The sequence below is a fragment of the Citrobacter sp. Ct235 genome, assembly GCF_030332305.1.
Classification (GTDB): domain Bacteria; phylum Pseudomonadota; class Gammaproteobacteria; order Enterobacterales; family Enterobacteriaceae; genus Citrobacter_A; species Citrobacter_A telavivensis.
The window spans coordinates 115343-173013 of sequence record NZ_JAOWIC010000002.1; the positions used below are offsets into that span (position 1 = coordinate 115343).

At 54.6% G+C, this 57671-nt stretch carries 52 protein-coding genes and 1 pseudogene (1 of these 53 cut by a window edge); 23 read left to right on the forward strand and 30 right to left on the reverse strand.

Annotated elements, in window-relative coordinates:
- The 3 genes from treC to nrdG all read left to right on the forward strand — a co-directional run.
- Positions 1–1385: the 3' portion of an alpha,alpha-phosphotrehalase gene (gene treC / locus OGY35_RS00500; protein WP_286631147.1), read on the forward strand. It extends 271 nt beyond the left edge of the window; only the last 1385 of its 1656 coding nucleotides appear in the window; the start codon falls outside the window, past its left edge; its stop codon occupies positions 1383–1385.
- A 409-nt stretch (positions 1386–1794) separates the two neighbouring features.
- Positions 1795–3933, forward strand: a complete 2139-nt coding sequence (nrdD, locus tag OGY35_RS00505; protein WP_286631148.1) for an anaerobic ribonucleoside-triphosphate reductase — start codon at positions 1795–1797, stop codon at positions 3931–3933.
- A gap of 121 nt (positions 3934–4054) precedes the next feature.
- A complete protein-coding gene (gene nrdG / locus OGY35_RS00510) occupies positions 4055–4519 on the forward strand; it encodes an anaerobic ribonucleoside-triphosphate reductase-activating protein (RefSeq protein WP_286631149.1) in 465 nt (154 codons plus the stop codon).
- Between the two features lie 8 nt (positions 4520–4527).
- On the opposite strand, the gene OGY35_RS00515 is transcribed toward nrdG, so the two are convergent.
- The 11 genes from OGY35_RS00515 to OGY35_RS00565 form a co-directional block, all read right to left on the reverse strand.
- Complete coding sequence (locus tag OGY35_RS00515) at positions 4528–4812, reverse strand: type II toxin-antitoxin system RelE family toxin (protein ID WP_286631150.1); 285 nt, start codon at positions 4810–4812, stop codon at positions 4528–4530.
- On the reverse strand, positions 4802–5044 hold the full coding sequence (locus OGY35_RS00520; protein WP_152401767.1) for a type II toxin-antitoxin system RelB/DinJ family antitoxin: 243 nt from the start codon (positions 5042–5044) through the stop codon (positions 4802–4804). Before OGY35_RS00520 ends, OGY35_RS00515 begins: the two co-directional genes overlap by 11 nt.
- A 77-nt stretch (positions 5045–5121) precedes the next feature.
- Complete coding sequence (locus OGY35_RS00525; RefSeq protein ID WP_152401764.1) at positions 5122–7032, reverse strand: BglG family transcription antiterminator; 1911 nt, start codon at positions 7030–7032, stop codon at positions 5122–5124.
- A gap of 18 nt (positions 7033–7050) precedes the next feature.
- Complete coding sequence (dagF, locus tag OGY35_RS00530; protein ID WP_286631151.1) at positions 7051–7791, reverse strand: 2-dehydro-3-deoxy-phosphogluconate aldolase; 741 nt, start codon at positions 7789–7791, stop codon at positions 7051–7053.
- Positions 7788–8906, reverse strand: coding sequence for a DgaE family pyridoxal phosphate-dependent ammonia lyase (locus tag OGY35_RS00535; RefSeq protein WP_152401760.1), 1119 nt, complete (start codon positions 8904–8906; stop codon positions 7788–7790). The genes dagF and OGY35_RS00535 overlap by 4 nt, the downstream gene beginning before the upstream one ends.
- Positions 8890–10023, reverse strand: a complete 1134-nt coding sequence (locus tag OGY35_RS00540; RefSeq protein ID WP_152401757.1) for an amidohydrolase/deacetylase family metallohydrolase — start codon at positions 10021–10023, stop codon at positions 8890–8892. The genes OGY35_RS00535 and OGY35_RS00540 overlap by 17 nt, the downstream gene beginning before the upstream one ends.
- 43 nt (positions 10024–10066) lie before the next feature.
- A complete protein-coding gene (locus OGY35_RS00545) occupies positions 10067–10711 on the reverse strand; it encodes a DUF4310 family protein (protein WP_042321639.1) in 645 nt (214 codons plus the stop codon).
- Positions 10712–10722: 11 nt separating this feature from the next.
- Positions 10723–11499 (reverse strand): DUF4311 domain-containing protein, encoded by a 777-nt coding sequence (locus OGY35_RS00550; RefSeq protein ID WP_042321636.1) that lies wholly within the window; start codon positions 11497–11499, stop codon positions 10723–10725.
- A 22-nt stretch (positions 11500–11521) separates the two neighbouring features.
- Entirely contained in the window at positions 11522–11821 is a 300-nt protein-coding gene (locus tag OGY35_RS00555; protein WP_046495547.1) for a DUF4312 family protein, read from the reverse strand.
- Positions 11822–11823: 2 nt separating this feature from the next.
- On the reverse strand, positions 11824–12186 hold the full coding sequence (locus OGY35_RS00560) for an SFCGS family glycine-rich protein (protein WP_178826701.1): 363 nt from the start codon (positions 12184–12186) through the stop codon (positions 11824–11826).
- 11 nt (positions 12187–12197) lie between these two features.
- A complete protein-coding gene (locus OGY35_RS00565) occupies positions 12198–12536 on the reverse strand; it encodes a glycine dehydrogenase (RefSeq protein ID WP_162200254.1) in 339 nt (112 codons plus the stop codon).
- A gap of 373 nt (positions 12537–12909) precedes the next feature.
- Here OGY35_RS00565 and OGY35_RS00570 point away from each other — a divergent pair, with 373 nt between their 5' ends.
- Positions 12910–13428: a ClbS/DfsB family four-helix bundle protein gene (locus OGY35_RS00570; RefSeq protein WP_152401755.1), complete on the forward strand. Its 519-nt coding sequence runs from the start codon at positions 12910–12912 to the stop codon at positions 13426–13428.
- Between the two features lie 156 nt (positions 13429–13584).
- On the opposite strand, the gene OGY35_RS00575 is transcribed toward OGY35_RS00570, so the two are convergent.
- Entirely contained in the window at positions 13585–14502 is a 918-nt protein-coding gene (locus tag OGY35_RS00575; protein WP_152401753.1) for a LysR family transcriptional regulator, read from the reverse strand.
- Between the two features lie 210 nt (positions 14503–14712).
- Here OGY35_RS00575 and OGY35_RS00580 point away from each other — a divergent pair, with 210 nt between their 5' ends.
- Positions 14713–15912 carry an MFS transporter gene (locus tag OGY35_RS00580; RefSeq protein ID WP_286631152.1) on the forward strand — a complete coding sequence of 400 codons (1200 nt, stop codon included), beginning with the start codon at positions 14713–14715 and terminating at the stop codon, positions 15910–15912.
- Positions 15913–15917: 5 nt separating this feature from the next.
- Positions 15918–16946: an alpha/beta hydrolase gene (locus OGY35_RS00585; RefSeq protein ID WP_286631153.1), complete on the forward strand. Its 1029-nt coding sequence runs from the start codon at positions 15918–15920 to the stop codon at positions 16944–16946.
- A 118-nt stretch (positions 16947–17064) separates the two neighbouring features.
- Here the strand turns inward: OGY35_RS00585 and cybC are convergent, their stop codons facing one another.
- Both cybC and pmbA read right to left on the reverse strand, forming a co-directional pair.
- The gene (cybC, locus tag OGY35_RS00590; protein ID WP_152401749.1) at positions 17065–17454 is read right to left on the reverse strand and encodes a cytochrome b562; all 390 of its coding nucleotides are present in this window, start codon (positions 17452–17454) and stop codon (positions 17065–17067) included.
- Between the two features lie 53 nt (positions 17455–17507).
- Entirely contained in the window at positions 17508–18860 is a 1353-nt protein-coding gene (gene pmbA, locus OGY35_RS00595; protein WP_152401747.1) for a metalloprotease PmbA, read from the reverse strand.
- Positions 18861–18953: 93 nt separating this feature from the next.
- On the opposite strand from pmbA, the gene yjgA reads away from it, so the two are divergent.
- Entirely contained in the window at positions 18954–19505 is a 552-nt protein-coding gene (gene yjgA, locus OGY35_RS00600) for a ribosome biogenesis factor YjgA (protein ID WP_286631154.1), read from the forward strand.
- Between the two features lie 97 nt (positions 19506–19602).
- On the opposite strand, the gene mpl is transcribed toward yjgA, so the two are convergent.
- Positions 19603–20982 (reverse strand): UDP-N-acetylmuramate:L-alanyl-gamma-D-glutamyl-meso-diaminopimelate ligase, encoded by a 1380-nt coding sequence (gene mpl, locus OGY35_RS00605; protein WP_152401743.1) that lies wholly within the window; start codon positions 20980–20982, stop codon positions 19603–19605.
- Positions 20983–21157: 175 nt separating this feature from the next.
- Between mpl and fbp the strand changes: the two genes are divergently transcribed.
- The gene (gene fbp / locus OGY35_RS00610; RefSeq protein ID WP_042321606.1) at positions 21158–22156 is read left to right on the forward strand and encodes a class 1 fructose-bisphosphatase; all 999 of its coding nucleotides are present in this window, start codon (positions 21158–21160) and stop codon (positions 22154–22156) included.
- Positions 22157–22248: 92 nt separating this feature from the next.
- Here the strand turns inward: fbp and OGY35_RS00615 are convergent, their stop codons facing one another.
- From OGY35_RS00615 to cscK, 3 genes are all read right to left on the reverse strand, one after another.
- On the reverse strand, positions 22249–23361 hold the full coding sequence (locus OGY35_RS00615) for a methyl-accepting chemotaxis protein (protein ID WP_152401741.1): 1113 nt from the start codon (positions 23359–23361) through the stop codon (positions 22249–22251).
- A 61-nt stretch (positions 23362–23422) separates the two neighbouring features.
- Positions 23423–24670, reverse strand: coding sequence for a sucrose MFS transporter (gene cscB, locus OGY35_RS00620; RefSeq protein ID WP_152401739.1), 1248 nt, complete (start codon positions 24668–24670; stop codon positions 23423–23425).
- Positions 24671–24732: 62 nt separating this feature from the next.
- Positions 24733–25656, reverse strand: coding sequence for a fructokinase (gene cscK / locus OGY35_RS00625; RefSeq protein WP_286631155.1), 924 nt, complete (start codon positions 25654–25656; stop codon positions 24733–24735).
- Positions 25657–25873: 217 nt separating this feature from the next.
- On the opposite strand from cscK, the gene cscA reads away from it, so the two are divergent.
- A complete protein-coding gene (cscA, locus tag OGY35_RS00630) occupies positions 25874–27307 on the forward strand; it encodes a sucrose hydrolase (RefSeq protein WP_286631156.1) in 1434 nt (477 codons plus the stop codon).
- A gap of 7 nt (positions 27308–27314) precedes the next feature.
- Here cscA and OGY35_RS00635 read toward each other — a convergent pair whose 3' ends face one another.
- From OGY35_RS00635 to ytfQ, 5 genes are all read right to left on the reverse strand, one after another.
- A complete protein-coding gene (locus OGY35_RS00635; protein WP_286631157.1) occupies positions 27315–28310 on the reverse strand; it encodes a LacI family DNA-binding transcriptional regulator in 996 nt (331 codons plus the stop codon).
- A gap of 78 nt (positions 28311–28388) precedes the next feature.
- Positions 28389–29390 carry a galactofuranose ABC transporter, permease protein YjfF gene (yjfF, locus tag OGY35_RS00640; protein WP_152401731.1) on the reverse strand — a complete coding sequence of 334 codons (1002 nt, stop codon included), beginning with the start codon at positions 29388–29390 and terminating at the stop codon, positions 28389–28391.
- Positions 29377–30399, reverse strand: a complete 1023-nt coding sequence (ytfT, locus tag OGY35_RS00645; protein ID WP_286631158.1) for a galactofuranose ABC transporter, ATP-binding protein YtfT — start codon at positions 30397–30399, stop codon at positions 29377–29379. The genes yjfF and ytfT overlap by 14 nt, the downstream gene beginning before the upstream one ends.
- A gap of 13 nt (positions 30400–30412) precedes the next feature.
- The gene (gene ytfR, locus OGY35_RS00650) at positions 30413–31915 is read right to left on the reverse strand and encodes a galactofuranose ABC transporter, ATP-binding protein YtfR (RefSeq protein ID WP_152401728.1); all 1503 of its coding nucleotides are present in this window, start codon (positions 31913–31915) and stop codon (positions 30413–30415) included.
- A gap of 134 nt (positions 31916–32049) precedes the next feature.
- Positions 32050–33006 (reverse strand): galactofuranose ABC transporter substrate-binding protein YtfQ, encoded by a 957-nt coding sequence (gene ytfQ, locus OGY35_RS00655; RefSeq protein ID WP_042999211.1) that lies wholly within the window; start codon positions 33004–33006, stop codon positions 32050–32052.
- Between the two features lie 307 nt (positions 33007–33313).
- Here ytfQ and ppa point away from each other — a divergent pair, with 307 nt between their 5' ends.
- Complete coding sequence (gene ppa, locus OGY35_RS00660; RefSeq protein WP_008460444.1) at positions 33314–33844, forward strand: inorganic diphosphatase; 531 nt, start codon at positions 33314–33316, stop codon at positions 33842–33844.
- Positions 33845–34005: 161 nt separating this feature from the next.
- Here the strand turns inward: ppa and OGY35_RS00665 are convergent, their stop codons facing one another.
- Genes OGY35_RS00665 through tamA form a run of 3 tightly spaced genes read right to left on the reverse strand, consistent with a single transcriptional unit; the run spans position 34006 to position 39859 of the window.
- The gene (locus OGY35_RS00665) at positions 34006–34350 is read right to left on the reverse strand and encodes a gamma-glutamylcyclotransferase family protein (RefSeq protein ID WP_042321581.1); all 345 of its coding nucleotides are present in this window, start codon (positions 34348–34350) and stop codon (positions 34006–34008) included.
- Between the two features lie 2 nt (positions 34351–34352).
- Positions 34353–38129, reverse strand: coding sequence for an autotransporter assembly complex protein TamB (gene tamB, locus OGY35_RS00670; RefSeq protein ID WP_286631159.1), 3777 nt, complete (start codon positions 38127–38129; stop codon positions 34353–34355).
- Positions 38126–39859 carry an autotransporter assembly complex protein TamA gene (gene tamA / locus OGY35_RS00675; protein WP_152401723.1) on the reverse strand — a complete coding sequence of 578 codons (1734 nt, stop codon included), beginning with the start codon at positions 39857–39859 and terminating at the stop codon, positions 38126–38128. Before tamA ends, tamB begins: the two co-directional genes overlap by 4 nt.
- Positions 39860–40072: 213 nt before the next feature.
- Here tamA and msrA point away from each other — a divergent pair, with 213 nt between their 5' ends.
- Complete coding sequence (gene msrA / locus OGY35_RS00680) at positions 40073–40711, forward strand: peptide-methionine (S)-S-oxide reductase MsrA (RefSeq protein WP_152401721.1); 639 nt, start codon at positions 40073–40075, stop codon at positions 40709–40711.
- 2 nt (positions 40712–40713) lie between these two features.
- Here the strand turns inward: msrA and OGY35_RS00685 are convergent, their stop codons facing one another.
- Positions 40714–41769, reverse strand: a complete 1056-nt coding sequence (locus OGY35_RS00685; RefSeq protein WP_286631160.1) for a LacI family DNA-binding transcriptional regulator — start codon at positions 41767–41769, stop codon at positions 40714–40716.
- Between the two features lie 190 nt (positions 41770–41959).
- Here OGY35_RS00685 and OGY35_RS00690 point away from each other — a divergent pair, with 190 nt between their 5' ends.
- The 6 genes and pseudogenes from OGY35_RS00690 to paeA all read left to right on the forward strand — a co-directional run bounded on the left by OGY35_RS00690 (position 41960) and on the right by paeA (position 49511).
- On the forward strand, positions 41960–43114 hold the full coding sequence (locus OGY35_RS00690) for a Gfo/Idh/MocA family protein (RefSeq protein ID WP_286631161.1): 1155 nt from the start codon (positions 41960–41962) through the stop codon (positions 43112–43114).
- A 15-nt stretch (positions 43115–43129) separates the two neighbouring features.
- The gene (locus OGY35_RS00695) at positions 43130–44314 is read left to right on the forward strand and encodes a Gfo/Idh/MocA family protein (protein WP_286631162.1); all 1185 of its coding nucleotides are present in this window, start codon (positions 43130–43132) and stop codon (positions 44312–44314) included.
- Positions 44311–45378, forward strand: coding sequence for a Gfo/Idh/MocA family protein (locus tag OGY35_RS00700; protein WP_286631163.1), 1068 nt, complete (start codon positions 44311–44313; stop codon positions 45376–45378). Before OGY35_RS00695 ends, OGY35_RS00700 begins: the two co-directional genes overlap by 4 nt.
- Before the next feature lie 11 nt (positions 45379–45389).
- Positions 45390–46412 carry a Gfo/Idh/MocA family protein gene (locus OGY35_RS00705; RefSeq protein WP_286631164.1) on the forward strand — a complete coding sequence of 341 codons (1023 nt, stop codon included), beginning with the start codon at positions 45390–45392 and terminating at the stop codon, positions 46410–46412.
- A gap of 70 nt (positions 46413–46482) precedes the next feature.
- A pseudogene (locus OGY35_RS00710) lies at positions 46483–48029 on the forward strand (MFS transporter).
- Between the two features lie 144 nt (positions 48030–48173).
- Complete coding sequence (gene paeA / locus OGY35_RS00715) at positions 48174–49511, forward strand: polyamine export protein PaeA (RefSeq protein ID WP_046495436.1); 1338 nt, start codon at positions 48174–48176, stop codon at positions 49509–49511.
- Positions 49512–49605: 94 nt separating this feature from the next.
- Here paeA and OGY35_RS00720 read toward each other — a convergent pair whose 3' ends face one another.
- Entirely contained in the window at positions 49606–49812 is a 207-nt protein-coding gene (locus OGY35_RS00720; protein ID WP_004857160.1) for a DUF1107 domain-containing protein, read from the reverse strand.
- Between the two features lie 323 nt (positions 49813–50135).
- On the opposite strand from OGY35_RS00720, the gene OGY35_RS00725 reads away from it, so the two are divergent.
- The gene (locus tag OGY35_RS00725; protein ID WP_286631165.1) at positions 50136–50693 is read left to right on the forward strand and encodes a YtfJ family protein; all 558 of its coding nucleotides are present in this window, start codon (positions 50136–50138) and stop codon (positions 50691–50693) included.
- Here the strand turns inward: OGY35_RS00725 and cysQ are convergent.
- Positions 50683–51423, reverse strand: a complete 741-nt coding sequence (gene cysQ, locus OGY35_RS00730) for a 3'(2'),5'-bisphosphate nucleotidase CysQ (RefSeq protein WP_152401704.1) — start codon at positions 51421–51423, stop codon at positions 50683–50685. The two genes, OGY35_RS00725 and cysQ, sit on opposite strands and share 11 nt — an antisense overlap.
- A gap of 188 nt (positions 51424–51611) precedes the next feature.
- Between cysQ and cpdB the strand changes: the two genes are divergently transcribed.
- Positions 51612–53555, forward strand: a complete 1944-nt coding sequence (gene cpdB / locus OGY35_RS00735; RefSeq protein WP_286631166.1) for a 2',3'-cyclic-nucleotide 2'-phosphodiesterase — start codon at positions 51612–51614, stop codon at positions 53553–53555.
- Between the two features lie 38 nt (positions 53556–53593).
- Here cpdB and OGY35_RS00740 read toward each other — a convergent pair whose 3' ends face one another.
- Positions 53594–53974 (reverse strand): winged helix-turn-helix transcriptional regulator, encoded by a 381-nt coding sequence (locus OGY35_RS00740; RefSeq protein WP_178826810.1) that lies wholly within the window; start codon positions 53972–53974, stop codon positions 53594–53596.
- Positions 53975–54064: 90 nt separating this feature from the next.
- Between OGY35_RS00740 and OGY35_RS00745 the strand changes: the two genes are divergently transcribed.
- The 4 genes from OGY35_RS00745 (at position 54065) to ytfE (ending at position 57657) form a co-directional block, all read left to right on the forward strand.
- A complete protein-coding gene (locus tag OGY35_RS00745; protein ID WP_286631167.1) occupies positions 54065–54913 on the forward strand; it encodes an SDR family oxidoreductase in 849 nt (282 codons plus the stop codon).
- Between the two features lie 81 nt (positions 54914–54994).
- Positions 54995–55819: an AraC family transcriptional regulator gene (locus OGY35_RS00750; protein ID WP_152401698.1), complete on the forward strand. Its 825-nt coding sequence runs from the start codon at positions 54995–54997 to the stop codon at positions 55817–55819.
- Positions 55820–55895: 76 nt separating this feature from the next.
- On the forward strand, positions 55896–56867 hold the full coding sequence (locus OGY35_RS00755; RefSeq protein ID WP_286631168.1) for a DMT family transporter: 972 nt from the start codon (positions 55896–55898) through the stop codon (positions 56865–56867).
- Positions 56868–56994: 127 nt separating this feature from the next.
- Entirely contained in the window at positions 56995–57657 is a 663-nt protein-coding gene (gene ytfE, locus OGY35_RS00760) for an iron-sulfur cluster repair protein YtfE (RefSeq protein WP_286631169.1), read from the forward strand.
- Positions 57658–57671: the final 14 nt, after the last annotated feature.

The following is a 57671-nucleotide window of genomic DNA, read 5'->3' on the forward strand; positions in this document are numbered from 1 at the left end:
AAGCGCGCGGGATCCGCATTATTCTCGATATGGTGTTTAATCACACCTCCACGCAGCACGCCTGGTTTCGTGAGGCGCTCGACAAAGACAGCCCGTATCGCGAGTTTTACATCTGGCACGACGGCACGCCCGATACGCTGCCCAACAACTGGCGTTCCAAGTTTGGCGGTAACGCCTGGCAATGGCATGCGCAGAGCGAACAGTATTACCTGCACCTCTTCGCCCCGGAACAGGCGGATCTGAACTGGGAAAACCCTGCCGTTCGCGCCGAGCTGAAAAAAGTCTGCGAATTCTGGGCCGATCGCGGCGTGGATGGCCTGCGCCTGGACGTCGTTAATCTCATCTCCAAAGATCAGAGCTTCCCCAATGACCTTGACGGCGACGGTCGCCGCTTTTACACCGATGGGCCGCGGGCGCATGAATTTCTGCATGAGATGAACCGCGACGTCTTTACGCCGCGCAAGCTGATGACGGTCGGCGAGATGTCCTCTACCACGCTGGAACATTGCCAGCGCTACGCCGCGCTGGACGGTAGCGAACTGTCGATGACCTTCAATTTTCATCACCTGAAGGTTGATTATCCTGACGGAGAAAAATGGACACTGGCGAAACCCGATTTTGTCGCGCTGAAGACCCTGTTCCGCCACTGGCAGCAAGGGATGCACAACGTCGCGTGGAATGCGCTGTTCTGGTGTAACCACGATCAGCCGCGCATCGTGTCGCGCTTCGGCGACGAAGGTGAATATCGGGTGCCGGCAGCGAAAATGCTGGCGATGGTGCTGCACGGCATGCAGGGGACGCCATACATCTACCAGGGTGAAGAGATCGGCATGACCAATCCGCACTTCACCCGGATCACCGACTACCGTGATGTGGAAAGCCATAACATGTTTGCTGAGTTGCGGGCTGAAGGTCGCGATGCCAATGAACTGCTGGCAATCCTGGCCAGTAAATCTCGCGACAACAGTCGTACGCCGATGCAGTGGGATAACCGCAAAAACGCAGGCTTCAGCCAGGGCGAACCGTGGATCCCGTTGTGCGATAACTACACGGACATCAACGTGGAGAACGCGCTCGGCGATAACGCGTCGGTGTTTTACACCTACCAACGGCTGATCGCGCTACGCAAATCAGAACCGGTACTCACCTGGGGCGACTATCAGGATCTGTTGCCAGACAGCCCGTATCTCTGGTGCTATCGCCGCGAATGGCAGGGGCAAACGCTGCTGGTCATTGCCAACCTGAGCGGCGAATGTCAGGCCTGGCAACCGGAGTCGTGCCGGGGTAGCTGGCAGGTACTGATGCACAACTATGAGGAAGTTTCACCGCAGCCGACGGCAATGACGCTGCGTCCTTTCGAAGCCATCTGGTGGCTTCAGAAGTAATCGGCTGACCCCCTCTTGCCCGGAGAAGGAAGACTTCCCGGGCAAAATCCCTCTCCCTGCCTTAGCTAACTGTTTTTGCTGAATAAATAATCAGATTTTTCTATGTCACAATTTACAATCGCTATAACGCCCGCCAACTGTACGCTCTGATTTTTACTTTGCGCTATATCAAAAAAATCGCAAACACTTTTGATGCAAATCACTATATATAGAACTTAAAATGCAATCCACCCCAACATGTTGTATTAATCAACTACATTTACAACAACGATGATGTCCACAGTCAGGGTGACATTGTGGATAACATGGGACTGGACTGCGGGAAGTGATTGGATAGAGAGATGAATAACCATATCAATGCTTCCCGAGCCTCTGTGGATAACCTGTTCTTACAAATTATGGAGTGATCATGACACCGCATGTGATGAAACGAGATGGCTGTAAAGTGCCGTTTAAATCAGAGCGCATCAAAGAAGCCATTCTGCGTGCAGCTAAAGCAGCGGGAGTCGATGACGCAGATTACTGCGCCACCGTCGCAGAAGTCGTAAGCAGCCAGATGGACGCGCGTAGCCAGGTCGATATTAATGAGATCCAGACTGCGGTTGAGAACCAACTGATGTCGGGTCCTTACAAGCAACTCGCGCGCGCCTACATTGAATACCGTCATGACCGTGATATTCAGCGTGAAAAACGCGGTCGCCTGAACCAGGAAATTCGCGGCCTGGTGGAGCAAACTAACTCCGCGTTGCTCAATGAGAACGCCAACAAAGACAGCAAAGTCATTCCGACCCAGCGCGACCTGCTGGCCGGTATCGTGGCCAAACACTACGCTCGTCAGCACTTGCTGCCGCGTGATGTCGTGCAGGCGCACGAGCGCGGTGACATTCACTATCACGATCTCGATTATTCCCCATTCTTCCCGATGTTTAACTGCATGCTGATCGATCTGAAAGGGATGCTAACGCAGGGCTTTAAGATGGGTAATGCGGAGATCGAGCCGCCAAAATCGATCTCTACCGCCACCGCCGTGACCGCGCAAATCATCGCGCAGGTCGCCAGCCATATTTACGGCGGCACCACCATTAACCGCATTGATGAAGTGCTGGCGCCGTTCGTGACCGCCAGCTTCAAAAAGCACCGTAAAACGGCGGAAGAGTGGCAAATTCCGGATGCCGACGGCTATGCGCATTCCCGTACCGAGAAAGAGTGCTACGACGCATTCCAGTCTCTGGAGTATGAGGTCAATACGCTGCATACCGCCAACGGCCAGACGCCGTTCGTCACCTTTGGTTTCGGTCTGGGTACCAGTTGGGAATCGCGCCTGATTCAGCAATCCATTCTGCGTAACCGTATCGCTGGCCTGGGCAAAAATCGCAAAACCGCCGTGTTCCCGAAACTGGTGTTTGCGATTCGTGACGGCCTGAACCACAAATTTGGCGATCCAAACTACGACATCAAACAACTGGCGCTGGAGTGTGCCAGCAAGCGCATGTATCCGGACATCCTGAACTACGATCAGGTCGTGAAAGTCACCGGTTCGTTCAAAACCCCGATGGGCTGCCGCAGCTTCCTCGGCGTGTGGGAAAACGAACAGGGCGAACAGGTTCACGATGGGCGTAATAACCTCGGCGTGATCAGCCTTAACCTGCCGCGTATCGCACTGGAAGCGGGCGGTGATGAGCCGACGTTCTGGAAGTTGCTGGACGATCGTCTGATACTGGCGCGTAAAGCGCTGATGACCCGAATCGCCCGTCTGGAAGGCGTCAAAGCCCGCGTCGCACCGATCCTGTATATGGAAGGGGCCTGCGGCGTACGTCTGAAAGCCGATGATGACATTGCGGAAATCTTTAAAAACGGTCGCGCGTCAATTTCGCTAGGCTACATCGGTATCCACGAAACCATCAACGCCCTGTTTGGCGATACGCATCTGTATGACAGCGAAGTACTGCGCGCGAAAGCGGTCGCCATTGTTGAGCATCTGCGTCAGGCCGTGGATCAGTGGAAAGAAGAGACGGGTTACGGCTTCAGCCTGTACAGCACGCCGAGTGAAAACCTGTGTGACCGTTTCTGCCGTCTGGATACCGCCGAGTTCGGCGTTGTGCCGGGCGTCACTGATAAAGGCTACTACACCAACAGTTTCCACCTCGACGTAGAGAAGAAGGTAAATCCGTACGACAAAATCGATTTCGAAGCGCCTTATCCGCCGCTGGCGAGCGGTGGCTTCATTTGCTACGGCGAGTACCCGAACATCCAGCACAACCTGAAAGCGCTGGAAGACGTCTGGGACTACAGCTATCAGCATGTGCCGTATTACGGCACCAATACGCCAATCGATGAATGCTATGAGTGTGGCTTTACCGGCGAGTTCGAGTGCACCAGTAAAGGCTTCACCTGTCCGAAGTGCGGTAACCACGATGCCGCACGCGTGTCGGTTACCCGCCGCGTATGTGGTTATTTAGGCAGCCCGGACGCACGCCCATTTAACGCCGGTAAACAGGAAGAAGTGAAACGTCGCGTTAAGCATTTAGGGAATGGGCAGATCGGTTAATTTCCGTTTGCAAAGGCCGTAGGCCTGATAAGACGCAATCGCGTCGCCATCAGGCATCACAATGTTGCCGGATGGCGGTGCAAGCACCTTATCCGGCCTACATTCTTTCTGGACATCCTCTATGCAATATCATCAATATTATCCTGTCGACATCGTTAACGGCCCCGGAACTCGCTGCACCCTGTTTGTTTCAGGGTGCGTGCACGAATGTCCTGGCTGCTACAACAAAAGCACCTGGCGACTGAATTCAGGCCAGCCGTTCACGAAAGAAATGGAAGACCAGATCATTAACGATCTGAACGATACGCGGATCCACCGCCAGGGGGTCTCCCTTTCCGGCGGCGATCCGCTTCATCCGCAGAACGTACCGGATATTCTGAAACTGGTGCAACGCATTCGCGCTGAATGCGCGGGCAAAGATATCTGGGTGTGGACCGGCTATAAGCTGGATGAACTCAATGCCGCGCAAATGCAGGTTGTGGATCTCATCAATGTGCTGGTCGACGGTAAGTATGTGCAGGATCTGAAAGACCCGGCGCTGATCTGGCGCGGCAGCAGCAACCAGGTTGTGCACCATTTGCGGTAACATCCCCGTCAAAGCCGTTTGTCAGCGTCCTGATAAACGGCCGATTTTTCCCGCTTACCGATCGCAATCACCAATACCAGAATCTGTGCGTCCTTCACCTGATAAACCAGCCTGAAACCCGACGCCTTGAGTTTTATCTTGTAGCAATCAGGAAAGTCATGAAGCCGGGCGGAGGAGAGCCGCGGAGGTGAAAGCACCTCAGCCAGTTTCTTCCTGAACTGGTTTTTCACCGTTTCACCCAACTTTTGCCATTCCTTCAGCGCCCGCGGATCAAACGCCAGTTCATAGCGCATCCAGTCTGACCTTAATGGCCTCTTGCGGATCGGCCAGTCGCTCCCTGACAGTACGCAATAACGCTTCTTCGCTATCACTGACAGTGAGTGTCTTTACCGGCATGCGTCCATTTTCAGCCACATACTGAAACAGCAGTCTTACCGCTTCCGTAGGCGTAATATTGAGTTTTTCCAGCACGGCATACGCCTCGTTTTTGAGTTTGTCATCCAGACGGACGTTCAATGTGGCCATTATGCCTCCAGAGAAAAAAGAAATGTAATGCATTATAGCATTACATCTGCATTACATTCATATCTGGATAATGGCTCTCAAAAACGACTCACGCACTCCATCGCCACCGCTTTAAACTCGGCGAAGTTCTGGCTGCTGCACAGTCGCGTCATGGCGCGCTCGCGCAGGAACGTGACGAAGATATCGTAGATAGCCATTGCCTCTTCGTACTCGCTTTTGCTGATGGCGAGTAAAAAGATCACGTGCGCGGTCTCGTCACCCCAGGCGATGCCCTGTGGGGCGAGCACCGTATAGACCACCGTTTTTTTCGCCAGCAGTCCGAGGGCGTGTGGCAGCGCAATACTGTCACCAAGCATCGTGCTGACGATCGCCTCACGCTCAACGACCGAGTCGAGGAATTCCGCATCGACAAATCCTTCACTCTGCAACCGATCGCACAAGGTTTTAAACAGCGTCTGCTGGTCCATCTCACCGTCGATAATACAAAAATGCGCGGCATCGAAGTATTTGTTCAGCATCCACGGACGGGTTCTGTCCACCAGCACCAACTTACCGATCTGTTCCAGTTGATAGTCAGTAGGGAACGGGGCGATCTGCACGACCGGTTTGTCTTTCTCACCGATCCGCGCCGTGGCGATCACAAAGTCCTCCGCGATGCTCTCGCGCTGTTCGTAATCGCGCAGCGTCAGCGTATGCACAATTTCAATCTGCGGATATTTGCGTGCCAGTACCGCTTCAATCATGCGCACCATCGCATTTCCCGCGTCACAAACCAGCAGGACTTTTGGCTGGCGTTGGTAACCGATGTTGTAACTACGTTCAAGCCCAACGCCGATGTGCAACACCAGAAAGCCGATCTCGTTTTCGCTGATGGCGTAAGGGGTGTATTTGCCCCAACTGGAAACCGCCGCCAGGGTCATATCCCACGCCATTGGATAGTGCTGCTTGATGTTTTCCAGTAGCGGATTCGGGATCATTATCTGATAGCGCACCCGTGTGATCATCGTTTTGATGTGAGTGAGTAAATCCGCGTGAAGCTGTTTATCATTCAACAGGTTATAGTTGTACTGGCTGTTGATAAACCGCAGGATGTAATTGACCAGCGCTTCTTCATCGTCGGCATTGATCGCGCTGGGGGCAATTTCCTGCACCTGCCGCGCCGCGATATGCACCTTCAGCCAGTTCTCTTCCGATACCGAGAGCGGATGATTTGCCAGATGCTGCACCACAGCGGCAATCTCACGCGCCGCCAGGCATACGTTCTCTTCCACCTCTTCGGTGGTGAACTCCGACAGCGGATACCCTTCGCTGATGCGGCGTACCGCGACCGCGCAGTACAGGCGCAAAAACAGTTCGCCTTCGTCGGTAAGGCGAATATGGAAGCGGTTGAAGATCTCCTCAAGGAGAGGTTGAAGCTGCGACGGCACACCGGCATACAGCGCCTCTTCGGTCACCAGCGGATTAGCAGGATCCTGCTGCGCCAGCGTCCAGAGAAGATCGGTCAGGCAGGCGCGGATCGCCATCTCGCTGCCGAACAGTTTCATGCCATGGCGAGGGCGGGTTTCCAGCGTCAGATGATAGCGTTGCAGCCATTCACGTACTTCCGCCATGTCATTTTGTAACGTCGCCCGGCTGACAAACCATTCATCAGCTAAATCTTCGAGTTTGAGAGAAAAAGCGGATGTCAGAAAGCGCACCATCAGATAGTGCACGCGTTCCTGACTGGTTCGCGGAATTCGCAGCGCGCTGGGCTGCTGCGATTGCAGGGACTGATAGCTTGCCGGGTCATCGATCCTGAGCTGATAACCGTTGCCCCGGCTGAGGATAAACTGCGCGCCATGCTGAGTCAGCAGGGCGTTAAGCGCAGTAATATCGGCACGAACAGTACGTGTGGAAACCGACAACCGCTGCGCCAGCTCATCCTGTGGCAGCGTCTCGTTTTGCAACATAGTAAACAGTTGCGCCAAACGTTGGTTGGGGAATCGCACATCACTCTCCTCGTTATTTTAACCTACACACGTCCGGGTCAGCGCAAGCAGCTGGCGCACATCGTCCGGACGGGTGTTCCCACTTACCTTATCAATAATAGAACTATAAATGTGAGGAATGATTTTGCTTACGCCAGCGTCGAGGGCGATTTGCAAAATCTCAGCGTAGTTTTCCAGATCGATGCCACCGGTCGGTTCCAGCCAGAAATCATGACGCGCACAGGCCTCTGCCACCGCTTTATATTCGTCACGGCATTTCAGCCCCCCCATCGGGAAGTATTTGATCGAGCTCCCCCCCATATCTTTCAGCAATGCGATAGCCGTTTCGACCGGGACAATGCCGTCTGCCGCTTTGCTGCTCAGAGGCCCGGTGGAAATTTTCACCAGACCTGGCGTGCCGGTTGGCGATACCAGACCGTTAACCACCGTCTCACTCTGCCCGAGCAGGGCGCGGCTGGTTGCCACGCCGGTGAACACCTGGTTGACGTGCTGCGGCTGAACCTGGCGGGAGATTTCACTGACCATCGCCGACTGGTTCGGATCGCCCGCCCCCAGCCCGACAGACAGCGCGTTGTTGATAAGCTTCGCGTAGTCGCGCATATCCGCCACCGCGCTTTCGACATCCGGGTAATTTTTGGAGAGCACGCCGACCAGCACATGACCTTCCGCCGCATCGTAAATATCTCGAGCGTTCTCTTTCGAGCCAGCCAATACGTTCAGGCAGACGCGATCGCGGTAAAAGTTCGGGGTCAGTTTCATGCTTGTTTCTCCTGATTAATTACGTCGCCAATACGGCGCGCCACAATATCCAGTTGTGCGCGGTCTACGCTGCGCACATCCGCTTCAATAATCCCTTCGTTGGCTTTGTAGCCACGGAAGTAAATCGCGTATTCGCCCTGCTTGAGCGCTTCCACCAGTTCGCCCGTCGCGATGCCGGTAACGGCTTCATCGAACTTAATTTCTGCACGGGCGATATCCCGTCCGGCGCTATCCCAAACCACGCGAGCGGTCACCCCGTTGAGTGCATTGAGTGCGTCAATAAACGGCGTCATTTTTTCAACCATCTCCGCGCCGCTCTCTTTCTGAGCATGCAGATAGAGTTCAATGGCGCAGGTCAGACCGAGAATGCCCTCTTTGCCGACCTTCATCGCCCGGCCAATGCCCGCTGTCTGGCGTTTCACCCACTCGACGTACTGCGTTTTACCGATGACCAGTCCGCTGGTTGGCCCTTCAATGGCCTTCGCACCGCTGTAGATCACCAGATCCGCGCCGGAACGGTAGTAGCACTGCAGATCTTCTTCCGCCGCCGCATCGACAATCAGCGGCAGATTATGTTTACGCGCCACCACGACGGCCTGCTCAACGCTGAGCATACTTTTCTGCACGCAGTGGTGGGATTTGATGTACAGGATCGCCGCCGTACGCGGGGTGATCGCCGCGGCCAGCTGTGCGGCAGAGCACTCATTGGCATAACCCGCTTCCACCAGCTTGCCGCCGCCCAGCGCCACCATCGTGCCGACCGGCGCGCCAAAGTTGACGTTATGACCTCTCGGCAGCACGATTTCGTTATTTTCAATCGGCGTGACGTGCAGGTTTTCCAACAGCCAGTCGCTGTCCTGAACCAGCACGGCAGCCACCGACTGGGCGATACCCGCCGACGCACAGGAGACCACCGTCGCTCCCTCTACATCCAGCAGCTTCGCGATGTATTCCCCGGTTTTATTCACCAGATCTTTCATTTCAAAGTACTGGTTCATGCCGGCCATCGCCGCTTCCACCACTTCCGGGCGCGGCGTGGAAACGCCCAGCGCCGTCATACGTCCGGAGGTATTAATCACCTGCTTTAAATGGTATTTCTCAAAAATCGAAGGCATGTTCCGCGCTCCCTTGTTCGGTCATATAGCCCTTGCCCGCACGTATTGCGGCAAGCGGCACCAGCAGCTTCTCAGCCTGTAAGCTGTCATTTTCGGCATCCATCAGCACGGTTGGCTGATGCTTCAGCGTAAAGAGGGTTAAGTCAGCGTCCAGACCAGGCTGGAGGCGACCTTTAGATTTCAGGCGCAAGCCGTCAGCGGCATTGGCCGTCACGCAGTCGATGACCTGCGGCAGCGACATTCCGATGGCGAGGAATTTCGACATCACATTCGCCAGTGAATACACCGGGCCGCTGATACGGTTGCGGCAATAGATATCAGAGCTGATGGTCTGCGGCAGAATGCCCAAGCTGATGGCGCGTTTCGCCACCGCGAAACTCAGGCTGGCCGTGCCGTGCCCTACATCCAGACGCACGCCGCGCTGAATCGCCCGGGTGACCGACGCGCGCAGTTCGCCTTCCGGCGTCAGGATACGATTGGGTTTTCCGTTGTAGCAGTGGGTGATGATATCGCCCGCCGTCAGGCGCTCCGCAATCTCATCCAGATCCGGCGGGTTATTGCCGATGTGAACCATCAGGGGCAAATCACCGTTCTCTTGCTGCATCGCTTTGGCGCGATCCAGCGGTGTAATACCATTTTCACCCACCACGCTGCTGCTCATTCGCGCCTTCAGGCCAACGATAAAATCGGGGTAACGTTTTACCGCCTGCTTCACCGCGTCGGCGTCGATGTTGGCCATATTCGCCAGCTCGTTTTGCGCAATCAGTCCGACACGGGAGATGTTCAGTAGTGCATAGACTTCCGTCGCGGCTTCGCGCGTCAGGGTATAAAAATCATCAATATCGTCGGCTCCGGTGCTGCCCGCATCCACAACGGTTGTCACGCCGGTGGCAATGCCTACGCTGTCCGGTTCGTCGTGATAAATCGGGGAGTTTGGATAGCAGTGGACGTGGGAATCAATCCATCCGGCGCTGACGTAACACTCGCCGTTGAGCTCAACGGTTTTCACCGCCGGGTCATTTATCTCACCTAACGCGGCGATTTTGCCGTCCTTCAGGGCGATGTCACAGACCGTATCGTCAACCAGACGCGCACGGCGCAGGAGTAAATCAAACATGTCTCTCTCCTGTTAGTGCGGGCGTTTTCACGCCCGCCGAGGGTTAGCTAATCGCAATCGGGAAGATTGAACCTAAAATCATTGCGCCAAGGATCGCGCCGCCGGTGATCGGTTTCTGCCAGATGTAAAACAGCAGTGCGCCGACCAAAGAACCCACGCCGATAGGGATCGACGCCGTCATCGCGCTGAGGATGATCAGTGGACCGAGGAAACGACCCGAGGCGTTACCGGCCCCCATCATCACGTCCGCCCCGTAGGTCGAATCGCTCTGATTGATGGTGAACTTACGCGCCAGAATGATGACGTAACCGATCGCCAGACCAATCGCCAGCCCCGTAGCCAGAGAAGCGATAAAGTTCTCAACCGGGAACATAATGCCCGCGCCCAGCAGCAGCGCCGGAACCCCCAGACCCACACCGGTCTGAATCGCGCCGCCGATATCCAGAATCCCCACCAGAGAACCTTCGATGATGCGGGCGAACAGGAAGCTGGCACCAAATGCCGCCACCGCGCCGTACGATCCGGTATCAATTCCCGCTTTCAGCATGGCCACGAAAGCCACTTCGTTGAACGCGCCAATCCCGTACAGGTAGTACATGTGCGTCCCGGCAAATACGCCGGAGGAGAGCAGGCCAACGAAGATCGGGAAAGACCAGTCGGCAAACCAAAAACCTTTATTCTGTTCCATTGTGGCCTCCGTTATTTGCCGCTAAGCGAGTTGTGGATCAGTTCGAGCCAGTTCGGCACGGTCATGTGGAAGGATTCGATCATCTTCATGTCGAAGCCACGGAAGAAGCCGCTCAGGACGAACAGCAGAACAATCGCCGCCATCATCACTTTGGTCACATGGTTCCAGCCGCTCTCTTCAACGCCTTTACCGATCAGGATGCCCAGTACCAGACCCGGAACGGCGTTACCCATGATCAACTGCGCCGCGCCGCCGAAAACGGTTGCCCAGAAGCCCGATTTCTTACCGGCATCGATTGCCGCCAGCCAGAAGATCACTGGCATCACGGTGTTGACCAGCAGGTTTGCCGCAGGAACCAGTACCTTAACGGCGGTCACCTGCAACGCTTCCGGTACGGAAGAGGCCGTGAGGTTCAGGAAGGTCACGACGATCATGCCGATGATGCCGCAGGCAATCGCCATCTTTTTCGGGTCATGCAGCGTTTCACCGACGTTGCGGTTTTTGATCATCAGCGCTGCCGCGCCCCAGTTAGGAATAATGCGGTGATCCACGTCCTGTGTGAACGAGCCCGCCGCAACGGATGAGGCCCAGGCGTTGAAGAAAAAGCCCAGGCCAAACGAGAAGTGAGAAGCCGGATCCCCTTCACAGGAGTTCAGTTCCCCCAGAGTTCGAAACGCACCCATCCCCTGTGTGGTAGGCGCATGAAACATGCGTGCAGCCCCGGCCCCCACACCCACGCCGACGAGGGCACCGATGATGAGCGATTTTATTAAAATTATCAGGAACATAATTATGCCTTCTTAACAAGAATCAGCGTTGCGAGACAAAATCCACCTTGTCCAGATTGATGGCTGTCACGTTGACGGTCACATCCAGCTCCACGCTGTAAGTGCGTCGTTCCCGGCGCAGAAAGAAGAACAAAAACGCTTCTTTGCGCACCGCTTCACGCGCTTGAACAACCTGCACATCCTGTGGCTCAATACGCAGTAAAATATGCGGCGATGCCTTCATGACCGCGGCCTGAACGTGGTTCAGGGCATCGGCAAAGGCGCGCGTTTTGGCTTCGCCTTTACCGGTGACTCTCACCGTTGTGGTGAATTGTTCTTTCATACTTAGGTGCCGTATTTTTTCTGCCACGCCTGAACCAGACGCTCGCCAAGCTCTTCTTTATCCATAAAGCCGAACCCCAGCACGTTGCAGCCTTCGTTAATCGCCGTTACGCCTTCATCCACAGAGCGCATCCCGTATTTAGCCTTGTAGCCGTATTTGTTCTGTGCGGTGATAGCGCCCGCGCCGCCGCTGCCGCAAAAGGAGATGCCGAACGTGGCGTTTTCCGCTTTCATCACGTCCCCCAGTTTCATATCCGCGGCGACACCCGGTACCACCACCGCACGGCCACCGGCTTTCTCGACGCCTGCTGCCACTTTCTGGCCTTTCCCCAGACGATCGCCAATCACGACTGTAATCTGTTCCATGTTGTTGCTCCTTAAAGGTTGTCTTTCGCGACTTCAAAGTGGACGGACAGCAGCCAGGCCTCTTCCTCGGGAAGATTGCCAAACGCTGCGACCACGTCGCGGGCAAGCGCCATTGAATCGGCTGAAATTTCATCAAACAAACTGGCTTCCACTTCCGGCAAAGGCTCTCCGGTCACCGACCGGTGCGCCATGGCGCGAACGTGAGACGTCAGCATTTGTTCCTGTACGGCGTTGGGAATGATGTGATGTTCACGCAGCAAGGCATACACTTGCGCCAGCATGCGATCGGCCAGTTCACCAATCTGCGCCACCTGGTCCCCCATGTCGTTCATTACTGCTCCGTTATTCACTCGTCTTACCCCGTTAATGGCTCTGAGTTAAAACTAGCGGTGGGGGTCAAAAGTTTGTAGCGAGTTGTTTTCCACTTCGAAGTGGAAAGGCGAGTGGCAATAGTGATCTGTTCCACAAAAAAGGGGGTTTTGATGATTTATCGCTGGGAAAGTGTGATTTTATTCACAGATATCGAGGGTGTTTCGTGGCGACGCCAGCAGAGAAGAAAGTCTGAAACTGTGAGCAGAGTGCGCTTTTGAGCCGTATTATCGAAAAGAGTTATGACGAATCCTTGCAAGACATGACGCAAGGAGAGAGAAAATAACGGCCCGATGTTAAAACACCACACCGTTTCATCATGGTGTCATTTTCTTAAATGAGAAGGAATTCCTTATGAGCGTGCCTCAAACAAAAGCTGAATTACTTTTAGCCATTGATAAAAATTTCAGTAAATTAATCGGTTATCTTAATTCAATCCCGAACGAAATGACTTCCGATGATTCAATGGATGGGCACGCCAAAGGGACGGAGATGAGCGTTCGTGACCTTGTTTCGTATCTACTTGGATGGAATTCTCTGGTTGTAAAGTGGATCACTTTTGATGCGAAAGGTCAGCCGGTCGATTTTCCGGAAACAGGTTATAAATGGAACCAGCTTGGCCTCCTTGCTCAAAAATTTTACAAGGATTACAGTGCGTTAAGCTATGATTCCCTGATCGCTGAATTGCAGGCTGTAAAAAATGAAATTGTGCGGCTTATTAATGAACGTACTGATGATGTTTTATACGGTAAACCGTGGTACACAAAATGGACGATGGGGCGAATGATCTCATTTAACACCTCTTCGCCTTACGCCAATGCGAATGGAAGATTAAGAAAGTGGGCGAAAAATAAAAATATCAGTTTAAAGTAATCATCAAAGTGAAATTATAAATCCGGCCCCCTTCTTATTCGACGCTGCCAGGTCTACATGTCGCAGGTAGCGTCGAACCACAAGCGGACAGATTAGGGCATAAAAATATATTGCTGCCATCCGGATTATATCAATGCGACAGGCTGGTTTCCTGAATCACTTTTTCTTCTCTACGGATGGACGCTTACGGTTAACGCGCAGAGCATCTATCACCAGTGAAAACGCGGGAGAGACTTGTTTGCGGCTGGGGTAATACAAATAGTACCCAGGAAAAGGCTTACACCACGGTTCAAGCACACGGATTAATCGACCTTTCTCAATATGTTCACCGAACTCTTCCTCCGGTAAAAAAGCGATTCCCATCCCCTCCAGAGCAGCATAGACAATGTGTTCTGACGTGTTGAACGTCACTTGCCCGCTCACCCGCACGTTCAAGTCGCCGCCGTCCTGATCAAAATCCCAGACATACAGCCCACCCGATCTCACCATTCTCTGATTTATACAGCAGTGTTGCGTCAGTTCATGGGGGGTTTGTGGAATGGGATAACGCGAAAAATAATCCGGCGAGGCTGCGGCCGCCATACGGAGTTCTGGTCCAATCGGTATGGCTATCATGTCTTTATCAATCGTGTCGCCCAGCCGCACTCCGGCGTCGAAACGGTCGGCGACAATATCGCGAAAACCGTGATTGGCGTCGAACTCAATATGAATATCAGGGTATTCACGCAACAGTGGCGTCAGTTTAGGTAACAGTGTGGTACGCAAAACGTTCGGCCCACAGGTGATTCGTACCGTACCGGCGGGTTTGTCTCGCAGCTCAGTGAGCATATCCAGTTCGGCTTCAATCTCATCAATGCGGTTGCCGATGGACTGCAACAACCGTTCTCCGGCAGCGGTGGGGGACACGCTGCGGGTGGTGCGGGTGAGAAGTCGAATTTGCAGGCGATTCTCAAGAGCGGAAATCGCCTGGCTGAGAGCCGGTTGTGTGACACCAAGATGTGCCGCCGCGCGGGTAAAACTTCCTTCGCGGGCAACGGTGACAAAATAAAGCAGGTCATTGAGATTGCGTTTCATCTGTCAGGCTTTTCCGATTAATAAGCTAATCTTATAAGCCTATTAAGCATTCATTAGCTAGTCAACCTACGCCTGCCGTGTAAAACTTTTCGCAAGAGATCATCGTGAACTGCATGTTTATTTATGCACTTTTTGTCGTTATTCCCATGAATAACGTCCGGCCCCGGCTTGCCTGAATTTCGGAGGGGCAATATTCAGAGGTTGCCGTTAATGCCCACACTCACCCGCGAAACAACACCTTTTAAAGAACGCGCCTACTGGAGCGGCGTATTTGCGATGACGTTGTGCGTCTTTGTACTTATCGCATCGGAGTTTATGCCAGTCAGCCTGCTGACTCCCATCGCCACTGATTTAGGGGTGAGTGAAGGATTGGCCGGACAGGGAGTTGCCATTTCCGGCGCGCTGGCAGTGTTGACCAGCTTGTCGCTTTCCACACTGGCCAGGGATCTGAATCGAAAATATCTGCTGCTCGGCATGACGGCGCTAATGGCGTTATCGGCAACAATTGTCGCGCTGGCCTCCAGCTACCTGATTTATATGGCGGGTCGCGCCTTGATTGGCATTGCGATTGGCGGGTTCTGGTCGATGTCTGCGGCCACAGCGCTTCGCCTGGTGCCACAACACATGGTTTCTCGCGCATTAGCTATTTTCAACGGCGGAAACGCCCTGGCAACCGTCGTCGCGGCGCCACTCGGTAGTTATCTTGGTGCCGTGATTGGCTGGCGTGGCGCTTTCTTCTGCCTTGTTCCGGTCGCTATCGTGGCCTTCATCTGGCAGTGCTTTAGCTTGCCCACGATGACGGTCGACAAAAACACACGCGCCGACGGTTCTGTTATTCGTCTGATCTCACGTCCCGTTGTGGCAGTTGGCCTCTTTGCCTGTGGGCTGTTCTTCATGGGGCAGTTCTCGTTATTCACCTACGTTCGCCCGTTTCTTGAAACCGTCACCCAAGTGGATATACGCGCCTTGTCCCTGATTTTACTGACTATTGGCGTAGCGGGCTTCATTGGCACGTTGATAATTAGCACCTTTTTAAGAGCGAGCCTGTACTCGACGCTTGCCGCTATCCCTTTACTGATGGCGGCTATCACCGCAGTGCTGATACTGACGGGCCACAACATTTGGATGGTTGCGCCACTACTGGGGTTATGGGGGCTGATCGCAACAGCAGCGCCAACAGGCTGGTGGACCTGGATAGCACACACGTTGCCGGATGATGCCGAGGCAGGCGGCGGACTGATGGTCGCAGTGATCCAGCTTTCTATCGCCCTGGGTTCAACGCTAGGCGGCCTGGCATTTGATTACACCGGCTGGCAAAGCACTTTTGCTCTGAGCGGTGGGCTGCTACTCGCCGCCACAGGAATGACCATTCTGACATCACGTAAAACACACCACGACACGAGAGGATGAAACTCATGAAAAATATGACCCTGGCGCTGGGGCTGTTAATCAGCTCATTCGCCGCCACCGCGGCAGATATGTCAAAAGGCGCGGACAACTTCTATAAAAGCGATAACGTTACCCAGCAAAAGGTCACGTTTAAGAATCAGTACCAGATGAACGTCGTGGGAAATTTGTTTATTCCAAAGACGCTGAATCAGAATGCGAAAAACCCGGCCATTGTCGTCGGACATCCGATGGGCGCGGTCAAAGAGCAAGGCTCGAATCTGTATGCGCAAAAACTGGCAGAGCAGGGTTTTGTGACGCTGGCGATCGATCTCTCTTTTTGGGGGGAAAGTGAAGGAAAGCCGGGGCATCTGGTTTCACCGGAAATTTATGCAGATGACTTCAGCGCGGCGGTCGATTACCTCAGTACCCAGCCGTATGTTGACCCAGAGAACATCGGCGTACTGGGTATCTGTGGCAGCGGGAGCTTTGCAATCAGTGCAGCCAAAATCGATCCACGTATGAAGGCGATTGCCACTGTCAGCATGTACGACATGGGCTCGGCGTTCCGTCATGGTCTGAATCATTCCCAGACGCCAGAACAGCGTCAGGCCTTTATTAAATCAGCTATCGAGCAGCGATTTGCTGAATTTAAAGGCGCAGAGAAGGCGTATATCCCGGGGACCGTTAACAAGCTGGATGACTCAACGCCGGCCATTCAGCGTGAGTTCTTTGATTTCTACCGTACCGAGCGAGGCGGCTACACCCCGCAGGGTGAGAAAGAAGAACTGACCACCAAACCGCTGTTAAGCAGCATTGGTAAATTTATGAATTTCTATCCATTCAACGATATAGAAACGATTTCACCGCGCCCCATGCTGTTTATTACCGGGGACCAGGCGCATTCGAAAGAGTTCAGCGAAGATGCCTGGAAACGTGCGGCTCAACCGAAGGAGCTGTATGTCGTTCCCGGGGCTGGTCATGTCGATTTGTATGACCGTACTGACCTGATTCCGTTCGAAAAGCTGACATCGTTCTTCAAAACGAATCTGAAGTAATGATTAAGGCCGCCCTTGTAAAGAGGGCGGCCTGGTTCAGGAGAGTCAGGTTGAAAAGACCGTTATTTTTATTATTTCCCCTGAAGCCCCGGCTGAAGGCATCAGGGGAGAAACGCCATTAACGATACTTCTTGTGGTAGGCGTTGCGGGTGGTTTTGAACTCTTCCGCGGCGGCCTGCGCTTCTTTGACCTTCCCTTCCTTCGCCAGCTTCAACGCACCGTCGATCTGACCGACCAGGACGTCAAAACCATGACGAAAATCTTTCATTTCCGGACTGTCGGAGGCTTTGCTTTCCAGCTTTGGCGGCGTCGCTTTTTGGGCATCAAGCGCGGCAGCGCGCATTTTGGTTAACGCCTCTGTCACCTGTGTTGCGTTATCCGCTTTTTCGACCACCTTCAGGTTATCGTTAAGCGTTTCCATATTGTCTTCGAGTTCGGCGGCAAACGCCGTTGCCGAACTCAATACCAGAGTGGAGACCGCCAGCATCGCCAGTAGTTTTTTACGCATTGCTCACTTCCTCTTTTTTATTGTTTTGGCGCGGCAGGTCGCGCCATCCGGGATTATTGTCCGGCGATTTTCATCTCCGGCAACAGAACTGAACCACACTGTATATTGCTACGTGTTTCAATATCGTTACCGATGGTAACAATATTGCGCCACATCTCTTTTAAGTTTCCGGCGATGGTGATTTCGCTTACAGGGTATTGAATTTCCCCGTTTTCGACCCAGAAACCGGCTGCGCCACGGGAGTAATCCCCGGTGATGCCGCTCACGCCCTGGCCCATCAGTTCGGTGACCACCAGTCCGGTACCCATCTCTTTGAGCATCTGCTCAAAGCTCAGCCCCTGCCCGGCAATGCGCCAGTTATGAATGCCGCCTGCATGACCGGTGCTTTTCAGCCCCAGCTTACGGGCAGAGTAGTTGGTTAGCAGCCACTGGGTCAGCACACCGTCTTTCACAATGTCACGACGTTGCGTACGTACACCTTCGCTGTCGAACGGTGAGGAAGCCAGTCCTTTTAACAGGTGCGGATGCTCTTCAATGGTCAGCCATTCAGGCAGAATTTGTTTTCCCAGCGAATCCAGCAGGAAAGTGGATTTGCGATACACCGAGCCCCCTGCAATCGCGCCAACCAGGTGACCAAACAGCCCGGTCGCCACTTCGTTGGCAAAAATTACCGGTGCTTTCATCGTCGAGAGTTTACGCGGTGACAGGCGGGATAACGTGCGGCGAGCACAGTCTGCGCCAACCCATTCCGGCGTTTGCAGATCGCCCAACGCCCGACCAATCGTGTAGGCGTAATCGCGCTCCATATCGCCGTTTTCTTCGGCAATCACGCAGCTGGAAAGTGAATGGCGGGTGGAGCAATAGCCCTGCAACATGCCGTGGCTGTTGCCGAACACTTTAATGCCATAGTGGCTGTTAAAGCTGCCGCCTTCCGTATTGGTGATACGTTTATCGGCCTGCAAAGAAGCCTGTTCGGCACGCGCCGCCAGTTCGATGGCTTCATCCGGAGAAACCTCTGCCGGGTGGAACAGATCCAGATCCGGTGCGTCAAAAGCCAGCAACTCTTTGTCGGCCACACCTGCGCAAGGGTCCGGCGAGGTGTAGCGCGCGATGTCCAGCGCCGCCTGGACGGTACGGGCAATCGCCTGCGGGCTTAAATCAGTCGATGAGGCACTGCCTTTGCGGTTCTGATGGTAGACGGTAATTCCCAACGCGCCATCGCTATTGAATTCGACATTCTCCACTTCACCATAACGGGTGCTGACACTGATGCCGGTCGTCTTGCTTACGGCGACTTCCGCCCCGTCCGATTTGCCTGAGGCTAACTCCAGCGCTGTCGAGACCGCTTCTTCCAGAATCTTACGCTGCGCTTCAACTTGTGAGATTACTTTCATCGCAAATGCCATAATGTAGAGAGTTTCTCTGAAGTCTAACAGAGAACCGTTTTTCAGTGCGCATCTTAACTGGTAACATTAGCCTCTTTTTTTAAGGAGCCTGACATGACTAAGCAGCCCGAAGACTGGCTCGACGACGTTCCCGGTGATGACATCGAAGACGAAGACGATGAAATTATCTGGGTCAGTAAAAGTGAAATTAAACGCGACGCCGAGGAGCTCAAACGCCTGGGCGCGGAACTGGTGGATCTGGGGAAAAACGCGCTGGACAAAATCCCGCTTGATGCGGACCTGCGTGCCGCCATTGAGCTGGCCCAGCGGATCAAAATGGAAGGTCGCCGCCGCCAGTTGCAGTTGATTGGTAAAATGCTGCGCCTGCGTGAGGTTGATCCTATTCGCCAGGCGCTGGACAAGCTGAAAAACCGCCACAACCAGCAGGTGGTGTTGTTTCACAAGCTTGAGCATCTGCGCGATCGTCTGATTGACGAAGGGGATGACGCGGTAGAGGAAGTGCTGAACCTGTGGCCAAACGCCGACCGCCAGCAGCTTCGCTCGCTGATCCGCAACGCGAAGAAAGAGAAAGAAGGGAATAAGCCGCCGAAATCCGCGCGTCAGATCTTCCAGTATTTGCGCGAACTGGCGGAAAACGAAGCGTAATGTAACCCGGCGTGAATGCCGGATGGCGACGCGAAACGTCTTATCCGGCCTACAAGCACGTAGGCCCGGTAAGCGTCAGCGCCACCGGGCCTTTTTATTACTCTTCGGCTTGCGCTTCGGCTTTTTTCGCCAGGCCATCCAACAGTTTTTGGTGAATACCACCAAACCCGCCGTTACTCATCACCAGAATGTGATCGCCAGGTTGCGCCGTTTTCACGATCATCTCTGCCAGCGTATCCACATCACCACTCCAGTGAGCAGGCTGGATGCAGGCTTCCGCCACTTCCGCCACCTGCCACGGGATATGCGGCGGCTGCAGCAGATACACTTCATCCGCACGGCCTAATGACGGTGCCAGATCGTCTTTGGACAGCCCCATCTTCATGGTGTTAGAACGCGGCTCCAGTACGGCGATAATGCGTGCCGTGCCGCCTACTTTGCCGCGCAGCGCCGCAAGCGTTGCCAGAATCGCCGTCGGGTGATGCGCGAAATCATCATAGACCGTGACGCCGTTCGCTTCGCCGCGCAGTTCAAGACGGCGACGGGCGTTGATGAACGATCCCAGCGCATTGGCCGCATCGCCCGGCTGCACGCCAACGTGACGGGCCGCAGCAATGGCCATCAGGCCGTTGTGCATGTTGTGTTCGCCAACCAGCGACCACTTCACTTCGCCGACCTTCTCGCCGTCCAGCCACACTTCCCATTCCGAGGCATCAACATTCAGCTTTTTCGCCTGCCAGTGACCCTGCTCGCCCACCAGTTCCTGTTCGCTCCAGCACCCCATCGCCATCGTCTGCTTCAGATTGATGTCGTGTTCCGGATAGATGATCCGCCCCTGACCCGGCACGATGCGGACCAGGTGGTGGAACTGCTTCTGGATCGCTTTCAGATCGTCAAAGATATCCGCATGATCAAACTCAAGGTTGTTGAGGATCAGCGTACGCGGGCAGTAATGTACGAATTTGGAGCGTTTATCGAAGAAGGCGCAGTCGTACTCATCCGCTTCAATCACGAAGAAGTCGCTTTCGCCCAGACGCGCAGAAACGTCAAAATTCCCCGGCACACCGCCAATCACAAAACCTGGCTTATAACCGCAGACGTCAAGAATCCAGGTCGCCATGCCCGCGGTGGTGGTTTTACCGTGCGTTCCCGCAACGGCCAGCACCCAACGATCGCGCAGCACAAAGTCATGCAGCCACTGCGGACCGGACATAAACGGAATGTTTTTTTCCAGCACCGCCTCAACGCACGGATTTCCACGGGTCATGGCATTGCCAATGATCACCAGGTCCGGTTGCGGGTCAAGCTGACTGGGGTCATAACCCTGAATCAGGGAGATCCCCTGGTTCTCAAGTAAGGTACTCATCGGCGGATACACATTGGCGTCCGAACCCGTTACTTCATGACCGAGCGAGCGCGCCAGCATCGCCAGACCGCCCATGAACGTGCCACAAATTCCCAAAATATGAATGCGCATACGTCACTATCCTAATTTAACCCAGGGGGCATTTTACGCATATGTCAGGCAAGTGAGAAACGCATTTCAGGATAATCCGTAGTTTGCTGGCGCGATTCACCTGAGCGCAGCCACTGAAATATTTGTTAAGATTGTTACGGTCGCTTTACTCCATATTAATTGCAGGGAAAGTGTTATGAAAACGTTAGGTGAATTTATTGTCGAGAAGCAGCACGAGTTCTCTCATGCTACAGGTGAGCTCACTGCGTTGTTGTCGGCAATAAAGCTGGGCGCCAAGATCATCCACCGCGATATCAACAAGGCCGGTCTGGTCGATATCCTGGGTGCCAGCGGTGCTGAGAACGTACAGGGCGAGGTTCAGCAGAAACTCGACCTGTTCGCGAACGAAAAACTGAAAGCTGCACTCAAGGCGCGTGATATCGTCGCGGGTATTGCCTCTGAAGAAGAAGATGAAATCGTCGTTTTCGAAGGCTGTGAACACGCGAAATACGTGGTGCTGATGGATCCGCTGGATGGATCGTCCAACATCGATGTTAACGTCTCTGTCGGGACCATTTTCTCTATCTACCGCCGCGTGACACCTGTTGGCACGCCGGTCACTGAAGAAGATTTCCTGCAACCGGGCAACAAACAGGTTGCTGCGGGTTACGTGGTGTACGGCTCCTCCACGATGCTGGTTTACACCACCGGCTGCGGTGTCCACGCCTTTACCTACGATCCGTCGCTGGGCGTGTTCTGCCTGTGTCAGGAGCGCATGCGCTTCCCGGAGAAAGGCAACACTTACTCCATTAACGAAGGCAACTACATTAAATTCCCGAATGGTGTGAAGAAGTACATCAAGTTCTGCCAGGAAGAGGATAAATCCACGCAGCGCCCGTACACCTCGCGCTACATCGGCTCACTGGTTGCTGACTTCCACCGTAACCTGCTGAAAGGTGGAATTTATCTCTACCCAAGCACCGCCAGCCACCCGGAAGGAAAACTGCGTCTGCTGTACGAGTGCAACCCAATGGCATTCCTCGCAGAGCAAGCCGGCGGGAAAGCGAGCGACGGGAAAGAGCGAATTCTGGATATCACCCCGGAAAGCCTGCACCAGCGCCGTTCGTTCTTCGTTGGCAACAACCATATGGTTGAAGATGTGGAACGCTTTATCCGGGAGTTCCCGGACGCGTAAACCCCTTGCCGGATGGCGCTAGCGCTTATCCGGCCTACAATAGCTGCGTAGGCCGGATAAGACGTGTCAACGTCGTCATCCGGCATTTCACATCAGGCGGTCTGCAATTTAAACGACGCCATCGCTTCGATAAGCGCGTGCGACTGCTCTTCAAGCGATCGCGTTGCCGCGGAGGACTGTTGTACCAGGGCCGCATTCTGCTGCGCCGTTTCATCCATCTGGCTCACCGCGATATTCACCTGTTCGATACCGCGACTCTGCTCCTGCGACGCGCTGGCAATTTCCCGCATCAGTTTGGTCATCCGCATCACTTCGCTGGCAATCTCATCCATCGTTTCACCCGCCTGCATTGCCAGGTCGCTGCCCTCCCCCACCTGCGACTGCGAGTCGCCAATGAGCGTGCGGATCTCTTTCGCGGCCTCCGCGCTGCGGCTGGCCAGATTGCGCACTTCGCCTGCCACCACGGCAAAACCGCGTCCCTGCTCTCCCGCGCGCGCCGCTTCAACCGAGGCGTTCAGCGCCAGAATATTGGTCTGGAACGCAATCCCGTCGATCACGCCAAGAATATCGGCAATACGGTTAGAACTACCGGAAATATCGCGCATTTTTTCAATGACATAACACACCATTTCACTGCCGCGATCGGCGGTATCAGAAACTGATTTCGCCAGTTGATGCGCCTGATCGGCGTTTTCCGCATTCTGTTTCACCGTCGCGGTGAGCTCCTCCATGCTGGCGGCGGTTTGTTCCAGCGAGGTCGCGGTCGATTCGGTGCGTGTCGCCAGATGAATATTACCCGCCGTCAGTTCGCGACTGCCGGTGTCTATCTGCGAACTGGCATCGCGGACGCGTTTGACGGACTCGCTCAGCGCCACGCGCATCCCTTCGAGCGCAGCCTGCAGGCGATTAAACTCGGCGCTGGCATAGCGGCTTTCCGCCGCCGATAAATCCCCTGTCGCCAGGCGTTCGAGTTGTTCAACGACATTATCGAGCGGTTTCAGGAGCTTATTGCGCAATAACAGCCAAACCACCGCCAGCAGAGCGATGGCCGTCAGCGTCGTCGCCGTCATCACCCCGTAATAGACCCATGAGGTAATAATACGCGTGGAGGCGTAAATCCCCATGCCGCCTGTTAGCAGTAGTAACAGGGTAATAAGCGACAATAAAACCAACAGGGTATTTCGTAGGGAGAGGGATTTTGGCATCGTTATTTTCCGGTTGTAAGATATACAGAAACTATCGACAACAACCGGAAAAAGTTTAGGTTTATGTCGCTGAATTCAGTGAAGGTTCTGGCACGGACGGTTCTCGTTTTTTACTCAGGAAGAAAATGCCAAAAAGCAACATCAAGCAGACGATACCCGAGATGGCGAAAAACACGGTCTGGTAGCCTGCGAGGTCAAAGAGAATCCCTATTGGCGTTGAAAGCAATACTATCCCCAGCGAACTGGCAATCTGAAAGCCAATCAGGAAGATTGTCGATGACAGTCGCTTATCAAAGTTCGCTACGCTGTATTTGAATACGGAGATGACGCAAAGTGGAACTTCAATAGCATGCAGGAGCTTCACCAGCGAAATGACCCAGGGATTAACGAACAAGGCGCAAGAGAGGATGCGCAGTGCCATAATCACCACGCCGATGAGTAATGCATTTTTTGGCCCCACCCGATTAACAAAGAAGGGAATACTCGCCATGCACAGTGCTTCAAGCACGACCTGGAACGAATTCAGATATCCATATACGCGCGTTCCAACATCGTGTGATTCGAACAGACCAGCATAAAACACCGGAAAGAGCTGTTGATCATAAATGTTATAGAAAGACCACGTCCCCACAATAAACACAACGAAGATCCAGAAGTTACGATCTTTGAAGACAGCGATAAAATCCTCTTTTTTTACCCCACCCGCTTCAGCCGTTACGCACTGCTGCTCCTGATCTTTGAAGCGCATGTTGATCATCATAAACACGGCGCCAAATAGCGAGACCAGCCAAAAGTTGATATGGGGATTAATACTGAAAAAGATGCCAGCGAAAAATGCGCCAATGGCATAACCAAATGACCCCCAGGCACGCGCGGTTCCATATTCAAAATGAAAACTCCGCGCCATTTTCTCGGTGAAACTGTCAAGCAGGCCACAGCCCGCCAGATACCCCAGGCCAAAAAAGAGAGATCCCAGAACCAACCCAACAGAAAAATGGCTTTGCAGTAGCGGTTCGTAAACGTAAATCATAAACGGCCCCGTCAGGACCAGGATGAAACTCATACACCAGATGAGAGGTTTCTTCAGGCCAAGCTTATCCTGAATAATACCGTAGGCCACCATAAACAGCATGCTGGTAAACTGGTTAACCGAATAAAGTGTGCCTAATTCTGTCCCTGTTAAACCCAGATGTCCTTTCAGCCAAATGGCATATAACGACCACCACAGTGACCAGGAAATAAAAAAGAGAAATGAATAACTGGATGCAAAACGATAGTACGCATTTCTGAATGGAATCTTCAATGCCATAATTACCTGCCTGTCGTTAACAAAAATCACGTCCTGTTCAGAGGCAAAATCGGCCTCGTTGTTTACTTACACCGTTCCAGCGCTTGTCGATGCGGCAGCGCTGTCATCGCCCCTTTTGCCGTTACCGCAAGCGCTCCGCAGCGTTGAGCGAGTTCTATAATGTGTTGTAATTCGCCCTCATGCGCAGGGAAGCCTTCAGCAGCCAGACCTGCCAGTAATCCGGCGACAAACGCATCCCCCGCCCCGGTGCTGTCTACACAATTCGCGGGAATCGCGGCAAAGTGGTGAACCTCCCCGCGGTAGCAGACCACCACACCATCAGCCCCTTTCGTCACCAACAGCATGGTAATTTCATGCTCCGTTGCCAGGGCGCAGATATCCCGATCACACTGAGCGTTTCCATTGATAAGCCGCCATTCGTCTTCCGACAGCTTGACCACGTCTGCCAGTTGAAGCGCCTGCAACAAACACAAGCGCAACAACTGTTTGTCTTGCCAGAGATCGTCACGGATATTGGGATCGAAGCTGACAAAGCCGCCTGCACGTCGAAGCGCTGACATCGCAATAAAAGCACTGGTACGTGAAGGTTCGGCAGACAGGGCAATTGAACAGAGATGTAACCATTCGCCGTGCCGCCATTCGGGCAAATCGGTTGCCTCCAGAAAAAGATCGGCGCTGGGGCGAACCATGAATGTAAAAGAACGCTCTCCTTGTTCATTAAGATCGACAAGCACAGTCGATGTCCGGTGCCATTCATCCTGCTTCAACCGTGAAGTATCAACCCCTTCCGCTTTCAGCGTTCTTCTTAACAAAGCGCCAAAAGGATCATCCCCCACCCGACCTATAAATCCACTTGCCCCACCTAATCTGGCTATCCCCACCGCAACGTTAGCCGGCGCGCCACCAGGGCAAGGCAATAACCTTCCATCTGATTCAGGCATAAGATCTACAACCGCATCACCTAAAACCCATACTTTGGCTGACATGTTTCTCCCCCGGCTTCATCTGGCTTACGCACATTGATAAACCGCTTTTTCTCAAAACCGTCATGAATTTGCCCCAACATGCATAATCGATCACAAAACCGCATAGTTAACGTTAACATTTGCGACAATCATCACATTAACCACAATTAAGATCTTTATTTTTGCAAAAGTTAACGTTAACAATTCAACTATTATTGCTAAACCAGGAAGAGCTTAGATGACGCAATCAAGATTACACATGGCGCAAAAAGCGCTGGAAAAGCTGCGCACCCGCCGTGGAAACACCTTTTATCCCCATTTCCACCTTGCCCCGCCAGCAGGGTGGATGAACGATCCCAACGGGCTGATCTGGTTTAATAATCGCTATCACGCGTTTTATCAGCATCACCCATTCAACGAACACTGGGGGCCTATGCACTGGGGACATGCCACCAGTGAAGATATGATCCACTGGCGCCATGAGCCTATTGCGCTGGCACCTGGCGATGAGGATGACAAAGATGGATGTTTTTCGGGCAGTGCCATCGATGACAACGGTGTGCTATCGCTCATCTATACCGGTCATGTCTGGCTTGCAGGAGAAGGCAATGATGACGCCATTCGTGAAGTACAGTGTCTGGCAACCAGTCGGGATGGGATCCATTTTGAAAAACAGGGTGTGGTGCTGACCCCGCCAGAAGGGATTATGCATTTTCGCGATCCTAAAGTCTGGCGAGAAGCAAACACCTGGTGGATGGTGGTAGGTGCAAAAGATCCTGGTAACACCGGGCAGATCTTACTTTATCGTGGTAAATCATTGCGTGAATGGACCTTCGATCGCGTACTGGCGCATGCCAACGCAGGCGAAAGCTATATGTGGGAGTGTCCGGACTTTTTCCGTCCTGGTGAACACCATTACCTGATGTTTTCACCACAAGGAATGAAGGCAGAAGGATACTGTAACCGGAATCGCTTTCAGAGCGGAGTCATACCTGGGGTCTGGTCTCCTGGGCGGATCTTTGCACAGTCAGGCCCTTTTACTGAACTCGATCACGGGCATGATTTTTATGCGCCGCAAAGTTTTACCGCTAAAGATGGCAGGCTCATCATCATCGGCTGGATGGATATGTGGGAATCATCAATGCCATCAAAACGTGAGGGTTGGGCAGGTTGCATGACGCTGGCTCGAGAGCTCTCTGAGAGCAACGGCAAACTCATCCAGCGCCCGGTGCGGGAAGCAGAGTCGTTACGCCAGCGGTATCAACCTATTCCTGCCAACAACGTCGACAGCAAACGCGTTTTGCAGGAAAACGCACAAGCGATCGAAATTCAATTACGGTGGGATTGTCAGAATAGTCATGCCGAGCATTACGGGTTACAGCTCGGCACAGGGATGCGACTGTATATCGATAATCAGTCCGGACGGCTCGTTTTGTGGCGGTATTACCCGCAAGAAAACATAGATGGTTACCGCAGTATTCCCCTTACGCAAGGTGAACCACTTGATCTGAGGATCTTTATCGATAAGTCATCCATTGAGGTATTCATTAATGGTGGGGAAGCGGTCATGAGCAGCCGAATCTATCCGCAGCCAGAGGAACGTGAACTGTCTCTCTATGCCGCTCATGGAGAAGCCATACTGCTGCAAGGCGAACTCTGGCTACTGGGGTAATCAACGGTCAGGCGGAACAACGGATCAGCAGCGGACAAGGGATCCGTTTCTGGCCGCCGCCGGTACGTCCTTCAATCACATGCAGTGCAGCTTCCCGCCCGATAATATCGTGTGGAAGCTGCATTGTGGTTAATGGGGGTAAAAACAGATGCCCGACGCCCACCAGGTTATCAAACCCCATAACAGCAACATCCTGTGGAATGCGGATCCCTTTCGCCAGAAGAACCTGATAAGCCACAAAGGCGGCGCGATCGTTACCACAAATCAGAACATCAAAATCGGGTTTACCCGATGGAATGCGGGTGTCCAGTAAACCTGCAAGATCGGTATAGTGATCGTCACCCATCGCCATGTGAAATTGCTTCACATCCGCCAGATCCCGTCCGGCATTACGCCAGGCCTGTTCAAATCCCTGTCGACGGTACCCTGTCGCCAGCGCGCCTTCGGGTAACCAGAAGCATAATGGCTGACGATATCCCGCCGCGATCAAATACTGGGTTGCCTCGTACTGCGCGGTGTAATCATCAGGGATATAGCTGGGTAACGCGGGATCGTCCGCCACACAGTTCGCCAGAACGATATTTTCGCCATGCAGAACTTCAGGTAGCGTGATATGCCGTAGCCCCATCGTGGTATAGATAATGCCATCCGGCCGGTGAGCAAGCAGTTGGCGCGCCGCACGCGCGGCATCATCATCAGAAAAAATGTTGATTAAAAAACTGTTCCAGCCGAACTCGCTGGCTGTTTGTTCAATGGCAAGCAGGATATCGACTGAGAAAGGCGTTGTGGCCGTATCCTGCGCCAGCACGGCAAGGGTCGATGGCTTACGCCCCTGGGCACGCATCTTACGGGCGGAAAGATCGGGAACATAATTCAGGGTCTGGATAGCCTGCAACACGCTGTCACGCGTTGCAGGGCGTACTGATTCCGCATTATTCATTACCCGGGAGACCGTCATCATCGACACCCCCGCCAGGCGCGCAACATCCTTTAATGAAGCCATATCCAACCCACTTGCCGTAAAACAGGCACTGTAGCAAAAACCGTCTGTTCTGTCCTGGACTGCATCGGCAAACAGATATCAATTCCTGCTCCCTGAATCAGCAATACGCGTCACCGGCGAACTCTGTCGATTTTCCCAGAGCACCGTCAGGCCACGCTGCAACGCAATGAAAATAAATAACAAAACGCCAATGGCAATTTTCGTCCACCATGAACTGAGCGTGCCGTCGAAGTTAATGTAGGTCTGGATCAGCCCCTGAATCGCCACGCCAAACAGCGTTCCAAGAACCGTACCCACCCCACCGCTCAGCAACGTGCCACCGATCACCACCGACGCGATGGCGTCCAGCTCCACACCAACCCCTGCCAGCGCGTAGCCGGCCTGGGTGTAGACAGAAAAGACAATCCCGGCCAGCGTCGCCAGCCCGGTCGACAGCATATAGATGCGAATCGTCGTGCTGCGGGTGGAAATCCCCATCAGGTTCGCCGAAATCGCATTTCCGCCAATGGCATACACCTGATTGCCAAACCGGGTGCGATGCGCGAGGAAAATACCCATCACGACCACCGCCAACATCAGCAGACCCATCGCGCTCAGGCGACCGCCACCGGGGATTTTCCACGCCAGACTGGACAGCGTGTCGTAAATGGGATGGTTAATCGGGATCGACTCTTCCGACACCAGGTAGCTGACCCCGCGCAGGAAGAACATACCGGCAAGCGTGATGATAAAGGCCGGGATCTTTAGCGCATCAATCAACAACCCCATGAAAGCGCCAAACGCACAGCCCATCGCCAGTACCAGCGGAAACGCCAGCAGCGGTGAGATCCCCCAGTAGCCGATAGCCTTCGCCAGGAATACGCCGGTGAAGGCGATGACCGATCCGACGGAGAGATCGATCCCACCGGAGAGGATCACGAAGGTCATCCCCACGGCGATGATCCCCAGAAAGGCGTTATCGGTCAGAATGTTGCAGATAACGCGCGTGGAGGCAAAGCCGGGGAACTGGGTTAAGCAGTAGAGATAGCCCAGCACGAAAACCCCGAGGGTGATCATTAACGGTAAATTACGTTTTATCACGACCACGCACTCCTTTTAGCAGACTGATAAAGCGCTGTGACTGCACAATCAGTACGCACAGCACCACGATGGCTTTGACCACCTGGTTCATCTCCGGCGGGAATCCGGACAGCAGGATCCCGGTGTTCATCCCCTGAATGATCAGCGCACCCACCACTGACAGCAGCAAATTAAAACGCCCGCCCATCAGGGAACCGCCGCCGATCACCACCGCCAGAATGGCGTCCAGCTCCAGCCACAATCCGGCATTGTTGGCATCAGCACCGCGAATATCCGCCGTGACGATAATCCCGGCAATCGCCGCGCACAGCCCGCTCAGCACGTAGGTGAGCATGACGATGACCCGCGTGTTCACCCCGGCATTTTTCGCCGCCCGGATGTTGATCCCTACGGCTTCAATAAACATCCCAAGCGCCGTTCGCCGGGTCAGCAGCCAGAACAGCACCAGCGTGATCAGCGCGATAATGACCGGTGTGGGAAACAGCAGCAGCGAACCGCTACCAAACCAGGAGAGCGTGGGCGAGTCGAAGGTGACAATCTGTCCGGAGGTGATCAGTTGCGCCACACCGCGGCCTGCCACCATCAGGATCAGCGTGGCGACAAAGGGCTGAATTTTGAGGATTGCCACCAGAACGCCGTTCCACAGGCCGGCCAGAACGCCGGTCCCCAACGCGGCGAGCAGCACCACCGGCAAGCTGTGACCCGCGACGGTCATCGCGGCGGTCGTGGCCCCGGCAATCGCCATCACCGCGCCAACGGAAAGGTCAATGCCGCCTGTGGCAATCACCAGCGTCATCCCTATTGCCAGCAAAGCGACGGGGGCGGCGCGGTTCAGGATATCGATTGGACTGCCGAACAGACGCCCGTCCTGCAACACAATCTGGTAAAAGTGGGGGGCGACAAGGCTGTCTACCAGCAGCACCAGCAGCAGCGCAATCAGTTGCGGCATGCCGGTCGGCCAGCGAAAGCGTCGCTTCGGCGGCGTGGTTTGCGGGAGAGATTGGGGCATCACAAGAGTCTCCTTACGCCGCGATGGCGTTCATGATCGCCGGAACGGACAGTTCAGCCAGCGGGATCTCCGCCACCTGTTTGCGGTCACGCATGATGATCACCCGATCCGCATATCCCACCAGTTCCTCCAGCTCCGAGGAGATCACCAGCAACGCCAGACCATCAGCGCACAGGGTTTCGATCAGGCGAATGATCTCGGCATGCGCCCCCACGTCGATCCCTCGCGTCGGTTCGTCGAGGATCAGAAACTGCGGTTTGGTCAGCAGCCAACGCGACAGCAGCACTTTTTGTTGGTTGCCGCCGGAGAGAAATTCGATCGGCTGTTCTGCGCTGGGGGTGCGAATGCCAAGCTGGCGGATAAACCGCTCGGCAATGTCATTCTGTTCTTTGCGCGCAATCGGCCGCAGCCAACCGCGCTGGGCCTGTAGCGCCAGGATGATATTTTCCCGTACCGAGGCGGCGGCAATAATGCCGTCCGTTTTTCGGTCTTCCGGGCAAAAACCGATTCCCAGGCACGACGCCTGGTGAGGGGATCGCAGCGTCTGCGCTTTGCCTTTAATCTGCGCGCTGCCGCTGTCCGCCGGTTTGATGCCGAAGATCACCTCAGCCGTTTCGGTGCGTCCGGATCCGAGCAGTCCAGCCAGACCGACGATCTCACCGGGACGAACGTCGAGATCGAACGGGGAGATCGTCCCTTTCTTGCCGAAATTTTTGAACGCGGCAACCGGTTTGTCGCTAAGCAAGGTGCGTCCCGCGCGCTGTAGCGCATGGGTGTCCAGCTCGCGTCCCAGCATCATTTTGACCAGTTCGATCTGCGGCAGCTCGCGGGTTTCACGGCAGCCGACAAAACTGCCGTTACGCAGGACGGTGATCCGATCGCTAACCTGATAGACCTGATCGAGAAAATGGGTAACGAAGATCAGACTCACGCCGCGATCGCGCAGATGACGCATCAGGCCGAACAGCATCTCAACCTCTTGCGTATCGAGGCTGGCGGTGGGTTCATCGAGGATCAGGACTTTAGCGGAAAGATCGATCGCCCGGCAGATAGCCACGATCTGTTGCATGGCCACCGAATAGCGGTTCAGCGGTTCGCGCACGTCGAGGGAAAAGCCGTAAGACGCCATCAGTTCCGTGGCGCGCTTTTCCATCTCTTTGCGCCGCAGCAGGCCAAAGCGCTTAGGTTCACGGCCAATAAACAGATTGTCCGCCACCGACATATTCGGCAGCAGGTTCACTTCCTGATACACCGTGCCAATACCCAGTTGTTGAGCATGTGCGGTATTTCTGGGGGAGATGGCGCTGCCTTCCAGCCAGATGGTACCGCGATCGGCGTGATAGACGCCGGTCAGCGCTTTAATGAGCGTGGATTTTCCGGCGCCGTTCTCGCCGAGCAGCGCCATGATTTCCCCGCGACGCAGGCTGAAATCGACGTTATCCAGCGCTTTGACGCCAGGAAAGAATTTACTTAACCCCTCTGTACGGAGGATCTCCTGGTGTTGTTCAGTCGTCATGATCTTCCTCCGGTACAAAGCGTGGCCGTAGGCCGGATAAGGCCGTTACGCCGCCATCCGGCAGAACATTTGCCTGATGGCGCTTCGGTTATCAGGCCTACGGTGTAAGGTATGCCACCAGAACGGGTCTGAACTTAGTAGCCCATGTTTTTCTTCTTCTCTAACTCTTCTTTCGCGGTATCCGGCAGGTACAGCGTCGATTTGGTGATAGTGACCTTCTCAGGCATCGTGCCATCTTTCTTGAACTTCTCGAGTGCGTCGAAGGCTGGACCCGCCATGTTCGGCGTCAGTTCAACGCTGGCATTCGCTTCACCGTCAATCATTGCTTTATAAATGTCCGGTACGCCGTCGATAGAACCGGTCAGAATATCTTTGCCCGGCTTCAGCCCCGCTTCTTTGATAGCCTGGATAGCACCGATCACCATGTCATCGTTATGGGCGTAAACCATGCAGATGTTCTTGCCGTTGTTCTCCGCTTTGATAAAGCTTTCCATGACCTCTTTACCTTTACTGCGGGTGAAGTCACCGGACTGGGAACGGATGATTTTGATGTTTGGCGCTTTGGCAATGGCCTCAGCAAACCCTTTCTTACGGTCAATGGCCACACTGGCACCGACGGTGCCCTGCAGCTCAACCACATTACACGGCTTACCGTTAACCTCTTTGATCAGCCAGTCACCGATCAGTTGACCTTCAAGCACGTTGTTGGCGGTAACGGTGGTCATATAGAGAGATTTGTCTTTTACATCGATGGAACGATCGAGCAAAAAGACCGGGATCTCGGCATCTTTCGCTTCTTTCAGCACCGGCTCCCATCCTGTCGCCACCACCGGCGCAATGAAGATGGCATCAACGCCCTGAGCGACAAATGAACGCACGGCTTTAATCTGGTTTTCCTGCTTTTGCTGACCGTCAGCGATTTTCAGCGTAATGCCGCGCTTCTCGGCCTCGCTTTTCGCCACGTTGGTCTCTGCGGCGCGCCAGCCGGACTCAGAGCCGACCTGCGAAAATCCTACGGTTAATGGGGCGGCCATGGCCATAGACGACATGGCTGCCGAAACTGCTGTGACGATAAGTAAGCGCTTCCACATAACTGTGTCCTCGTAGGGTAGGTTATTGTTGGTTAAGAAACAGTCGCGAAAAAACTATAGACAATCGAGCATGTAACGGATTGCGTTACATCACACTTCAAAAAAGTAAATAGAACGTTAATCACAAGTTTGTAATCGCTTCCATTTCACTATGAAAAAAGCGGCTGAAGATATGGATTTTCCTGTCATGCGAGTGGTCTGAAAAGACCGGTACGAGGCGAGTGAAAACAAAATCAGGCGAAGACATTCGTCGCGAGATCGCTATAATACTCGCCACTTGTTTACGACACAGTTAAAGGAAACAGACATGAGCTTACTCAACGTCCCAGCAGGTAAAGACCTGCCGGAAGATATCTACGTTGTTATCGAGATCCCGGCTAACGCAGATCCGATCAAATACGAAGTCGACAAAGAGAGCGGCGCACTGTTCGTTGACCGCTTCATGTCCACCGCGATGTTCTATCCGTGCAACTACGGTTACATCAACCACACTCTGTCTCTGGACGGTGACCCGGTTGACGTTCTGGTCCCGACCCCGTATCCGCTGGAACCTGGCTCCGTTATCCGCTGCCGTCCGGTTGGCGTACTGAAAATGACCGACGAATCCGGTGAAGATGCGAAACTGGTTGCCGTGCCGCACACCAAACTGAGCAAAGAGTACGATCACATCAAAGATGTGAACGACCTGCCGGAACTGCTGAAAGCACAGATCACGCACTTCTTCGAGCACTACAAAGATCTCGAAAAAGGCAAGTGGGTGAAAGTGGACGGTTGGGACAACGCTGAAGCCGCTAAAGCTGAAATCATTGCCTCCTTCGAGCGCGCCGCGAAGAAATAAGTTCGCTGAACGCTGAAAACCCTGAACGCCGGGTACCGGTCAGTAAGGGTTTTTTTATGCCTGCGTTTTGGCAAAAGGGGAAAAGAGCACCGGAAGGCCGGCAATCCGGAATGCGAGTGACATCGCATAAAACAACGCCACCCGAAGGTGGCGCGGAGGTTTCAGTACTGGTCTCTGTCTAACCAGTTACCGCTGTCGATCAGCGTTAATCCGTCCACCGGACGCTGGTACACGTACATCCATGCACTGCCGTACGGCGTCTGGATCAACTGGCGTGCGTATTCACCGCCGCGGGTGCGCAAAGCATCCAGCTCGGCCAGAGTCGCATTATCAATACGATAAACCTCACCGTGTACCGTTCCGTTCCCCGGAACTGCGCCTGGATAGTGGCCCAGACTGTACAACTGGTAGTTATCGATACTGTAATTTCCCAGCAACTGGGCGTTGGTCATCCAGTGGCTGTTGCCTTGTTTGGTTCGTAAACTGCCGTAGACAAATATTCGCATTGCTAAAACTCAAACTGATAGAGCAAATCCAGTGCCTGATCTACGCCAGACACGGCTTCCAGATATAGCTTAGGCATCAGACGATAACGTAACGTGAGTGTCGCCAGTGAGTCAAATATACCCACACCATATTTCACCTGCAGACCTGGCAGTACGTATCCGCTGACCACGACCTGGGAGGAGTCGCCCACCCCCTGCGTGTCCAGTGCCAGATTGCTTACGCCAAATGTCTCCCCGATTTTACCCACAACCTGACCACTTTGTGCAACCCCCAGACCAATAAGCATTGAGGTCATCGCCGCACTGTCGCTTTGATCGCTGCTCAGGCCCTGGCCACGCAGCAGATAAGAGAGCGCTTCCTGCTGCGACATCGCCGGGTCAGAGAAGATCTCAGCCTTCGGCTCATCTGCCGTTCCGGTAACGCGAACGCCGGCGATCACTTCATCCTCTGTCGCCTCCGGGTTACGAATGGCTTCGATATTCAGCAACGGCTGATCCGGCGGCCCCGAGAACAACAGCTCACCTTTACGCACAATCAGATCCTGACCGTAGGCGTGGAAGCGACCTTCCGGAATGTTGATCTGTCCGTTTAGACCCAGTCCCTGTTTATCCTGCGCCACTTTCAGATCGCCCGTCAGACGGGCTTTCAGACCAAACGCATCCATCCGCACGTTATTACCGACGTGTACAATCAGATTGCTGTTGATAGGGATCCCGGCGCTCTGCGGCTTCTCTGGCTGCAGGTCATTATTGAGCATCACTTCGTCGCTCGACACGCCCACGGCGCTCTCTGGCAGGTCGTGTACCACAATACGCGCCCACGGCACGTCCACCCGTCCGTCCAGCGTAAACAGATTCGGCGTCGCGTCGAAGACCACATCCGGAGAAACGTCGAGGCGCACCATTGGCGGCACGGTGATACGTACCCGACTCCCTTTCGCCGCCACGCGCGCGCGCCAGTTGTCAATCTGGCTCCAGTCGGCGTCGCCGCTCAGATTGATCTGCCCCTGTTGGGTTCGTATCTCCCCGGTAAGCGTCGAGCGCGTACCGTTGAAATTCATCGCCAGTTGGCTCGGCTGCATATCAAACGGCATAAAGTTGCCGTCGATATCCAGACCGCTCAGTTGCAATTGACCAAACATCTGCGGGCTCTGCACATCACCGCCCAGGCGTAAATTGGCGCTCAGCATACCTGCGGCCTTCTCACCACGCGCGAAGATCGGGTTCACCATCGCAAGGTTGACGTTGCGAATGTTGACGTTACCGCCCAGGTTACGACGGCCCTGCGGATCGGTGACCTGTACCTGTCCGTCAAGCTGGCCGTTATTGGTCAGGCGGATCAGCCAGCCCAGTTCCGCACGATTGTTGCGCAGATCGGCCGTCACGTTCAGGGTATCGAACGCCAGCGGCAGCGGCGCGTCGTTGACCGTCTGCGTCACCTTCACGTTACGCCCGGAAAGCGTGACATTGCCCTGCGGCAGCCCCTCTTTGGTGGTGTCCCACGACACGTCCGCTTTGCCGGTGAATACGCCACTGGCCTGAGTCGCCTCCGGCATAAACGGTTTCAGCATCGCCAGATCAAAGCGGTTGAGATTCACCACCGCCCGCCCTTCGGCACCGGCATCGATAGTTTGCGGCACGCACAGTTCAGCATTCGGGTTTGCCCAGCAGTGTGGCCCGATACTGATTTTCTGCTCCTGGTTACGGTAGTCGAGCGCGATGGCGCGGGTCAGGGTTAACGGCCCTACCGGCGTCTGGAAACGCGTATTGCTCAGCGAGCCTTTCCAGCGCTCTTCTTTACGATCAAAGCTCCCGGTCAGATCCAGTTGACCAGAGACCGGCTCGCCCTGAACGCGCAGTTGCAGTTCATGTTGCTTCTCGCTCCCTTTGGCGTTCAGCGTCACGAGGCTGATGTTCACGTCAGGCTGCGAAATGCGCTCAACCCGCACGTTGAGGTTACCGGCAATCTGGTCGGTCGATTTAATGTCGCCTTCCACGCGCACCTGGGCAACCGACAGTTCCTGCCAGCGCAGCCCACGGGCGGTGATATCCGCCAGCAGTTGCGGAGCGTCAACCGTACCACGTACTTTAACCAGCCCTTTTGCCGTACCGCCGAGTCCCGGCAATGCGTTGTCCAGTCCCGGCGCGTCAATGGTCGCATCCAGATTGAGATCTTTAACGCCCAGTTCACCTTTCACGTCGGCGCTGTTTGGCCCCAGTTCCAGGTGCAGCCCTGGAATGGTCCACTGCATGTAGCTGTTGCCTTTCAGCGACCCATTAACGTTAACCTTGTTCTGCTTAACGTTACCGGTCAGCTTCAGCTCCGGCACCTCCATCTGCCAACTGCCGCCATACAGGCTGCCCCGGGTTTTAATCAGACCATTGAGCTTCGACGGCCAGTCCGGCACCTCTTTCGCCGTATTGATGCCGTCCAGCGTCAATTCGCCTCGCCAACTGATCGCCTGCTGCCAGTCCACCAGCGCCTTCAGCTCGGTTTTCCCTTCCAGCGCAGCCACGCTGAGCTTGTCGAGGTTAATCTGCTGTTCGTTGCCCTTCGCATCGAGCGTGATGGTCGCCGGTGGGATATCCTGTCCTTTCACCGCCGTACGCATCGAGAGCCGGTAGTCCGTCATCTTGCCGGTGAGCTTGAGTTTGATATCGTCGGCCTGGAACTGTTTGTCGCCGGTAAACGGCCAGTAAACCTGCTTGCTGACCACTTCCAGATTCAGCGGCAGCCCGGCTTCCGCCAGACGCGTCTGGGCACGCAGATCCAACGCCACCGGTCCGGAGAGGTTCACGCCCACTTCCAGCTGTTCACGCAGCGCACCGCCTACCTTCAGCTTCACTTTCTCGCCTTTCAACGGGTCCATGTTCAGCGTGCTGTTCAGGGTGATGTCTACCGGCCAGTTGTCGGTTAACTGGGCCGACCCGCTGGCGTTCACCGTGCCCTGGTTAGAGTCAACGTCCAACGCATCGAGCTTCATGTTGCCATCGATGCTACTCACCTTCAGCAGCAGATTATGCACCGTCAGGTCAGTATCGCCGGTGATGCGCAGTTGCTCGCCTTTGAACTCTTCAATATTGAGATTGAGCGGCAGATGCACGTCCGTCATCTCCGGCAGAACCGGCTTCGAGAACAGATCTTTCAGCGTTTCGCCAAGCGGCTTTTCATCCGGTTGCGGGTTCTGGATCTTCGGCTCGACCACCTCTTCTTGAGCGACCTCCGCCACTTTCGGCAGCGCTATCAGCAATCCCTGTAACGACGTGGGCTTCAGGGTCAGGTCCTTCTCCTGCCAGTGCAGGCCGGAGGTAAACGCCATCACCGACACGGTAGTGTCATCGATGTTAATATTGACGTTGTTCAGCGCCACACGGGAAAGCGTTACCGGATACGGCGTGGAGAGATTCAGCGGCCCGCTCTCTTCTTCTTCGACCGGCGCGGACGGCGGCATTTTTTTACTGTCGATCGCCACATTAATGTCTTTGAGCGACAGATCGTTCACGCACAGACTGCTGTTCCACAGGCAATCCAGCCCCACGGCCAGATGCACTTCACCCGCGTTAACCGCCACGCCGGGCTGGTCAAAGCGGATATTTTTCAGAGACAGATCGCGCCAGCCGCCGGTGACCTGGCCGATTTCCAGCCCCGGCACCCAGCGATTCGCGGCATTGAAGATCAGATGCAGACCGGTTGTCGTTCCAACCAGAAACGCCACCGTCCCCAGCAACAGCAGGATAAAAATCAGTACGCCGAGGCTTATCTTCTTCCATAAACTCATAATTCAGGCCCCAGACCGATGTAAAACTGTAAACCGTGTTCATCTTTGTCGCCGACCGGAACGGCAAAATCGAGCTTGATGGGCCCGACCGGAGACTGCCAGCGTACGCCCACCCCGGCACCGGTTTTGATATCGCTTTTACGGATATCACTGACGGCTTCACCACTGTCGACAAACATCGCCCCCCACCATTTACCGGTGACGTTGTACTGGTATTCCAGCGACCCGGTCGCCAGTTTTGAGGCCCCTTTCAGGTCGCCGTTACTGTATTTTGGTGAGATGGATTTGTATTTGTAGCCGCGAATACTGCGGTCGCCCCCGGCAAAGAAACGCAGGTCTGGCGGCACTTTGTCGAAATCGCCGGTTTCGATCCAGCCGAGATTACCGCGCATCACGAAGCGATGGCGATCGTACAGAGAACGGATCCAGACGTTTTGTGCCTGAAAGACCGAGAAATCGACGTCGGAGCCCCAGGCGGTGTTGGAGTAATCAATGGAGTAACGCTGAGAGTCGCCCCAGGTGGGCATCAGGCCGCCGCGCGAACGGGTACGGCTGATCATCACGCCGGGATAAAGCAGCATGGTGGTGTTCGTCACCTCCCCCTGAGTAAAGTGGTCGAGACTCCAGCGCAGGTTAATGGCGCGCTGCCAGCCGCTGGAAAGATCCCAGTAGCGGGAAACCGCAAGCGTGGTGGAGTCCTGTTCGGTATCGTTGAGATCGGTACGCTTAAAACCGCCCTGCACCAAATAGTATTGCTCCAGCGGGTTCTTCAGCAGCGGCATTTTATAGCTAAAATCCAGTTGCTGTTCTGGTGACGAGATACTGGCGCTGGTCGTCAGGCTGTGGCCGTAAGCGTTCATCCACGGTTTTTTCCACGTGGTCTTCACGCGCGGCCCCACGTCGGTGGAATAACCCACCCCGGTCTCAATGGTGTTTTCCGTTCGCGGCGACACCACCCCCTTCAGCGGCAACACTTTGGTTTTTCGCGCTTTATCGAATTCGGGTGCGACAACCACGGAGTTAAACCAGCCGGTCGCCGACAGTCGACGGTTCAGTTCGCCGAGATCTTTCGACTCGTACGCATCCCCTTCTTTAAACGGCACCAGGTTTTGCAGGTACTCCTCGCGGATCTGCGAGCCTTCAAAAGAGACGTGACCAAAGCGATAACGTTCACCGCTGTTGTAATCGATATCCCAGAACGCCTGATGACGATCAAGCGCAATACCCAACTGGCTCTTATTAAATTCGCTGTCGAAATACCCTTTACGTAGCGCCACGCTGGTTAATGACTTTTTGAAGCTGTCATAGTCCCCATGATCGAGCACTGTACCGATCGCCGGACGCGTTTTCAGCAGATCCAGGTAATCTCTGTCGGTACGCGCGCCGCCGCGTAAAATGACTTCTGTTCCACCAATGCGCACCGGTTCACCGGGCGTCACTTTGGCCACCAGCACCTGACGCCCTTTCGCCGGAGGCGGACGCAGATCGAAATCAATAGTCGGTTCGTAATAGCCGAGTGCCTTTAATCCTTCGCGAATGGCGTCATCCACGCGCGCGCGAAAACGCCGGTCCGGCGTGACTTCATCACCCTGGATGGTTGAGAGTTGTGCCCGGACGTTTTTCTCCAGTTCTCCTGATAGCCCTTCGACCTGTAAACGGACGTTCGCGGCAAAGGCAGAACTGCTTAAACACAACAGGCTCACCCAACATAACTGACGGATATGTGGCACTTTTTCTCCTGAATATCCCTTATTTCCACCCTGGAAAAAATCATAACGCCGATCCACGGCTTAACAAAAACCCAACAACTGGGATTGAAAAACAGACGACTACCCAAATATTTCTTATGTTTACTGTAGACGCATTCCTAACGGTTATTGTGTGCAAATACGCGTCTTGTTACAACCTTAACCCCAATTACTGATTTTCGGGAGAACCGCACCATGAGTCTATTTGATAAAAAGCACCTGATTTCACCGTCGGATGCATTACCTGGGCGCAATACCCCGATGCCCGTGGCGACGCTGCATGCCGTCAACGAACATTCGATGACGAACGTCCCTGAAGGGATGGAAATCGCGATTTTCGCGATGGGCTGTTTCTGGGGCGTAGAACGGTTGTTCTGGCAGTTGCCCGGTGTTTACAGCACGGCTGCGGGGTACACCGGCGGCTACACGCCAAATCCCACCTACCGGGAAGTCTGTTCCGGTGAAACTGGCCACGCCGAGGCGGTGCGCGTGGTGTACGATCCGGCGGTCATCAGCTATGAACAGTTGCTGCAGGTTTTCTGGGAAAACCACGATCCGGCACAGGGCATGCAACAGGGCAACGACCACGGCACCCAATATCGTTCGGCTATTTATCCGCTGACTCCGGAGCAGGACAGCGCCGCTCGCGCCAGTGTTGAGCGCTTCCAGGCCGCCATGCGCGCGGCGGGGGACGATCGCCACATCACTACCGAAATCAGCAACGCGACACCGTTTTATTACGCGGAAGACGACCACCAGCAGTATCTGCACAAAAACCCGTACGGCTACTGCGGTATCGGCGGGATTGGCGTCTGTTTACCCCCTGACGCGTAAGATCAGCGTTCCACCGTCACGCGGGCCGCATGCCGCGTGGCGCTGGCGACAGTCCCTTTCTGTGAAAGCATCCCTTTCAGCAACAGATTAAATACCGGCGCGTCGGGCCGGTTCAGGCGATGTTGCAGCAGATGCACCGCCTCCACGCCCAGCGCCCGGCAGGGAATGGTCATGCTGCTCACCGTCGCCACGATGCAGGCGTCCAGCTCCTGTACGCCCGTGGTCATCAGCGACATCTCTTGCGGAACGCGCACCCCGTGGGCGTTCAGTACCTGCAGGATGCCGGTGGACATCGACGCGCCGGCGCAGAAAATCACTTCCGGCCAGTCGTGACGCGGCGTATCGCGCAGCCATTCGCCCATCGCCTGCTCCGACTCTTCTGCAGTGAACCCTTCCGTCACCAGCAGATCGCAATGGGTATCAAACGGGATCTGGTACTGACGATAGACCTCTTTAATGCCTTCCAGCCGCCAGTACATCGTTTCCCGCCGCAGGCTGGTGACGTTGAGAATGCGTCGGTGTCCTTGATCGAACAGATACTGCGTCGCCCGGTTGCCAATTGCCCGATGGTCCGGCGACACCGAATCCAGCAGCCCTTCCCTGTCCTGCGTATTGATCAACACACAGGGCTTCTCCAGCGACAGCGCCAGCTTGTGGATCGTCGGATCATCAATGCCGATCAAAATGATGGCATTGATGTTTTTATGGTTGGCCTTTTCCAGAAAAGCTTTGATATCCGCACGCTGCTCATCCAGGCCGCAATAGCTCACCCAAACATCGTGCGACGCGACCGCCTCAGCAATGCCGCGCGTCACTTCAAGGTAGAAAGCATCACCCTGTGCCGTGAACGTACGCTGCGGGGCGAAGACGGCGATGCCGTTAATCAACAGTCGTCCACTGGCGAGTGAGTCGAGAACGCCCAGTTGTCGCGCACATTTCACTATTGCCTCACGCGCCTTGTCGCTGGTGTAGGACTTCCCGCTTAGCACCCGCGAAACGGTGCTTACTGAGAAGCCCGTTAAGGCGGCAATTTCATCCATTTTCAGCTTGCCCGGCATTCTGTGACCTCGCTCGCAATGTATCTTTGCAAATTTTTGCAGACATACTTCGTTGATTCTAAAACACCTTTTTAATTAGCACGCTAACTTCTTTTGCATCCTGCAAGCACTCTCACAAAATCACGTTGTCGACCTTCCAGGCGTTTCTTATGTTCCGCTTATCCCTCCTTGTTCCTGAATAAGGCATGACATGAAAAAAGTACGTTTTGGCATTATTGGCGTGGGTAACATCGGTACCGTCCATGCCCGTTATCTGTTGGCGGGAACCGTGAATGACGCCTGCCTGACCGCCGTCTGCGACAACAACGCCGCTAAGCATGCCGCCATCCGCCAACTGGTGGGCGAATCCGTGACGCTGTTCAGCGATGCGCGCGACATGCTGGAGAGCGGACTGATTGACGCCGTCATTGTCGCGACGCCGCACTATGATCATCCTGGGCTGTCCATCATGGCCATGCGTCTGGGGATCCACACGCTCTGTGAGAAACCCGCTGGCGTCTACACCGCTCAGGTTAAGGAGATGAACGCCTGCGCCCGCGAGTGCGACGTGGTCTTCAGCATGATGTACAACCAGCGCCCTAACCCGCTGTATCAGAAGGTGAAAGACCTGATCGACAGCGGCGAACTCGGCGAACTGCGCCGCTCCAACTGGATCATCACTAACTGGTATCGCTCGCAGAGTTACTACAACTCCGGCGGCTGGCGCGCAACCTGGAAAGGCGAAGGGGGCGGCGTGTTGCTGAACCAGGATCCGCACCAACTCGATCTCTGGCAGTGGCTGGTCGGTATGCCCGTGCGGATGCGCGCTTTCTGCCAGTTCGGGAAGCATCGGCAGATTGAAGTCGAAAACGAGGTGACGGCGTATGCCGAGTACGCGAACGGGGCGACGGGGGTTTTCATCACTACCACCGCCGAAGCGCCGGGCACCAACCGTCTGGAAATTGTCGGCGATCGCGGCAAAGTGGTTGTCGAAGAGGGTCGCCTGCGTTTCTGGCGATTACGTGAATCCGAAACAGAATTTAACGCTCGCTGGCAAAACGGTTTCGGCGAACCGGAGTGCTGGGAAGTTTCCATCCCCACCGCCCCGGAGTGTAGCGAACACGTTGTTATTACCCGCAATTTCACCGCCGCCATTCTGCATGGCGAACCGCTCATCGCCCCCGGTCTGGAGGGCATTCACGGCCTGACGCTTTCCAATGCTATGCATCTCTCCACCTGGATAGATGACTGGGTCGCGCTGCCCATTGACGAGCAGCGCTACTACCAGCTGTTGCAGGAACGTATTGCGTCATCGGTCGAAAAAACGGTTGCCAGCCGCACGCTGGACGCCTCCGGAACCTGGTAACGGCGAGGAGTGATCATGCTGAACATCGCAATTGTCGGAACGGGGAATATCTCTCATCAGCACATTCAGGGCTATCTGACGTTTCCTGAGCGCTGTCGGATTGTCGCCCTGGTGGATATTTTTCCCGAAAAGGCCGAAGAGAAAAAAGCGCGTTACGGACTGCACGACGCACGGGTTTACGCCAGCCATCAGGCAATGCTGGAAGCCGGGACGACGGTTGACCTGGTGGATGTCTGCACGCCGCCCTATGTTCACGCGGAAATCGCCATTGATGCCCTGAACCGCGGCAAACACGTCCTCTGTGAAAAACCGATGGCAGCATCGCTGGAAGAGTGTGACGCGATGATTGCTGCGCAACAGGCCAGCGGCAAAACGCTGTCTGTCATCGCGCAAAACCGTTTTACCGACGCCTTCTGGCGTTTGAAAACGGTGGTGGATTCCGGCCTGGCGGGCAAGATTTGTCACGCTCAGGTGGATTCCTTCTGGTGGCGTGGACACTGCTACTACGACCTGTGGTGGCGCGGCACGTGGGAGAAGGAAGGCGGTGGCTGCACGCTCAATCACGCGGTACACCATATCGACGCCATCCAGTGGATGCTCGGTTTTCCCAGCGAAGTGGTGGCAATGATGACCAACGTCGCCCATGACAATGCGGAAGTGGAAGATCTCAGCGCCGCCATCTTCCGCTATCCCAATGGCGCGCTGACCCAACTGACCGCCTCCGTGGTGCATCACGGTGAAGATCAGAAAATTGTGATTCAGGGTGAGAAGGCGCGTATTTCCGCGCCATGGAACGTGTTCGCCAGCCAGTCCGCAGACAATGGTTTCCCACAGGCAGAAAACGACTCTGCGCGAGAAGACAGTCTGACAACGCGGTTTCACGCCACTCCGGCCCTGCAATGGACGTTGCATACCGGGCAAATTGACAATGTGCTAACCGCTATTGAGCAACAAATCGAACCGCTGGTAGATGGCGAACAGGGCAAACGCTCGCTGGAACTGATCGCCGCTGTCTACAAATCGGCGATCACCCGGTCGGTCGTGACCCTGCCTGTTCAGCGCGACGACGCGTTTTATCGCACGGGAGGCCTGCTCGAGAAGGCCCCACATTTTTATGAGAAATCCGCCTCGGTGAGCAACTTTGCCGAGGTGGGCGCGATCCCGCTGGGTAAAGATTTAGATTCAGGAGTGGAAGAATGAACAAGCATGACGGAATGAACTACGCCCCGACCGGCAAACCACAGCCGGTCGTCAAGCCCGGCGAATTTATCATTGCCGCTGCAGCGCTCGATCACGGCCATATCTATGGCATGTGCAATGGACTGATTGAGGCCGGCGCGACGCTGAAATGGGTATACGACCCGGATCCGGCAAAAGTGACAAGCTTTCTACAACAGTATCCACAGGCGCAGGTCGCTGACTCACTGGCAACGATCCTCACTGACGCAACGGTAGACCTGGTCGCCGGTGCGGCGATCCCTTCGGAACGTTGCCCGCTGGGGCTGAAGGTGATGGCCGCCGGGAAAGACTATTTCACCGACAAAGCACCGTTGACCACGCTGGAGCAACTGGAAGACGCCAGAGCAATGGTGGCAAAAACCGGACGTAAATACGCGGTCTACTACAGCGAACGTCTGCATGTGGAAAGCGCCGTCTTTGTGGGTGATCTGATCAAACAGGGCGCAATTGGCCGGGTGATACAAACCCTCGGCACCGGCCCGCACCGTGAAGGCAGCGGTCGCCCGGACTGGTTCTACGAGCGACGCTATTTCGGCGGCATTCTCTGCGACATCGGCAGCCATCAGATCGAACAGTTTCTGTTCTATACCGGCAACAGCGACGCGCATATTGTGGCAAGCCAGGTACGCAACGTGAATCACCCGCAATATCCTCAGTTCGAAGATTTTGGCGACGCGATGCTGGCAGGCGATAACGGCGCAACGGGCTACTTCCGTTGCGACTGGTTCACACCAGGCGGTCTCTCGACCTGGGGTGATGGACGCCTGACGCTGCTCGGCACCGAGGGCTATATCGAAATCCGCAAATATGTCGATATCACTCGCGGCGAGCAAGATGTGGTTTATCTGGTCAACAAAGAGGGGGAATTTCGTTATGCCGTCGCCGGTAAGGTGGGCTTTCCGTACTTTGGTCAGCTCATCCTCGACTGTATCCGGCGTACTGAAAACGCCATGACGCAGGAACACGCCTTTAAAGCGGCGGAGCTGTGCGTTAAGGCGCAGATGCGGGCAAACGCGAGCGCGTGACGGGAGGCACCATGAACACAGTGAATGCCGCCATTATCGGCGGTGGCGCTATCCATGCCATCCACGCTGAGGCGCTGCAGCAGTTGCCCAACGTCAGGCTGCGCGCGATTGCCGAAACGGACATCAACAAAGGACGACAGCTGGCGGCGCTTTATGACTGCCATTTTTATCATGACTACCGCGAAATGCTCTGGGATGACGCGATCGACGTTGTGCATATTTGCACGCCGCATTTTCTGCATAAACCGATGATCCTTGCCGCGCTGGCGGCAGGGAAACATGTGTTTTGCGAAAAGCCGGCGGTGATGCGCGCACTGGACGTGGCAGAAGTCGAGACGGCCCTCGCCCATGCGCGGGGCACGCTTGGGATCTGTTATCAGAACCGGCTCAATCCCACCAGTCTCGCCATTAAGCAGCAGTTGCAGGAGGGCGCGATAGGCAAGATGCTCGCCATTAAAGCAGTGCTGACCTGGTCGCGTGGCGGCAGTTATTACACCGCCAGTCCCTGGCGTGGAAAAGCCGCCACCGAAGGCGGCTGTCTGCTCATCAACCAGGCGATCCACACGCTCGATCTGATGCAATGGTTTGCCGAGGGCGTGACGCGGGTCAAGGGGGTGGTCGACAGCACCTGGCTTGCCAGTACCATCGACGGTGAAGACAGCGCCATGGCGACTTTTGCCTTTCGCAACGGCGCGCGTGGACTGTTTTATGCCAGCAACTGCCACACCACCAACTCACCGCTCCAGTTGGAAATACACGGTGAAAAAGGCACGTTGCTTCTTGAGGGGAGCGAGCTGTGGCATATCAACGGGGAGACACGACAAAAGCTGGCAACCGACGCAGCCCCTGACGGCAGCGGCAAAAGCTACTGGGGCGTCGGTCATCGTGAAGCGATCCGTCAGTTCTATTATGCCCTACACCATCCCACCACCGGGAGCGTATGCAATATTCACGAAGCCGCTAAATCATTGCAGATCGTCGATGCCATTTATCGTTCGTCGCAATTACATACCTGGATAAACCTGGAGAAATAAATCCGCAGAAAGTGAATCCCGACCGGATAAGGCACATCCGGCAATCAAGTCATACTACAGGAATAATCATATGGCGAAACCTACTGAACGTAGAGTAGGTTACGGCGTAGCAATTGGCTACGGCGTAACCGATTTATTTGGTGGCGGTGCATTCGCAGTTATTGGCACCTGGCTGTTATTTTTTTACACCACCTACTGTGGACTGTCTGTACTGGAAGCCGGTTCTATATTTGCTATTGCACGTATCATCGATGCAATATTAAGCCCGGTGATGGGTTATATTACCGACAACTTCGGCAACACCTGGCTTGGCAGAAAATTTGGTCGTCGGCGTTTCTTTTTATTGATAAGCGCTCCGCTCATGTTTCTCTATGCGCTGGTGTGGATTACCGACATGAGCTACTGGTATTACCTGGGTACGTATCTTTCCATCGAACTGCTCTCGGCGATGGTGCTGGTGCCCTGGGAGACGCTGTCGGCAGAGATGACCAACCGCTTCAGCGAACGTACGCGCCTCTCTGGCGTGCGCATGATGTGTTCACAACTGGGTGGTTTTTTAGCGGTTTCCGTACCCGGCATTATTATGCAATATACGGGTAAAGATAATTCATTGACCTATACCCTGACCGGGATCGTGTTTGCGATTATTTATTGTGTCGCCGTATTCACAACCTGGGCAACGACCTGGGAAGCAAAAGATGTGCGGGAAGAATATGAATTCACACCGGACACGCAGCGCAGTACCGGATTATTAAACCACCTGAAGTATTTGGTCGTGGATCTTTTTTCTGCCTTTAAACTGCGTATTTTCCGCCAGCATATTCTTATCTATATTTGTTCATTCACTGCCCTGGATGTCTTTGGTTCCGTTTTCACTTATTACGTGATCTATGGATTAAAACAGGATGCGGCCACAGTTTCCGGACTGTTAAGTATTGCGGCGTTTGTTTCGGTCCCCGGCACGTTCGGCTTTATGCTGTTGATGAATAAGCTCAACATGACGCCTTCTGCGGCACTGCGCCTCTCCTACGGTAGTATTTTCTTCGTCCTGGCCTGTCTTTTTACCCTTTATCTGGGCGATATCCAGCTCCCGGCCCTGCTCTTTTCCGCAATATTTGTCCTGTTCGGCCTGGCAAAAGCCGGGTTGTATTACATCCCGTGGAACATCTACAGCTTTATTCCGGATGTGGATGAGATAGTCACTCGTCAGCGTCGGGAAGGCATTTTTGCCGGGGTGATGGTGCTGACCCGCAAAAGCACCGTCGCGCTGGCGATTATGTTGATTGGCGTGGTGCTGGAAGAGAGCGGCTTTGTCAAAGGCGGCGGTTCGCAACCCATCAGCGCGCGCTGCACGCCATTATTGGTCTGATGATATTTGCGACCGCAGCCCTGCTGGCCGTCAGCTTTTACACCACGTTCCGCTTTAAGCTGACGCAAAAGACGCACAAAATCCTGATCAAAGAGGTGGCGCGCCGCAAACTCGGCGGCAAATGTGAAGACTGCGACGAAGAGACCCGCGCCGTCATTAAGTCACTCACCGGCTTCGCCTACGATGAAATATGGGATGCCGCGCCAGGTGAACGAAATAAGCATCGGACGGCTACCGCTGAAAATTAACCCTCTGGCGGCTTTACAGTCCCTTACGCTATACTAGCCCCTGAACTTACCGGCTCACCTCTACGAGCCGGTTTTCAATAAGCATTACCACATGGATTTATCAATTTCCCTTCCGAGGATCTGACCTGAACGGTTAGATAAAATATGTTAAACAGTATTTTCATTATTCTTTGCCTGATAGCCGTGAGTGCGTTCTTCTCGATATCCGAGATCTCACTTGCCGCTTCACGTAAAATTAAGCTCAAACTGCTGGCCGATGAAGGCAATCTCAATGCGCAACGCGTGTTGAAAATGCAGGAAAACCCAGGGATGTTCTTCACGGTGGTGCAAATCGGTCTGAACGCGGTCGCTATTCTTGGCGGTATCGTGGGCGACGCCGCATTTTCTCCCGCCTTCAACGCGTTATTTTCTCGCTACATATCGCCAGAGCTCTCTGAGCAGTTGAGTTTTATCCTCTCCTTCTCGCTGGTCACCGGTATGTTTATCCTCTTCGCGGACTTAACCCCGAAACGCATCGGTATGATTGCGCCAGAAGCTGTGGCTTTGCGTATCATCAACCCGATGCGCTTCTGTCTGTTTGTTTTCACGCCGCTGGTGTGGTTCTTCAATGGGTTAGCGAACGTGATCTTCCGCATCTTCAAGCTGCCGATGGTGCGCAAAGATGACATCACGTCTGATGATATCTATGCCGTGGTGGAAGCTGGCGCGCTCGCAGGCGTGTTGCGTAAACAGGAACATGAGCTGATTGAGAACGTGTTCGAGCTGGAGTCGCGTACCGTACCGTCATCCATGACGTCGCGTGAAAACGTGATCTGGTTCGATCTGCATGAAGACGAGCAGAGTCTGAAGAATAAAGTGGCGGAACATCCGCACTCCAAGTTCCTCGTCTGTAACGAAGATATTGACCACATCATTGGTTATGTCGACTCGAAAGATTTACTGAATCGCGTCCTGGCGAATCAGAGCATGGCGCTGAACAGCGGCGTGCAGATCCGTAACACCCTGATTGTTCCAGACACGCTGACCCTTTCAGAAGCGCTGGAAAGCTTCAAAACGGCCGGTGAAGACTTCGCGGTAATCATGAACGAATACGCGCTGGTCGTGGGTATCATCACCCTGAATGACGTCATGACGACGCTGATGGGCGATCTGGTCGGCCAGGGGCTGGAAGAACAGATTGTGGCGCGCGACGAGAACTCCTGGCTGATTGACGGCGGTACGCCGATCGATGACGTGATGCGTGTGCTGGATATCGATGAATTCCCGCAGTCGGGCAACTACGAGACGATTGGCGGCTTTATGATGTTCATGCTGCGTAAAATCCCCAAACGTACCGATTCCGTGAAGTTCTCGGGCTACAAATTCGAAGTGGTGGATATTGATAACTACCGTATCGATCAGTTGCTGGTGACCCGTCTTGACAGTAAACCGAGCGTACTGGTACCAAAACTGCCGGATGCGCAGGAAGACGTGAAAGCGTAGTTTGCGCCCGTCAGGCCTGCTTCAGAAACATCAACGGCTCCCAGTGGGAGCCGTTTTTTAAACTACTGCTTTAAACTACTGCATAGCACTTTGGTTAAGCCATCTCAGTTTGCAGACGCAGAACCTGACGGTTGACTTCGGACATCACAGACAGATGCTGTTTATCCTTCACTTTTGGGATAAGAATCTTGCCCTTATCAAACTCAAAAGCGCCAACGTCCTTGATATATAACCGTCCACGAAACAGGATCTTCACGTACTTCGCCACTTGCAGTGGGTTGTACCGTTGGAAAATTTTCATTGTTATCTCCTGCTTAAGTCACGCCCTTGTGGCTCCACAATCGGTCCAACCGTTCTAAGGCGCAAAATTTAATGCCATTTGACTATAGACTATCTGTACGATGTTTCCAGCGCGTATAAGTTTATTTACCTTTTCATTACAGTTAATCAGAATCATCTCTGAATCACGGCGCGGTCCTCAGTATAAGCCTTCGTTTTTCGCAGGATTTGTGCGCCCGTCCGCAAACTGGCATCGCTCTTGCGGGAAAAAGCATCATTCGCACATATGATTAAAAATCAGACCCAAGTGGTCGGATCACCTGCAAACAATAAGAAGGAAACACCATGACCTTACGTAAGATTCTGGCGCTGGCGTGCCTGTTAGCGCCGATGATGGCCTCCGCGCATCGCTTCGAAACGGGCCAGCGCGTCCCGCCAGTAGGGATTGCAGATCGCGGCGAATTGATTCTTGAAAATGATAAATTCAGCTATAAAAGCTGGAACAGCGCGCAGTTGCCCGGGAAGGTGCGCATCCTTCAGCACATCGCCGGACGCACCTCCGCCAAAGAAAAAAATGCGACGCTGATTGAAGCCATCAAAGCGGCAAAACTGCCCCATGACGTTTACCAGACCACGACTGTCGTCAACACCGACGATGCCATTCCAGGCTCCGGTATGTTTGTACGCAGCAGCCTCGAGAGCAATAAGAAGCTCTACCCGTGGTCGCAGTTTATCGTCGACAATGACGGCGTGGCCCGTAAGGCCTGGCAACTGGATGAAGAGAGTTCAGCTATCGCGGTGCTCGATAAAGACGGTCGCGTACAGTGGGCGAAGGACGGGGCGCTGACCCAGGAAGAGGTGCAGCAGGTGATTGCCCTGCTGCACAAGTTGCTCAATAAATAGAGACCCGGAAGCCGGGGTTCAGGAACGATTCACGCGGGGTGTAGTCCAGCGGCTTACCCTGCCAGTCGTGAACGTGTGCCCCGGCGGCGGCCGCCACGGCATGGCCTGCCGCCGTGTCCCAGACGTTGGTCGGTCCAAAACGCGGGTACAGTTGCGCCTGTCCCTCCGCCACCAGGCAGAACTTCAGCGACGAACCAATCGACGTCGTCTGGTGCTCACCCAGTTGCTGCAAATATTCTTTCAGTTCGTTATCGGCATGGGAACGGCTAATTACCACCAGCGGCGGGCGGGCGTCGCGGACCTGAATTTGCTTGCGCACGTTGCACTCTTCTTTCCAGGCTTTACCTTCTGCCGCGCTGTACATCACCTTCATGACCGGTGCGTAGACCACGCCCAGTACCGGCTTACCCTTCTCGATAAGCGCAATATTCACGGTGAACTCACCGTTACGTTTGATGAACTCTTTAGTGCCATCCAGCGGGTCGACTAACCAGTAGCGCTGCCAGTGCTGGCGTACTTCCCAGGCCGGCGGGTCTTCTTCTGAGAGGACCGGAATATCCGGCGTCAGCGTCGTTAAGCCTTCGAGAATCACTGCGTGCGCGGCGAGATCGGCCGCGGTTACCGGAGAATCGTCCTGCTTGCTGGCAATCTCCATCGGTTTGACTCCATCATAGACCTGCATAATGGCATCGCCCGCGTTCCGTGCAAGCTGGCATACGTGTTCTAACATTCTCCACCTCGTTTGTGGCAGTGGCGTTAACTCATTGTTTTACTTATACCCGATCAGAGGCGAATCCGCCAACTGTGATAGTGTCTGCGGTTTTGCTTGCTAAACTGATGCATGATTCACAGTTCTGTAAGCAAGAAGATTTATATACATTTTCTTTTGTGGCTTAGATCTGAAAAGGATGCCCCCTGATGATTAAGTTTAGTGCAACGCTCCTGGCCACGCTGATCGCGGCCAGCGTGAATGCCGCAACCGTCGACCTGCGGATAATGGAAACCACTGATTTACATAGCAACATGATGGATTTCGATTATTACAAAGATACCGCAACCGAAAAATTCGGACTGGTACGTACCGCAAGCCTGATTAACGCCGCGCGCAATGAAGCAAAAAACAGCGTGCTGGTCGATAATGGCGATCTGATTCAGGGCAGTCCGCTGGGCGACTATATGGCGGCCAAAGGGTTGAAAGACGGTGATATCCATCCGGTCTACAAGGCGCTGAATACGCTGGATTACGCAGTGGGTAACCTCGGTAACCATGAATTTAACTACGGACTGGAATATCTGCAAAAGGCGCTGGCTGGCGCCAGGTTCCCCTACGTTAACGCCAATATCATCGACGTTAAGACCAAAAAGCCGTTGTTTACCCCCTATCTCATCAAAAAGACTGACGTCGTCGATCAGGAAGGTCACAAGCAGACGCTGAACATCGGCTATATCGGGTTTGTTCCTCCGCAGATCATGACCTGGGATAAAGCGAACCTGAGCGGTAAGGTGACGGTTAACGACATTACCGCCACCGCGCGCCAGTATGTCCCGGAAATGCGCGAAAAAGGGGCCGATGTGGTGGTAGTGATTGCGCATTCAGGGCTCTCTGCTGACCCCTACCAGAGCATGGCGGAGAACTCCGTTTATTATCTCAGCGACGTGCCCGGCGTGGACGCAATCATGTTTGGTCATGCCCACGCGGTCTTCCCCGGTAAAGACTTTGCCAGCATCAAAGGCGCAGATATCGCGAAAGGGACGCTGAACGGCGTACCGGCGGTGATGCCAGGCATGTGGGGCGATCATCTGGGCGTGGTGGATCTGGTGCTCAATAACGACAGCGGCAAATGGCAGGTGACGCAGGCCAAAGCCGAAGCGCGCCCCATTTACGACGCGGCCGCGAAGAAATCACTCGCTGCCGAAGACAGCAAACTGGTGGATATTCTGAAAGCCGACCACGACGCCACCCGTGAATTCGTCAGTAAGCCTATCGGTAAATCCGCCGATAATATGTACAGCTATCTGGCGCTGGTGCAGGACGATCCGACCGTTCAGGTGGTCAACAACGCGCAGAAAGCCTATGTCGAACACTTCATTCAGGGCGACCCGGACCTGGCGAAACTGCCGGTGCTTTCCGCCGCTGCGCCGTTTAAAGTCGGCGGGCGCAAGAACGATCCGGCCAGTTTTGTCGAGGTCGAAAAAGGCCAGTTGACCTTCCGTAATGCTGCCGACCTCTATCTGTACCCGAACACGCTGGTGGTTGTAAAAGCCAGCGGCAAAGAGGTGAAAGAGTGGCTTGAGTGCTCAGCCGGACAGTTTAATCAAATCGATAGCACCAGCAGCAAGCCGCAGTCGCTTATTAACTGGGAGGGTTTCCGCACCTATAACTTCGATGTGATCGATGGTGTGGAATACCAGATTGATGTCTCGCAGCCCGCACGTTATGACGGCGAATGCCAGACGGTCAATCCGACAGCGGAAAGGATTAAAAATCTGACCTTCAACGGCAAGCCGATTGATCCTAATGCCACCTTCCTGGTCGCCACTAATAACTATCGCGCCTATGGCGGTAAGTTTGCCGGAACCGGTGACAATCATATTGCCTTTGCGTCACCGGATGAGAACCGCTCGGTGCTGGCGGCATGGATTGGCGCGGAGTCTAAACGCGCCGGGGAAATTCATCCGGCTGCCGATAACAACTGGCGCCTGGCACCGATTCACAGCAAGACGAAACTGGATATCCGTTTCGAAACGTCGCCGAGTGATAAAGCCACCGCGTTTATCAAAGAGAAAGGGCAATACCCTATGCAGCACGTCGCCACCGATGATATTGGTTTCGCGATTTATCAGATGGATTTAAGCAAATAACGTTAATGCCGGAGGGCACGTCGCCATCCGGCAACGTTTTACGCCGCACGTTCTTCCCGTTGTGCTAACACCTGCGGCAAATTTAACTCAATCCAGTCCGCTAGTGCGGCAACTTTGTCACTGACCTGCTCGCCCAACGGAGTCAGGCTGTACTCCACGTGCGGCGGCACAACCGGATACGATACCCGGTTGATAAACCCATCCTGCTCCAACGCCTGCAAAGACTGCGCCAGCATCTTCTCGCTCACGCCGCCCATTTTACGGCGCAGATCGCTGAAACGGTGAGTGCCGTCGCGTAGCGCCACCAGAATCAACACGCCCCAGCGGCTGGTCACATGCTTTAACACCTCACGCGACGGACACTGCTCGGCAAACAAATTGCCGTCACGGAGTTGTTGAGAAAGGGTCGGTGCACTCATCTTTATACTTACCTTTTTGTGCGTACTTACTAAAAGTTAGTTTAAGTGCTAGCTTTATAAAACACAAGCGACACATTAAGGAGTCATCCCATGATTGCCATTACCGGCGCGACGGGCCAACTGGGCCAACACGTTATTGAGAATCTGCTGAAAACCATTCCAGCCAGCCAGATTGTTGCGATAGTTCGTAACCCGGCGAAAGCCACCGCATTAAGCCAACAGGGAATTACCGTACGTCAGGCGGATTACCGCGACGAAACCACATTTACCCAGGCGTTGCAGGGTGTCGACAAGCTGCTGCTGATTTCCTCCAGTGAAGTGGGACAGCGTGCCGCTCAGCACCGTAACGTCATTAATGCGGCAAAGGCGGCGAAAGTGAAATTTATCGCTTACACCAGCCTGTTGCATGCCGACCGTTCTCCGCTGGGCCTGCACGTCGAACACATCGAAACCGAGAAGATGCTGGCAGACTCCGGTATTGCCCACGCGCTGCTGCGTAACGGTTGGTATACCGAAAACTATCTTGCCAGCGTCCCCCCCGCGCTGGAGCATGGCGTGTTTATCGGTGCCGCAGGCGAAGGCAAAATTGCCTCCGCAACCCGCGCTGACTACGCCGCCGCCGCCGCACAGGTCATCAGTACAGAAGGTCATGCCGGTAACGTGTATGAACTGGCAGGCGATGAATCCTGGACGCTGAGCCAGCTGGCCGCTGAACTGAGCAAACAAAGCGGTAAACAGGTCGTCTATCAGAACCTGAGCGAAGCTGATTTCGCCGCCGCGTTGAAGGGCGCTGGCCTGCCAGCGGGTCTGGCGGATATGCTGGCCGATTCAGACACCGGGGCATCCAAAGGCGGTCTGTTCGATGACAGCCACACGCTGAGCAAACTGATCGGTCGCCCAACCACTCCGCTGGCCGAAAGCATCAAAGGCATTCTGTAAGTGTTAAAAATCGGTTAATTATGGTGGCATCCCCGCGCATCCTCTCTGATAATGACAGGATGATGCGTGGGGAGAGAAAACTTGCAAGGTGTACCTGAGCAGTTTAGCGATGAAAAAGACCGTGCCCGCTTTCGCCATCTGGCGCAGGTACCGGGCGTTGAGCTGTATCACGCGCACATTTCACGCTACGCTTTTGAACCGCACACCCACGAAGCGTTCGGCATTGGCGCGATAGAAGCTGGCGCCGAGCGTTTTCGCTATCGCGGCACGCAGTACGTTGCCCCTGCCCACTCGGTCGTGACGATGAATCCGGATGAGTTGCATACCGGCGAGGCCGAAACCGCCGACGGCTGGCGCTACCGGATGATCTATCTGGAGCCCGACCTGCTGGAAAAAGTGACCGGGGTCCGTCACTGGTGGTTTCATGACGTCACGCGTCACGATCCCCTCCGCTCGCGTCAGATCTGTTCGCTAATCCACGGCCTGTGGCACACCGACGATCCCTTAGCGCAAAAAGGGTTGCTGTTGGATCTGATAGACACCTTCCAGCCGCTGGCGCGCCATGCTCCGGTGTCGCGGGAAGGTGCGCATCGCTTTGATCGCGTGCGCGACTATTTGCATGACAACTACATGCGTCCGATCGCTCTCGACGAACTGGCACGCGTTGCCTCGCTAAGCCCCTGGCATTTTCAACGTCAGTTCAAAGCCCATTTCCACGTGACGCCGCATCAGATGCTGATGGCAATCCGCCTGTGGCGAGCGAAAGGATTTCTGACTCTCGGCATGCCGGCAGCAGATGTTGCCGCCGCGACCGGCCTGACCGATCAGTCCCACCTCACCCGCGCCTTTACCCATCGCTATGGCATTACTCCTGTACGCTATCAAAAGCAGGTTTATTCGCGCTAATGCGCAAGCTCATACAATACGCGCGCCTGCTCCCCGCCTACACTTTTCGTCATGTTTAACGTTGTGGATGTAAAGCATGATTAGCGGTGTGTTGTACGCCCTGCTGGCAGGGTTGATGTGGGGACTGATTTTTGTCGGGCCGTTGATCGTGCCAGAATATCCGGCGGTGCTGCAGTCGATGGGGCGCTACCTGGCATTAGGCTTGATTGCCCTGCCGTTGGCATGGCTCGGGCGCGTGCGCCTGCGACAATTGTCACCGAAAGACTGGCTGACCGCGCTGGCGCTAACCATGATGGGCAACCTGATTTACTACGTCTGCCTTGCCAGCGCCATTCAGCGTACCGGCGCGCCGGTCTCAACAATGATCATCGGCACCCTGCCGGTCGTCATTCCGGTATTTGCCAACCTGCTGTACAGCCATCGCGACGGCAGGCTCTCCTGGCGACGACTGGCGCCCGCGCTGGTGCTGATTGGCATCGGGTTGTTGTGCGTGAACATTGCGGAACTCAACCAGGGCTTGCCTGATTTCAGCGGCTGGCGTTACGGTTCCGGTATTGCGCTGGCGCTGGTGTCGGTGGTGTGTTGGGCCTGGTATGCGCTGCGCAACGCCCGCTGGCTGCGGGAGAATCCGGATAAACACCCGATGATGTGGGCGACCGCGCAGGCGCTGGTGACGCTGCCCGTGTCGCTGCTGGGCTACCTCGCCGCCTGCCTCTGGCTGCACGGGCAAACGCCCGACTTCACCCTACCGTTCGGGCCGCGCCCGGCGGTGTTTGTCGGCCTGATGGTGGCGATTGCGGTGCTGTGCTCATGGGTGGGTGCGCTATGCTGGAATATTGCCAGCCAGCGGTTACCGACGGTGATCCTCGGCCCGTTGATCGTGTTCGAAACGCTGGCAGGTTTGCTGTATACCTTCATCTTACGCCAGACTCTTCCCCCCGCGCTGACTCTCAGCGGTATCGCCTTGCTGGTTGTCGGCGTGGTGGTGGCGGTCAAAGCAAAACCGGAAAAACCGCGCGTCATTCCACTTTCTGAGCCGGGCAGTTAACCCTTCCCCCCCGCATTCTCGTTCGTCATTGCGCCATCACAAAAGGTCCTGCCCCGAAAGAGTTATAGCGCCCGATTAAAGGTGCATTTAAAATACACCTTATATTATTGAGAATGAGGTAACGGCTATGGCTTATCGCGATCAACCTTTAGGTGAACTGGCGCTTTCTATCCCTCGCGCTTCGGCACTGTTTCGTAAGTACGATATGGATTACTGCTGTGGCGGTAAGCAGACGCTGGCGCGTGCTGCCGCCCGTAAAGAGCTGGATGTTGACGCCATCGAAGCGCAGCTGGCACAACTGGCACAACAGCCGGTCGATAAGGACTGGCGCACCGCGCCGCTGGCCGACATTATCGACCACATCATCGTGCGCTATCACGACAGACACCGCGAGCAGTTGCCGGAACTGATCCTACAGGCCACCAAAGTTGAACGCGTTCATGCCGATAAGCCCAATGTACCGAAAGGTCTGGCGAAGTATCTGACCATGCTGCATCAGGAGCTTTCAAACCACATGATGAAAGAGGAGCAGATCCTGTTCCCGATGATCAAACAGGGCATGGGCAGCCAGGCGATGGGGCCGATCAGCGTCATGGAAAGTGAACATGATGACGCGGGGGAACTGCTGGAAGTGATTAAACATACCACCCAGAATGTGACGATCCCGCCAGAAGCGTGCACCACCTGGAAAGCGATGTACAACGGCATCAATGAGATGATTGATGATCTGATGGAACACATCAGCCTGGAAAATAATGTATTGTTTCCTCGGGCGTTAGCGGGGGAGTAAATAAAATGCCCGGT

Bases quoted from the DNA above. Each gene is read 5' to 3' on its own strand.
- nrdD (WP_286631148.1), top strand. From the start codon at position 1,795: ATGACACCGCATGTGATGAAACGAGATGGCTGTAAAGTGCCGTTTAAA.
- nrdG (WP_286631149.1), top strand. From the start codon at position 4,055: ATGCAATATCATCAATATTATCCTGTCGACATCGTTAACGGCCCCGGA.
- OGY35_RS00515 (WP_286631150.1), bottom strand. From the start codon at position 4,812: ATGCGCTATGAACTGGCGTTTGATCCGCGGGCGCTGAAGGAATGGCAA.
- OGY35_RS00520 (WP_152401767.1), bottom strand. From the start codon at position 5,044: ATGGCCACATTGAACGTCCGTCTGGATGACAAACTCAAAAACGAGGCG.
- dagF (WP_286631151.1), bottom strand. From the start codon at position 7,791: ATGAAACTGACCCCGAACTTTTACCGCGATCGCGTCTGCCTGAACGTA.
- OGY35_RS00535 (WP_152401760.1), bottom strand. From the start codon at position 8,906: ATGCCTTCGATTTTTGAGAAATACCATTTAAAGCAGGTGATTAATACC.
- OGY35_RS00540 (WP_152401757.1), bottom strand. From the start codon at position 10,023: ATGTTTGATTTACTCCTGCGCCGTGCGCGTCTGGTTGACGATACGGTC.
- OGY35_RS00545 (WP_042321639.1), bottom strand. From the start codon at position 10,711: ATGGAACAGAATAAAGGTTTTTGGTTTGCCGACTGGTCTTTCCCGATC.
- OGY35_RS00550 (WP_042321636.1), bottom strand. From the start codon at position 11,499: ATGTTCCTGATAATTTTAATAAAATCGCTCATCATCGGTGCCCTCGTC.
- OGY35_RS00555 (WP_046495547.1), bottom strand. From the start codon at position 11,821: ATGAAAGAACAATTCACCACAACGGTGAGAGTCACCGGTAAAGGCGAA.
- OGY35_RS00560 (WP_178826701.1), bottom strand. From the start codon at position 12,186: ATGGAACAGATTACAGTCGTGATTGGCGATCGTCTGGGGAAAGGCCAG.
- OGY35_RS00570 (WP_152401755.1), top strand. From the start codon at position 12,910: ATGAGCGTGCCTCAAACAAAAGCTGAATTACTTTTAGCCATTGATAAA.
- OGY35_RS00575 (WP_152401753.1), bottom strand. From the start codon at position 14,502: ATGAAACGCAATCTCAATGACCTGCTTTATTTTGTCACCGTTGCCCGC.
- OGY35_RS00580 (WP_286631152.1), top strand. From the start codon at position 14,713: ATGCCCACACTCACCCGCGAAACAACACCTTTTAAAGAACGCGCCTAC.
- OGY35_RS00585 (WP_286631153.1), top strand. From the start codon at position 15,918: ATGAAAAATATGACCCTGGCGCTGGGGCTGTTAATCAGCTCATTCGCC.
- cybC (WP_152401749.1), bottom strand. From the start codon at position 17,454: ATGCGTAAAAAACTACTGGCGATGCTGGCGGTCTCCACTCTGGTATTG.
- pmbA (WP_152401747.1), bottom strand. From the start codon at position 18,860: ATGGCATTTGCGATGAAAGTAATCTCACAAGTTGAAGCGCAGCGTAAG.
- yjgA (WP_286631154.1), top strand. From the start codon at position 18,954: ATGACTAAGCAGCCCGAAGACTGGCTCGACGACGTTCCCGGTGATGAC.
- mpl (WP_152401743.1), bottom strand. From the start codon at position 20,982: ATGCGCATTCATATTTTGGGAATTTGTGGCACGTTCATGGGCGGTCTG.
- fbp (WP_042321606.1), top strand. From the start codon at position 21,158: ATGAAAACGTTAGGTGAATTTATTGTCGAGAAGCAGCACGAGTTCTCT.
- OGY35_RS00615 (WP_152401741.1), bottom strand. From the start codon at position 23,361: ATGCCAAAATCCCTCTCCCTACGAAATACCCTGTTGGTTTTATTGTCG.
- cscB (WP_152401739.1), bottom strand. From the start codon at position 24,670: ATGGCATTGAAGATTCCATTCAGAAATGCGTACTATCGTTTTGCATCC.
- cscK (WP_286631155.1), bottom strand. From the start codon at position 25,656: ATGTCAGCCAAAGTATGGGTTTTAGGTGATGCGGTTGTAGATCTTATG.
- cscA (WP_286631156.1), top strand. From the start codon at position 25,874: ATGACGCAATCAAGATTACACATGGCGCAAAAAGCGCTGGAAAAGCTG.
- OGY35_RS00635 (WP_286631157.1), bottom strand. From the start codon at position 28,310: ATGGCTTCATTAAAGGATGTTGCGCGCCTGGCGGGGGTGTCGATGATG.
- ytfT (WP_286631158.1), bottom strand. From the start codon at position 30,399: ATGCCCCAATCTCTCCCGCAAACCACGCCGCCGAAGCGACGCTTTCGC.
- ytfR (WP_152401728.1), bottom strand. From the start codon at position 31,915: ATGACGACTGAACAACACCAGGAGATCCTCCGTACAGAGGGGTTAAGT.
- ytfQ (WP_042999211.1), bottom strand. From the start codon at position 33,006: ATGTGGAAGCGCTTACTTATCGTCACAGCAGTTTCGGCAGCCATGTCG.
- ppa (WP_008460444.1), top strand. From the start codon at position 33,314: ATGAGCTTACTCAACGTCCCAGCAGGTAAAGACCTGCCGGAAGATATC.
- OGY35_RS00665 (WP_042321581.1), bottom strand. From the start codon at position 34,350: ATGCGAATATTTGTCTACGGCAGTTTACGAACCAAACAAGGCAACAGC.
- tamB (WP_286631159.1), bottom strand. From the start codon at position 38,129: ATGAGTTTATGGAAGAAGATAAGCCTCGGCGTACTGATTTTTATCCTG.
- msrA (WP_152401721.1), top strand. From the start codon at position 40,073: ATGAGTCTATTTGATAAAAAGCACCTGATTTCACCGTCGGATGCATTA.
- OGY35_RS00685 (WP_286631160.1), bottom strand. From the start codon at position 41,769: ATGCCGGGCAAGCTGAAAATGGATGAAATTGCCGCCTTAACGGGCTTC.
- OGY35_RS00690 (WP_286631161.1), top strand. From the start codon at position 41,960: ATGAAAAAAGTACGTTTTGGCATTATTGGCGTGGGTAACATCGGTACC.
- OGY35_RS00695 (WP_286631162.1), top strand. From the start codon at position 43,130: ATGCTGAACATCGCAATTGTCGGAACGGGGAATATCTCTCATCAGCAC.
- OGY35_RS00700 (WP_286631163.1), top strand. From the start codon at position 44,311: ATGAACAAGCATGACGGAATGAACTACGCCCCGACCGGCAAACCACAG.
- OGY35_RS00705 (WP_286631164.1), top strand. From the start codon at position 45,390: ATGAACACAGTGAATGCCGCCATTATCGGCGGTGGCGCTATCCATGCC.
- paeA (WP_046495436.1), top strand. From the start codon at position 48,174: ATGTTAAACAGTATTTTCATTATTCTTTGCCTGATAGCCGTGAGTGCG.
- OGY35_RS00720 (WP_004857160.1), bottom strand. From the start codon at position 49,812: ATGAAAATTTTCCAACGGTACAACCCACTGCAAGTGGCGAAGTACGTG.
- OGY35_RS00725 (WP_286631165.1), top strand. From the start codon at position 50,136: ATGACCTTACGTAAGATTCTGGCGCTGGCGTGCCTGTTAGCGCCGATG.
- cysQ (WP_152401704.1), bottom strand. From the start codon at position 51,423: ATGTTAGAACACGTATGCCAGCTTGCACGGAACGCGGGCGATGCCATT.
- cpdB (WP_286631166.1), top strand. From the start codon at position 51,612: ATGATTAAGTTTAGTGCAACGCTCCTGGCCACGCTGATCGCGGCCAGC.
- OGY35_RS00740 (WP_178826810.1), bottom strand. From the start codon at position 53,974: ATGAGTGCACCGACCCTTTCTCAACAACTCCGTGACGGCAATTTGTTT.
- OGY35_RS00745 (WP_286631167.1), top strand. From the start codon at position 54,065: ATGATTGCCATTACCGGCGCGACGGGCCAACTGGGCCAACACGTTATT.
- OGY35_RS00755 (WP_286631168.1), top strand. From the start codon at position 55,896: ATGATTAGCGGTGTGTTGTACGCCCTGCTGGCAGGGTTGATGTGGGGA.
- ytfE (WP_286631169.1), top strand. From the start codon at position 56,995: ATGGCTTATCGCGATCAACCTTTAGGTGAACTGGCGCTTTCTATCCCT.